The following is a 55496-nucleotide window of genomic DNA, read 5'->3' on the forward strand; positions in this document are numbered from 1 at the left end:
ATTGTTCGCTCATTGTGGCCTCGAAATGGGCTTGTCTGTCTCCACCGCATATAGGCAATCGCCGCCCGCCCCGCCACAGGCGTTTGACGCAGAAGCGGCGGCCCTGCGCTGAAATACCGGTTGATCGTCCGATGGATCGGTGCGAAATCGGACGCCACAAAAAACCGGCCGCGATCGTCGGCCGGAAAATCTCACGGGAGAAGCACGATGCCGCTTTATCATGTCCGCCTTGAAATGGCCCGCGAACCGGGTTTCCCGGAGGGCAATCCGCGCCGTGGCTACGAACTCGTCCTGCCGCTCGGCGACGACATGAAGATCGACGCGGCGGAGTGGAAGAAGCATCCCGAGGCTTGCACGGTGGAACGCTTCTGGGACGGCGAGACGGCCGCACTCGGCTATCTGGAGCGCCACAAGAAGGGCATCTGGGTCTTCGACTACGATTTCGACGACGACGAAGACGAGGAAACCGGCTTCCGTCTCGGCGAGCACGCCTTCAACCGCGGCGAATACGTGTCCGTCTCCGGCCACGACGGCAAGATGCACACCTTCACCGTCGTCAAGGCGACGCCGGCCGGCTGAGGCTGCTCGCAAAAATGCCTGACGCGGGTCCGCGTCAGGCGATCACCTCGCCGATCAGGAACTTCGGCGCAGTCGTCGTGAAATTGGCGAGGTCTTCGCCGAGCGGGCCGCTCTTCGCCAGGGCCGCCTTCATCGCCGCGTCGTCCGCGAAGATGAACGTCGCCACCGCGAAGAAATCCGGCGGCGCGTCCGGGCCGCCGCCCGCCAGCCCCTTCGTCACCACCATCGACTGGAGATGCGGGCCCATGGTCTCGTCGACCAGCTTCATGTGCTTGTCGGCATAATAGTCATAGTCGAACGTGGTGCCTTCCACGATCGGATAGATCACCTGTACCGATACTGCCATTCGTTCCTCCCGAAAAAAATCAGGGCGCGCGGCCCTGACACCGGCAGGATAACCGCGGAACGGCGCCGGTCAATATTGGCGCGTGATTTTCTCACCATGTGGGAATTGCTGCGCGCGACTCGGGTTCAGCCGCCAAATCCCGGATGTTTCTCCACATCCTTCAAGAGCTGCAGCAAGCCGCTCACGGCGTGATCGAGGATCCGCTCGCCGATCTCGGCGGACGCGCCAGCGGCATTGCCGACCGCGCCGATCTCGGACAGGTCCTCCATCGTCCAGCCGAAGGCGTGCGGGCCGTAGGCGCGCAGATGCGCGTAATCGCGGATGAAGTCGTCCTGGCGCGACGGGAAGTCGCCGGCCTTGTCCATCTCCACCAGGTCCGGGTGGATGGCCAGCATCACCGAGGTCTCGATCAGCCCGCCATGGATGTCGAGATGCTTTGCCTCCGGGCTCATCACGCCGTCCGGCAAGCCGAAGCGGCTCCAGCTCGTCGCCACCGCCAGCATGTCGAAGCGCGTGCGCAACTCGGTCGCCACGATCGTCATCAAGGGCGAATTGCCGCCATGGGCGTTCAGCATGACGAATTTCCGTATGCCGGAGCGGCGTGCCTGTTCGCCGATCCCGATCCAGTGGCGGACGGCCTCGTTCCAGGTCAGCGTCTCGGTGCCTTCCACATGCATGTGTTCGGGCGAATAGCCGACCTCCTCCACCGGCAGGAACACGACCGGCGCGGAATCCGGCAGCCGGGCGATCAGCCTCTCGACCACCGCCTCGGCGATCAGGCTGTCGGTCTCGAACGGCAGATGCGGCCCGTGCTGTTCGGTCGCGCCCAGCGGCAGCACCGCGATCCACTTTGCCGCGTCGGCGGGCGCGCGCTCCGGCAGCGTCGCCACGCGGCGGCGGATGCGTTTCGGCCTGGCCTGCCCGTTGTCCTTGCCGTCCATCACGCCTCGGCGAACAGTTTCGCCACCGCGCCGTGCTCGTGACGCAGCCTGTCGATGTCGATGTCCACCGGCATGCCGTCCTCGACGGTCCACCGGCCCCTGATCATCACCCGGTCGGCGCGGTGGGCGCCGCACAGCACCAGCGCCGCCAGCGGATCATGCGCGCCGGAAAAGCGCAGTTCGTCGAGCGTGAACAGCGCGAAATCCGCCTGTTTGCCGACCGCGATCTCGCCGATGTCGTCGCGGCCGAGACAGGCCGCCGAGCCCGATGTCGCCCAGCGGAACACGTCGAAATGCGTCACGGTCGCATCGTAGCGGATGCGGTTCAGCATCAGCGCGTGGCGCGCGCCTTCCATCAGGTTGGAGCTGTCGTTGGACGCCGACCCGTCCACGCCCAGCCCCACCTTGACGCCCGCCGCCTCCAGGTCGCGTGTCCGGCAGAGGCCCGAGGCGAGAACCTGGTTGGAGGTCGGGCAATGGCTGACGCCGACGCCGGCCGCACCGAGCCGGGCGATCTCGCCGTCGTCGAAATGGATGCCATGCGCCAGCCAGGTCCTGTCGCCCAGCCAGCCGCAATCCTCCAGGTAATCGACCGGCCGGCAGCCGAACTTCTCGCGGCAGAAGGCGTCCTCGTCATGCGTCTCGGCCAGATGCGTGTGCAGCGCGCAGCCGCATTTCGACGCCAGCGTCGCGGTGTCGCGCATCAATTCGCGCGTCACCGAGAAGGGCGAGCACGGCGCCAGCGCGACCTGCAGCATCGCGCCTTCCGAAGGGTCGTGATACTTCGCGATCACCCGCTCGCAGTCGGCGAGGATCGTGTCGTGGTCCTGCACGACGGAATCCGGCGGCAGCCCGCCATCCTTCTTCGACAGGTTCATCGAGCCGCGATTGAGCACCATGCGCATGCCGAGCGCCGTCGCCTCTTCCGCCTGGATGTCGAGCGCGTCCTCCAGCCCGGCGGGAAAGACGTAGTGATGGTCCGACGAACAGGTGACGCCAGACATCATCAGTTCGACCAGCGCCAGCCGCGTCGCCAGCCGCAGGCCGTCGGGTCCGAGCCGCGCCCAGATCGGGTAGAGCGCCGTCAGCCAGTCGAACAGTTCCCGGTTGATCGCCGCCGGATGGGCGCGCGTCAGCGTCTGGTAGAAATGGTGATGCGTGTTGATGAGGCCGGGCAGGACCACGTGCCGCGACGCGTCGAAAACCGTGCACTGCGCCTGCGGCGTTCCGCCGGCCGGCACGAGTTCCGTGATGCGGCCGTCCGCGATCACCACGCCCCCCGACGCACCGTCGGCGAGAATGGCGAGAGGGTTTTTCAGCCAGAGCGGTTTCACGGCCTCGGTCATCGGGTCGATCCTGTTAATCGAACCATCCTTAAAGCCTTTGCATTCCGATGCAAACGACCCTTGCGCGACCGGTCATCGCAGGCCGATTCTTGACCTCATTTCTTTCGTCGGCTTATTACTCTCCCATGAATCGCTATTACATCGAGAAGGAGGCTGAAGAGGTCACCAAGCTTCTGGCCAGCCTCCAGAACGCCGCCCGCATCGGCCGCACACACATGGCGAAGCTCCTCCAGGCGACAGGGCTCTATGCCGGCCAGGAAAGCGTCATGGAATTGCTGTCCGCGCAGGACGGCCAGACGCTCGGTCAGCTCGCCACCGCGCTCGGCGTCAAGCCGCCCACCGTCACCAAGACCGTGACCCGCCTGGCCGAGCAGGGCTTCCTGGAGCGCCGCCCGTCGGAAACGGACGCCCGCCAGATCCATGTCTGGCTCACCGAAGATGGCCGCGCCGTGCTCGAACAAATGCAGAAGGCCGTGCGCGACGCCGAGATGCGCGCCCTCGACGGCGTCAAGAAGAAGGAACGCAAGCAGCTTGCCAAGATCCTCGCCAAGATCGAGGCCAATCTCGGCGAACCCGAGGTGAAGAAGCCGAAAAAGAAGCCCGCCGCCGGCAAGAAGAAGAAGACGACCGAGACCAAGGCGTGAGCGACGGTTATGCGCTTGCCGAGGGCCCGCCCTCGGCGGAGGACTTCGTCCGCCTTCGCGCGGTCGCGGGCCTCAGCCCCTTCAGCCTGGAAGCCGCCCGCATCGCCCTGCCGAACACGATCTTCGCCGTGCGCATCCTTCACGACGGAACCTGCATCGGCATGGGCCGCATCGTCGGCGACGGCGGCTGTTTCTTCCAGATCACCGACATCGCTGTCGATCCCGGCCACCGCAAGCGCGGCCTGGGCAAGCGCATCGTCGCCGCGCTGACCGACCATCTGCGCCGCAACGCACCGTCCGGCGCCTATGTCAGCCTGATCGCCGACGGCGAGGCGCGCAACCTATACGCGCAATTCGGGTTTCGGCCCACCGCCCCGCCTCCATTGGCATGAGCCTGACCATCGATTAAGCCCTCCCGGCGCATGCGCGTCGTCGCCCGCCGGCCTTTGCCCTTGCGTCGCACGGATTTTAAAGTAGTTTAAATTCTTTAAAAAACAAAAAGAAGAGGGGGACATCGGTGGCGCAGAAGATCAAGCTATCCACCATCGGCGAGGCGCTGGGCGTTTCGACGGCGACCGTGTCGCTGGCGTTGCGCGACAGTCCGCTGGTGGCGGAAGCGACGAAGGAGCGGATCAAGGCCCATGCGCGCCAGATCGGCTACATCTACAATCGCCGCGCCGCCAGTCTTCGCACCTCCAAGTCGGGCATCATCGGCGTCGTCGTCCACGACATCATGAACCCGTTCTACGGCGAGATCCTCAAGGCGATCGAGACCGAGCTCGACCGCTCCCGCCACACTTTCCTGCTCTCCAACCACTACGACAATGTCGACAAGCAGCGCGATTTCCTCGACACGCTGATGCAGCTCGGCGCCGACGGCGTCATCATGTCGCCCGCGATCGGCACGCCGATGGAGGATGTCGACCTCGTCTCGCGCAACGACCTGCCGGTCGTCCTGATCGCCCGCTCGATCCCGGAGGCGAGCCTGCCGGTGTTTCGCGGCGACGACGCCTTCGGCATCGGCCTTGCGACCCGCCATCTCATCTCGCTCGGCCACAAGCGCATCGCCATGATCGGCGGCACCGACGAGACGTCCACCGGCCGTGACCGCTATCGCGGCTATCTGCTCGCCATGCAGAAGGCGGAACTGCCGGCCAAGCCCGAATGGCGCATCCCCGGGCCGCGCACCAAGCAGGCCGGCTTCGAGGCGTCGGGCGAATTCCTCGCCCTGCCCGACAAGCCCACCGCCGCGGTCTGCTGGAACGACCTCGTCGCCATCGGCCTGATGAACGGCATCCGCCGCGCCGGCCTGATCCCCGGCATCGACATTTCGGTGACCGGCTATGACGACCTCGAGGAGGCCGCGATCGCGACGCCTGCCCTGACCACCGTCTGGAACGGCCAGCCGGAAGTCGGCCGCCGCGCCGCCCGCGCGCTGCTCGACCGCATCGACGGCGTGCGCGACAATTCCGGCACGCTCGAACTCATCCGCCCCGAACTGCACATCCGCCAATCGACCTCGCCGGTGAAGGAACGCGCCTGAGATGCCGCAAGATCTGAAATCCGTCAGCGTGCTCATGCCCGCCAATTTCTACCCGCGCGCCTATGAGCGCATCGTCGACACGTTCGACGCCGTCCTCATGGACACGCCCGACCCGGCGTTGATTCCGGCCGACAAGCGCGAGCGCATCACCGGCATGGCGGCGCTGCTGGGCCCTCAGCACGTGCCGATCATCGACGCCCTGCCCGCGCTGCAGATCATCTCCAATTTCGGCGTCGGCTATCATCCGGTGCCCTCGCTGCACGCCATCGAGAAGGGGATCTGCGTCACCCACACGCCGGACGTGCTCAACGAGGAAGTCGCCGACACGGCGCTCGCCGTTCTGCTCAACACGCTGCGCCGCTTCGACCGCGCCGGCGCCTGGGTGCGCGACGGCCGCTGGGCGAAGGACGGCAACTTCCCGGTCCCGCTCCTGTCGCTGCGCGGCCGCACCGTCGGCATCTTCGGCCTCGGTCGCATCGGCAAGGCCGTGGCGCGCCGCATCGAGGGCTTCGGCCTTCCGGTCCACTACCACAACCGCAAGCCGGCGCAGGATGTCGCCTATCCCTGGCACGCCTCGCTGAAGGAACTGGCAACCGCCGTCGACACGTTGATCTGCGTCGTGCCCGGCACCGAGGAGACCCGCCACGCCGTCAATGCCGAGGTGCTGGAAGCGCTCGGGCCGAACGGCGTCCTGGTCAATATCGGCCGCGGCACGGTGGTCGACGAACAGGCGCTGATCGCCGCCCTCCAATCCGGCACGATCGCGGCCGCCGGCCTCGACGTGTTCGAGAACGAGCCGAACGTCCCCGCCGAACTGATCGCCATGGAGAACACCTTCCTCACCCCGCATATCGGCTCCGCCAGCGTCCCCACCCGCGCCGCCATGGGAGACCTCGTCGCCGACAATCTGGTCGCGTGGTTCGAAAAGGGCGAAGCCGTCACGCCGGTGCCGGAGGCGCGCCACCTGACAAAGCACGGCGCAAACTGAAGCGGGCGGATGACCCGGACATGCCGGGAGAGATCGCGCACGTTCCGCCGCGAGTTGCCGCGCGTGTGAAAGGGGAGAGGTGGCGTACCGTTTACGTTCGCAGTGGCTGCCAGCGAACGGCAGTTATTTCGGTCTTTTTTCAATAGCTGACGCAAAGACGGACGCTGTTTGCATGATGAGTGGTGGCGATCCGATTGACTACGCTTTCCAGCTACAAAAGCAGTCGTCTTCAATAGACAGAAGCGACCACCCAGTAAGTTGCGACGAATGTATTGAATGGGCTCAAAACGATCATTCGGCGCGGAAGCCACGAACGACCGCCAAGAACCGGTCGCTGAACACTCAGCAGCAATCGCCTGCCTCCCCGCTCCCCCACCGCATCTCCTCCGATATCGAAAATCTTCACGCTCCCGTTAGCCGTGCATTAACCATGGCCGCTCATACTCGCCGCAACTTGCACGGGAGACACGGGCGATGATGAAGTCTTACACCCACTGGATAAACGGAGCCGCCATACTGGGCGTCGCGGCGATGTTGACCGTTGGCTACGGCATCGCCGAGCCGGGCATCGACAAGACGACCACCGCCTCCATCGACACGCTTCGCCAGGCCGACCGCTTCATGGTCGTCGATCATGCCCATAATCGCACCTGCATCGTCGCGCTGCACCGCGCCAAGGGCTATGACGTCCACCGCGTCGAGCCGGGCCATTGCAGCGGCATGCCGAAGGAACTGCTGACCGCCCGCGCCTGGCAGGACACCGAAACCGGCAAGGTTCGCATCACCGACCACACCGGCAAGGTGCTGATGCGGCTGTCGGCCAAGGACCAGTTCGGCTGGGACGTCGTCGAGCCGAAGGCGCTGTCGCTGTCCTTCGAGGCTTTCTGAGCGCCGGCGGGCGCCAGCCGCCCGCGCGCACGGCCCTCGGCGCGGGCACCGGCCAGGCCGACGTCGAGACGCACTGACGATGTTGACGCGCGAAACCCTCTTCGAACCGCTGCTTGAGGCTCATCCCGGCTTTCGGCCCCGATGGGAGACGTTCCGCGCGGAATGGGCCGACCACCCGAAGGGTCTGCCCTGCTACCTGCTTATGGGCGATCTCGTCGCGGAATGCTCCGCGCTGATGCGGCAAGGCCGCGAAACCGAGCTCACCGCCATCTTCGCCGTCGTCGAACGCTGGATCCTGGAAGGCGACCGCTACGTGCATGACGCGGCGATCGTCGGCTTTCTGGAGGATCTGCAGAACACCAACCTGCACGACGGCACGACGCCCGACCAGTTCGTGCCGTTCCTGAAGCCGGAGTCCTTGCGCTTCTGGCACAAGGTCGAGCGTTTCTGGACCGCGCGCGAACCGATCGTCGACGATCGGAAATCACCCTCGAAGGATTGATCGCGCCACCCGCGCGGCCGCGTCGGTCAGGCGGCCGCCAGGATCCAGCGCGCGGCCTTTTCGGCGATCATCAGCGTCGGCGAATTGGTGTTGCCGCTGGTGATCAGGGGCATCACGCCGGCATCGACCACCCGCAACCCCTCGACGCCGCGCACCCGAAGGCGGGAATCGACCACCGCGCCGGCATCGTCGTCGGCGCCCATCCGCGTCGTCCCGACGGGATGGAAGATCGTGGTGGCGATGTCGCCCGCGAGCTTTGCCAGTTCCTCGTCGGTCTGGAATTCCACGCCGGGCTTCCACTCCTCCGGCTCGAACTTCGCCATCGCCGGCCTGGCCATGATCGTGCGCGCCTGGCGCAGGCTATCGGCGGCGATGCGCCTGTCCTCGTCGGTCGACAGGTAGTTCGGCACGATCGCCGGCGCGTCGTCGAACCGGCCGGAGCGGATATGCACATGGCCGCGGCTGGTCGGGTTGAGGTTGCACACGCTCACCGTCATCGCCGGAAAGGGATGCAGGTCCTCGCCGAAGGCCTCCAGGCTGAGCGGCTGAACGTGATATTCCACATTGGCGTGGGGCCTGTCCGGATCCGAGCGCGAGAAGGCGCCCAACTGGCTCGGCGCCATGCTCATCGGGCCGGACCGCGTCAATGCATATTGCAGTCCGATCTTCGCCTTGCCCGCCAGGCTGTTGGCCAGCGTGTTGAGCGTCTGGACGCCCTTCACCTTGTAGACCGAGCGGATCTGCAGATGATCCTGCAGATTGTCGCCGACGCCCGGCGCGTCCAGCACCACGTCGATGCCGTGCTGCTTGAGCAGCGCCGCCGGCCCGACGCCCGACAATTGCAGGATCTGCGGCGAGCCGATCGCGCCGGCCGACAGGATCACCTCGCGGTCGGCATGCACCGTCACGGACTGATCGCCCCGCCGCACCACCGCCGCCGCGCAGCGTCTCGCGCCGCTCCCCGTGGTTTCGAATTCCAGCCGTTCGACCTGCGCCTCGGTCCATACCGTCAGGTTGGCGCGATTGCGCACCGGCCGCAGGAAGCCCTTCGCCGTGCTCCAGCGCCAGCCGGAGCGCTGGTTGACCTCGAAATAGCCGACGCCGGCATTGTCGCCCGTGTTGAAATCGTCGGTGCGCGCAATCCCCGCCTCTTCGGCGGCATCCGCGAAGGCTTCGAGCACGTCCCAGCGCAGCCGCTGCTTTTCCACCCGCCATTCGCCGCCACGCCCGTGCATGTCGGAAAACAGGCTGTTGTCGCCGGTCACGGGATCGGCGCCGTCGTCCAGACGGTAGTGGTCCTCATGCGCCATGAAATAGGGAAGCGCGTTCTCCCAGTTCCAGCTGTCGTCGCCGGTGATCTCCGCCCAGCCGTCATAGTCGCGCGCCTGCCCGCGCATGTAGATCATGCCGTTGATGGCCGAGCAGCCGCCCAGCGTCTTGCCGCGCGGATAGAGCAGCGACCGGCCGTTCAGCCCCGGATCGGGTTCCGTTCTGAACAGCCAGTCTGTGCGCGGATTGCCGATGCAATAGAGGTAGCCGACGGGAATGTGGATCCACGGATAGCGGTCGTCCTTGCCGGCTTCGAGCAGCAGGACCCGGTTCGACGGGTCCCGGCTCAGCCTGTTGGCCAGCAGGCAACCGGCCGTGCCTGCCCCGACGATTATAAAATCGAACCGATGATCCGTCATCGTTTCCCCTCCTCCCGGCCCACGACATTGGGCGCGCAATGGGCCGTTTTCGGGCCCCATCTGAAGACGGACCCGAATTACCGCGCGGCGACGGCAAAAATCCAATGACGATTGGCGCGCTCTATTATAAATTCCCTTTATATGGACACATATCCCGACCTGAGAGTTCTGCGGTCCTTCCTGACCGTTGCCCATGAAGGCAACGTGTCGCGCGCCGCCGACATCCTGCATCTCACCCAGCCGGCCGTCAGCGTTCACTTGAAGCGGCTCGCCGAGGATACCGGCCTGACCCTGTTCCGGCGCACCCCGAAGGGGCTTCGCCTGACGCAGGACGGCGAGGCCCTGCTGGTCAAGGCCGAGCAGGTCTTCTCGGCGCTGTCGGATCTCAGCCAGACGGCGCGGCGCATGACCGGCACGATCCGCGGCAAGCTGCGCATCGGCACCATTCTCGACCCGGACTTCACCCGTCTCGGCCAGTTTCTCGCCGCCCTCGTCGAAGACTATCCCGAACTGGAGACCGAACTTGTCCACGGCATGAGCGGCGAGGTGTGCGACCGCTTGCTGCGTGACGAGATCGATGTCGGCTTCTTTCTCGGAGACCCCGGCCAGCATATTCGCCTCGACAAGCCGGACAGCACTCTGGACGAGCCCCGCTTCCGGCGCATGGACCTGACGCGCTTCGTCTACCGGGTCATCGCGCCGGCCGGCTGGGAAAGGCGGGTCGTCGGCAAGGACTGGTCGGGGCTTGCCTCCTTGCCCTGGATCGGCACCCCCGCAGCCTCTGCGCACAACCGGCTGCTTCGCTCGGTCTTCGCCGACCGCGGCATCGAGCAGAACATCGTCGCCCTTGTCGACCAGGAACCCTCCATGCTGGCGATGGTGCGCTCCGGCGTCGGCATCAGCCTGTGCCGCGATTCCATCGCCCTGCATGAAAAACAGAGCCACGGCCTCGTAGTCGCCGATCAGGCCGCCATCGAGACGTCGCTCTGCTTCCTTGCGCTCGAAACGCGCGGCAGCGACCCGAGGGTGGAATGCGCGTTCGAGATCCTCGACGGCATCTGGCACGCCCATGCGGGCGATGCCGCGCGCGCCGACGGTCCGTAAGGCGGCGGCCGTCCCTCAGTTCTGCGCGTAGACCACATGCGCGAGACCGAGCAGCGCCTCGCGACCGACCGCACCCGACATCGCATAGGCGAAGCCGTTGTCGGCCCAGAAGAAGGTCGAAACGCCATCGGTCTCGTCGAAGCGGAATTCCGTGCCGTGATGGTCCGGATTGACGCCGATGAGAATCGTTACGCGATCGCCCTCGGCATTCTCATACATCAGCATGGCGCCCGGCTTTTCGGCGAAGGGCACCAGCCGCCCGCCGACAAGCGCATAACCGCGCGCCGACAGGTCCGGCGCGGCCAGCGTCTTGCCGATCCGCGCGCCGAGCCAGCCGACCAGATGCGCCTCCTGGCTGGCGTCCACCTCGACGGGATGGCGCACCTCGCTGGCATAGACGAGATAATTGGTCTTCGAGGCCTGCGGCAGCAATTGCGCCACCGCGATCGCGTCGCCGCGCTGAAGGCCCGCCGTGATCAGGCTTCCCGCCCCGCCGCCGGCCAGGAAAAACAGCGCGAACCCCGCGGCGATCGCCAGCCGGCCGAAGCGCTGCGGCCGCTGCCGGCCGAGCGCCTCGATCAGCGCCTGGTCTTCAGCGTCGGCGGCGGGTGTCGCGCCGAAGGCGTCGCGCAACGCGGCGTTCTGGGCCTGCCAGTTGGCCACCTCGGCGGCCGCGTCGGGATTGTCTGCGAGATGCGCTTCCACGGCGGCGCGGCGGTCCGGCGCCAGCAGGCCGTCGGCATAGGCGTGCAGGTCCGCTTCCGTAATGGCGCTGTCCGGCTTGGTGTTCATGGGAGGTCGCTCATTCGGGCGATGGTCATGGGGTTCTCCGGAATGCCACGATATTGTGGCCTTCAAGGATGGTTGCAAGCATGCGCCGCGCCCGCGAAAGGCGCGACATCACCGTGCCGAGGGGGATGTCCAGCATCTCGGCCACCTCGCCATAGGCGTAGCCCTCGACGACGACGAGCATCAGCACGGCGCGCTGATCGGGATGCAGCCGGTCCAGCGCCGCGACGATCCGGTCCCGCTCCAGCGGGTCGGCGGATGCCTGCCCGCTCTCCACCGCCTGTGCGTCGTCGATATCGACCATCGCCGGCGTCGTGCCGGCCTTGCGCAAGCGGTTGCGGTTGAGATTGGTGAGGATCGTCATCAGCCAGCTTTGCAGATTGTCGCCGCGCCAGCTCGCGCGCCGCGCGAACGCCTTCTCCAGGCAGTCCTGGACGAGGTCGTCGGCATCCGACGCGTCGCGGGCGAGGCTGCGGGCATAGCGTTTCAGGCGTGGCAGCACCGCGAGCACGTCGGTCTCGAAACGGCTCATCGCGCGCCTCCCATCGGGGGGATGAGGGAGGCGCGCGGACGGGCGTTTCCGCCCGCCTGCCGGCGTGTCAGAGGGTCAGGGACGCGCAAGGTCCCACACGCCGTTGAAGCCGTCGCCGGTGATGTCGCCCTCTTTCTCGTCCTTGACCCAGAAATAGAGCGGCATGCCGTCCTTGGCCCACTGCATGGTGCCGTCGGCGCGGGTGATCACCGAATAGGCGCCCTCGGCCATGGCGCCGTCTTCCGCAAACAGCGGCGGCCAGTTGGCGGCGCAGCCGCCATTGCAGTTGGAAACGCCCTCGGCGTCGTTCTTGAACGTGTAGAGCGTCATGCCGTTTTCGCCGGCGAGCACGTCGCCGCTGGCGGTCGAAACCGTCGTTACGGGCGCGGCGGCGGCGATGCCGGCGAGAAGCAGGAAGGTGGCAGCGGTGGCAAATGCGGTCTTCATCGGGAACTCCCTTGATCGTGTCGAACGAAAACGGCGCTCTTGCCGTTCTCGTGGTGTTGGACACGCAAGCCCGCGGATTTATTCCCGCCCGCGACGGATTTTTCTCAGGCCGCGCGGGCGCGACCCTGCGCGCGGGTCCGCGCCGCCTCGCCGAAGGCCCTGAACAGCGCCCCCGACGGCCGGTCGGTGCGCGCCCAGTATTCGGGATGCCACTGCACGCCGACGGCAAACCCGGCCGCGTCGCGTACCGAGACCGCCTCCACCGTGCCGTCATCGGCCGTCGCCTCGATCTGCAGGCGCGGCGACAGCGTGTCGATCGCCTGGCGGTGCAGCGAGTTCACCTCGATGCGCGTGTCGCCGACGATGCCCGCCAGGCAGCCGTCCGGCTTGACGTCGATCCCGTGGGTCAGGCGGAAGCGCACGTCCTGGTCGTCGCTCACCGGCGCGCGATGGTCGAAGGTCCCCTCGCGGGTCTGGATCTCATGCGCGATCGAGCCGCCCAGCGCCACGTTCAGTTCCTGCACGCCGCGGCAGATCGCGAAGAGCGGCACGCCGGCGTCCAGTGTCGCGCGGATCAGCGGCAGCGCCGTCGCGTCGCGCTCCTCGTCATGCGGCTCGTGCTCCGGCGTCGAGGCGATGCCGAAATGCTGCGGATGCACGTTGGAGCGCGAACCCGACAGGAGCACGCCGTCGACGCGCGTCACCAGCGAGGCGAAGTCGATCCGCTCGCCGAAGGCCGGCAGGATCATCGGCACGACGCCGGCCACCGACAGCGCCGCCTCCAGATAGGTCTGCGGCGTGCAATGCCAGCGGTAATTGTCGAAATCGCGGACATCCGCGACGACGGCGACGATGGGCTGCATGGATGGTGCTCCTTTGATCGCCCACCTTATGCATCGCCGCCGAGCCGGGACGCAACGGGCATGTTTTGCCCTGTCTTCCGGCCTTCCTGACGCTACGGCGCCAACTGGACAAAAAAATTGACCAATTGTCGTAGTTCTACCATTCCGCAACGCTGGACAGGCAAAGGCAAAACTGTAAGGTGCACCGCGAGCATCGCCGTGGAGGCTTCGTAGGAAGCGGAGGCTGCGCGGGCTCGTCATGACACCATCTGGGAGGATCTTATGGATCGTCGTTCGTTTATCAAGAAAACCGGCGCGGTCGGCGCCGGCGCTGCTGCGGCAACCGCCCTCGCTGCGCCTGCCATCGCCCAATCCATGCCGAAGATCACGTGGCGCTGCACGTCGGGCTTCCCGAAAGTGCTCGACACCATCTACGGCGCGGCTGAAGTCTTCGCCGAAGCGGTGAAGGAAGCCACCGACGGCAACTTCAACATCCAGGTCTTCGCCGCCGGCGAGATCGTCGGCATGCCGGAGGCACTCGACGCCGTCTCCAACGCCACCGTCGAAATGTCGCACACCTGCTCCTACTACTACTGGGGCAAGGACGAAGCCTTCGGCATCGGCACCGGCATCCCGTTCGGCCTGAACGCCCGCATGACCAATGGCTGGATGTATGAGGGCGGCGGCATCGACCTCCTCAACAAGTTCTACCAGGGCTACAACACGATCGCCTTCCCGGCCGGCAACACCGGCGCCCAGATGGGCGGCTGGTTCCGCAAGGAAATCAACACGGTCGAAGACCTGCAGGGCCTGAAGTTCCGCATCGGCGGCTTCGGCGGCCGCATCATCGAGAAACTGGGCGTCGTCCCGCAGGGCCTGCCCGGCGGCGACATCTACCCGGCGCTCGAGAAGGGCACCATCGACGGCGCCGAGTTCGTCGGCCCCTATGACGACGCCAAGCTCGGCTTCAACAAGGTCGCGCCGTACTACTACTATCCGGGCTGGTGGGAAGGTGGCGTCTGCGTCCACAACTTCATCAACCTGGACAAGTGGAACGAGCTGCCGGCCAGCTACCAGCGCATCGTCAAGGACGCGTCGGCCATGGCCAACAACGTCATGATGGCTCGCTACGACACGCGCAACCCGAAGACGCTCAAGGAACTCGCCGCATCGGGCACGCAGCTGCGCCCCTACAGCCAGGCGATCCTGGAAGCCTGCTTCGACGCGGCCACCGAGACCTACGCGGAAATCTCGGCTGCCAACCCGAACTTCAAGGAACTGCACGATTCCTACATGGCCTATCGTCGCGACGGTTACCTGTGGTTCCAGCTGACGGAATACAATTTCGACACGTTCCAGATGCTGCAGCAGCGCGCCGGCAAGCTCTAGGCCGACCTGCATTCGCAACAAAAAGAGCCCGGGACGGTCGCCGTCCCGGGCTTTTTCATGTCTTTAGTTTGACGTGTAGCGATCTACGCCAGCGCCGCCGCCTCCCTGGCGAGCGCCGTCACCCGGTCCCAGTCGCCGGCCGCCACCGCGTCCTTTGGCGCGACCCAGGAGCCGCCGACGCACAAGACGTTCGGCAGCGCCAGGTAATCGGCCGCGTTCGACGCCGACACGCCGCCCGTCGGGCAGAACTTCACCCCGCCGAAGGGCGAGGAGAGCGACTTCAGATAGGCCGCGCCGCCGGCTTGTTCGGCGGGGAAGAACTTCAGCAGCGAATAGCCGTCCTCCAGCGCCGCCATGATCTCGCTCGACGTCACCGCGCCGGGCAGCAGCGGCACCGGGCTTCCCTCCGCCGCATCGACCAGTTCCGGCGTCAGGCCCGGGCTGACGATGAATTTCGAGCCGGCCTCGACCGCCTCGTCGAACTGACCCGCATTGAGGATCGTGCCCGCGCCGACCAGCGCTTCGGGCACCTCGGCGGCGACGCGGCGGATCGCCTCCAGCGCCGCGGCCGTGCGCAGCGTGATCTCGATCGCCGGCAGGCCGCCTGCGACAAGCGCCCGCGCCATCGGCACAGCGGCCTCTGCATCCTCGAGCACGATCACGGGGATCACGCTCTGGCCGGTCATGATGGGAAGAAGCGCTTCGGTGTTTTGCGGCATGGATCGATCCTCGCTGGAGTTCGCCTGGCGTTTTAAATCGGTTTAGAGCAATTCTGCTCGTGACGGAATCGGGAAAATCGCAAAAACGCGGATCGGACGGGTGAAATCCTCGCCGCGCCTGCCCCAAGCGTGAACCGATCTAGGCCGCCCGTCCAGCCCGCATCCGGACAACCCGGGCGATGACGCCCAGCATCGGCCGGATCGCCGCGATCAGCCGCAGGAGGCGGCGCGGCACCGGCCGCCCGGCCACCGCCGTTTCCAGCGCCGCCCGCGTTTGCGGTCCGACGATCCCGTCGACGGCAAGCCCGAGGTCCGACTGGAAGCGCTCCACCGCGCGCGCCGTGGCCGGTCCGAACCGCCCGTCGGGCGCCAGCGGATAGCCGGTCGCCGTCAGCATGCGCTGCAGGTCGGCCACCGTCTCGCCCCCGTCGCCCCGCCTCAGCACGGCTCCGCCGGCCGGCGCTTTTGCGCCGCGCGCATGGCGCGCATAGGCGGCGGCGATCCGGCTGTCATAGCGATGCGTCCGGTATCCGGGCCCGTTATAGGCCCGTGCGAACGTCGCCCAGTCATGCGCGCGGATGACGTCGGTCAGCCCGTTTCGTTGCAGAAACCGCAGCATCAGCCTCGTCTGCCCGCCCGCGCCGGAGCGCGCCTCCTCCACCAGCGCCTCCGCCGAGGCATAACCCAGCGCCTTCCAGTGCGCGCCCATCACCTGGCCGATCCCCCAGGAGACCGATTGCAGCGCCGCGTCGCGGTCGATTGCCGTCGCCGCCTCCAGCAGCCGCCAGCGCGCCGCCTGCGACGCCGGGTTCTTCACCGCGCCGGCGGTCGGCGAGGCCAGCCCCTTCGCCCGCGCGTCGGCGCGCTTGGCGTCATCGACGAGCCTGTCGAAATAGTGCCCTTCGAAGCGGATCAGCGGTTCCGGCCGCCCCTCCACCATGGCAAAGGCGCGCCCGCCCGATTCCACCTCCGCGATCGCCAGCAGCGCGGCCGGTTCCAGCCCCGCCTCCCGCGCCGTCGCCTCGATGTGCCTGATCGTTTCCTCTGAAAACATGTCTCACCCGGTCGCTGTCGGTTTCGAAGCGACCAGTCTGCGAGCGACCCGCGCGGGGTGGATGAACCGCACGCGCCGTCACGCCGCCCTGAAGGACGGACCAACGAGCGAAGGTGCGATGCAGCCTGAGATTTCGGGCCGGAACCGCGCATGCCGCCGACGCCGCACCCGACAAAGTCTGTCCACCGCTCTCCGGCCTCGCCTATCCTCGATCGGCATCCGCGCAGGCCTCCGGAGACCTGCCGCATTTGACGAGACGAAGGCAGGAAGGACGGCAAGCGAGATGGACTGGGCCCTGGCAGTCGAACGCAATCGCGAGGCGCTTCTGCGCATCGTCGCGGCGCTGTTTGCCATGGTCGGGCTGGACGAAGCCCGCGACAACGCCCACCCCACCCTGCCGCGCTTCCTGCACAAGCGGATCCTGCGCCTGCTGCGTCCCGCCGAGGCCGCCGTCCGGCGCCTCGTCATCATCGCCGCGCATGAACTCGAAACCCCGCCCGATCGACCGGGGCGCGACCGCCCCGCGTCAAAGCCGGTCGAGCTGAAACGCCCTTATCGTCCGACGTCGCGTCACACGTCCGCGAAAACCGCGCGGGCCGTCGTTCGGTCAGGCGGCGACGCGCCGCGGGCGGTCTCCCTGCTCGATCCGCTCAGCCCCTACCGCGCAACGCCGCCGCGGCGCTATGCGAAGACCTTTCCGCGCTTCACCGTGCTCGGCCTGTCCGAGCCCCGCCCGCTGCCTGAACTGCATATCCCCTCGCCGGACGATCCGGTCAGCGCGCGCCACCTCTTCGGTCGCCTGCAGGCGTTAAAGCGCACGCTCGACACGATCGACGATCAGGCCCGCCGCCTCGTCCGCTGGCGGGCGCGGCGCAACGCCGGACGCACCCGGCGGTTCCTGCCGATGCGTCCGGGACGGCCGCCGGGTCACCGGCGAAGACCGCGCCATGCGATCGACGAGATCCTGCGCGAATGCCATTCCCTCGCGCTCCACGCGACGAAGACCGCCGACACGTCGTGAGCGGCGCGACACTGTTTTCTTTGACAAACCGGGCCTTGCCCGGAGCGCCCGCGAGATCAGCCTTGCGGAATGGACGCCACCTGGGCGGCCGCGCGCTCGACCCTGTCCCGGCCATTGTTCTTGGCGCGATAGAGCAGCGCGTCCGCCTCCACGAGCAACGCATCGACGGACGCTGCCGTCGGCCGCCCGAAGACGAGCAGGCCAATGCTCGCGGTGATCTCCACCGCCCGGCCGTCGTTCAACGTCACGGGAGCGCTGTTGACCGCGACGCGGATCCTCTCCGCGATCGCGTCCACCTCCAGGCTGTCCGCGACGAAGACCACGAACTCCTCGCCGCCCTGCCGGCCGAAGAGGTCGTCCTTGCGCAGGCAGCGCCTCACCCGCTCGGCGAAAGCCATCAGCACCTCGTCGCCCGCCGCATGGCCGAACGTGTCGTTCACCGCCTTGAAGCGGTCGAGATCGATCATCATCAGCGCGCAGCCGCTTCCGCTCACCGACAGTTGCTCCTGGACGTCCTGCGCAAAGGCCGCGCGGCTGCTCGCTCCGGTGAGCTGGTCATGCGCGGCGAGGTGCCTCAGCCGGCCGAGAAGCCGCGCACGGCTGGCCGTCACGATGCCGAGCATGATCGGCCCCATCGCCACGAGCGCGATCCCGAGCCGCGCCGAAACCAGCGACATCTCGTCATAGACGGCCGGGTTGCCGATAAGATCGGCGGAAATCGGGATCAGCGTCCACAGCACATAGAGCAGGACCAGGACGGAGGTTCGGAACACCGAATAGACGAGCCCGCACCAAAGAAGCGCCGGAACCGGAAAGGCGATCGCACCCGGCCCGCCGATCAGCAGCGCCAGCGCACACGACGCGACCAGCGCCGCGGCCGGCATGAGATTGGCCCACCCGCCGAGCGACCAGCTGTAGCCCGACGCCGGATCGTTGTGGGTCGGGGCGGGCGCCAGGAGGATGACGGGCAGAAACGCCATGTAATTGACGAGCTCGGTCGCAAACCAGAACGTCCAGCCCGCCACGGCGCCGCCGTCGAACAGGAGCGGATTGGCGAGGGCCCCGAACAGGCCCGCCGCCGCGCCCGCCGCCGCCGAGGCGATCACCAGCCAGAGCATCGACGTCTGCTTTTCGAGCCGGGTCATCCCGTCGGGCAGTCGGGCATAGACCATATAGGCGGCGGCGACGCCGGCAAGATTGGCGCCGTTGAGGATCAGGGCCTTCGGCAGGCTGGATCCCGTCAAGAGGTCGGCGGCGAGATAGGCAAGCGCGGCGCCGGCCCAACCGAGCGCGGTCGCGGTTCCCGGCATGCGGATGAGAAGCCCCAGCATGATCGCGTTTGCCGGCCAGACCGTGGCGAGGAAGCCGATCGGTCGCGTGGAGATGCCGAACAGGCATGCCGCGAAGATGACGAGGGCCATCGCGACCGGCGGTCCGAACTGCGACCGGAATCCCGTTCCGGTCGCCCCGGACTGCGTGTATGCCATTGCTGTCAACCGAATTCCCCCGGTAGAAATAACGCTAGGTAAGATCTTGTAGTGCTCCTTAACGGGGGCGGCCGCAAAAGGATAGCGTCCTTGGCGCATGGCTGGCATTCGCACTGGTTGCAGGCGGCATACCGGCACCCTCGCCTCTTGCCTCGCCTGCCCAACGGCAGTAACCGAACGGGATGCAAAACCAGCCGCCCCATATCGTCGCCGCACTCTACCATTTCGCCGATTTCGGCCGCTACGAAGCCTTCAAGCCCGAACTGGAGGCCGTCTGTCTCGACGCCGGGCTGAAGGGCACGCTGCTGCTCGCCTCCGAAGGCATCAACGGCACGGTCGCCGGCTCTCGCGAGGGCATCGACCGCCTGCTCGCCTTCCTGCATGCCCAGCCGGAATTCGCCGGTCTCGAGCACAAGGAGAGCTGGGCCGACACGCCGCCCTTCCTGCGCATGAAGGTGCGTCTGAAGAAGGAGATCGTCACGATGGGCGTGCCGGGCACCGATCCCAACCGGATCGTCGGCACCTATGTCGCTCCGAACGACTGGAACGACCTGATCTCCGATCCCGGCACCATCGTGGTCGACACCCGCAACGACTACGAATACGCGATCGGCACCTTCGAGAATGCCGTCGATCCGCAGACCAAGACTTTCCGCGAATTCCCGGACTGGGTGCGCCGCCACGACAATGAACTGAAGGGCCGCAAGATCGCGATGTTCTGCACCGGCGGCATCCGCTGCGAGAAGGCGACCGCCTTCGTCAAGTCGCTTGGCTTCGAGGACGTCTACCATCTCAAGGGCGGCATCCTGAAATATCTGGAAGACGTGCCGGCCGAGGAAAGCCTCTGGCATGGCGACTGCTTCGTCTTCGACGAGCGCGTCGCCGTCGGTCACGGGCTCGAGCCGGGCGACTACACGCTCTGCCGCGCCTGCCGCCATCCGCTGACGCCGGAGGAAACGCAGTCGGAGACCTATGTCGAGGGCGTCTCCTGCCCGCATTGCCACGACGCCCGCTCCGAGGACGACCGCGCCCGCTACGCCGAACGCCAGCGCCAGATCGCCCTGGCGAAGAAGCGCGGCGAGAAGCATCTCGGCACTTGACGGTGGCACCGCCCCTTCCCGCCGCCGCGCCGATGCAGCGCTCCCACGGCGAGGGCCTGCTGACCGTCAAGGCGCTCGCCGGCCGCACCCGCATCGATCGGCTGCGCCAGGCCGGCAATGCCAAGATCCGCGTCCCGAAGACCCATGGCGACGCGCTGGAAGCGGTCCTGATCAACACCGCCGGCGGCATCACCGGCGGCGACACGCTCGACTGGACGCTTGCCGCCGGTCCCGGCACCCGCACCGTCGTGACCACCCAGGCCTGCGAACGCGTCTACAAGTCGAGCGAGGGCGTCGGCGTCCAGACCTCCACGGTCCGTGTCGGCACCGAGGCGAGCCTCTTCTGGCTGCCCCAGGAAACGATCCTCTTCGATCGCGGCCGCTTCCGCCGCACCATCGACGTGACGCTCGACGAGGGCGCCCGTTTCGTCGGCCTGGAGACGCTGCTGCTTGGGCGCGAGGCGATGGGCGAAACCGTCTCCACCGGCGTCTTCCACGACCGCTGGCGCATCCGGCGCGGCGACGCGCTCATCCATGCCGACGACCTGCGCCTCGACATTTCCCCCGACCGCGACTTCGCCTGCCCGGCGGCACTTGGCGGCAACCGCGCGGTGGCGACGCTCGTCGCCGTCTTGCCCGATGACGCCGAAACCCTCGACCTGGCCGTCGCGCGCGCCCGTACGCTGATCGGCGACGGCGCGGGCGGCGCCAGCCGCATCGGCGAAGCGTCGAAGGGCAAGATCGTGATCCGCCTCGCAGCGCCCTCCGGCTTCGCCCTGCGCCAGCGCCTGCTGCCGGTCCTCGCCCTGTTTCTTGACGGTCAGACCCTGCCGAAAGTCTGGCACCTGTAGAGGCCCGCGACCGCGTCGTAGCACCCGGCGGGCTTGACCGGATATACTGATTGTTATCCAACCGCGCGAAGATTCGCTTAACCTCTTGGCAACGGCTCACGCGTAGAACGGCCATGCAATTACTTTGCGGAAGGGAGATACTCCCGACAGATGCACCTTGACCCCCTCACACTGATGGTTCCTGCGGTGACGGCCTCGGCGATCGCCAGCCTGTTCGTCTACGGGGCCTGGTTCCGGTTCCGCGATCAGCCGGCGCTGATCTGGTGGGGGTCCGCCCATGCGCTGCACACGATCGGCCTCGCGCTGATCTTCGTGTCGATCGCTTCAACCAACAAGACCCTCACGCCCGTCGGCGGCGGTCTGATGAGCATGGCGCCGCTGATGATCTGGGCCGGCGTGCGCCGGTTCCTGCGCCTGCGCGCGCTCTGGCCGGTGGTTGTCGGGACGCCGCTCGTCGTGCCCCTGATCACGGCCCTTCCCGTCGACATCGACAGCGAGACCTGGTCGACCGCCATCGGCTTCGGCTTCTGGCCGGTTTTCCTGACGGCGTCTGCCTGGCTGCTGGTCCGGCACCGCGCCGAGCACCTGCCGGCCCGCTGGGTGTTCGGCGGCTTCCTGATGCTGCACGCGATCGTCTACTCGCTGGCCGTCTCCGAGGTCCTGCAGGGCACCTTCTCCTTCGACCAGCCGCCCGCGCTGAACAGCCCCTTCGGCGTGATCCATTTCGAATCCATCCTGTTCTCCATGGCCGTGAGCATCGTGATGATCTTCATCTGCCATGAGCGCAAGGAACAGCGTTACGTCCACGCCGCCAGCATCGATCCGATGACCGGGGCCCACAATCGCGGCACCTTCTTCGAGGCGGCCGGCAGGCTGTTCGAACGCGACCGGCGGGCGGGCGCGCCCTGCTCGCTCATCATGTTCGATCTCGACCGCTTCAAGACCATCAACGACGATTACGGCCATCAGTTCGGCGATCGCATCCTGGCGAGCTTCGCCGAGACCGTCCGCTCTTCGCTGCGCCCGAGGGATCTCTTCGGCCGCTATGGCGGCGAGGAATTCGTCGTCGTTCTGCCCGGCACCTCCGTCAAGACCGCGGCCCTGATCGCCGACCGCATTCTCAAGGCCTTCGCGGCCGCCAACACCTTTGTCGAGGGCCAGCCCGTCAAGGCGACGGTCAGCGCCGGCGTCGCGCAGGCCGGCGAAGCGCAGGATCTCCAGCAGGTCATCAAGGCCGCCGATCAGGCGATGTATGCCGCCAAGCGCGGTGGCCGCAACCGCGTCGAGATCGCGCCCGACGCCCCGCCCGATCCGGACGTCGTGCGCATCGCGTGACGGGCGGCGGACAGAGAGCCTCGCGACCGTCGCGCGGAGGCGTTTCCGAAAAAATTGTTGTTAGTTACAAACGCAACCATTACGTAGAAGCGGACTGCGATGCGGTCCGCTTGGCGACGGGAGGAAAGCCGCGGCGGCGCACGATCCCCCTCCCGCACGACAACCGCATTCGCACCGCAAGGAAACAAGGACGGATTGATGAAACTCGCCACCCTCGACAACGGAACGCGTGACGGCCGGCTGGTCGTCGTCTCCCGCGACCTGACCCGCTGCACCGACGCGACCTCGATCGCGCCGACCCTGCAGGCCGCCCTCGACGACTGGGCGACGGTCGCGCCGAAACTGGAGCTGCTGGCCGAAAGCCTGTCGCATGACGCCGTCCCGTCGGAGCGTTTCCACGAGCACGACGCCCTGTCGCCCCTGCCGCGCGCCTATCAGTGGGCGGACGGTTCGGCCTACGTCAATCACGTCGAACTGGTGCGCAAGGCGCGTGGCGCCGAGATGCCGGACACTTTCTGGACCGACCCGCTGATGTATCAGGGCGGATCCGACACCTTCCTCGCGCCGCGTGCGCCAATCCGCATGGCCGACGAGGCCTACGGCATCGACATGGAGGGCGAGGTCGCCGTGATCGTCGGCGACGTGCCGATGGCCGCATCGGTCGACCAGGCCCGCGACGCCATCCGCCTGGTCATGCTGGTCAACGACGTGTCGCTGCGCGGCCTCATCCCCGGCGAACTCGCCAAGGGCTTCGGCTTCTTCCAGTCCAAGCCGTCCTCCGCCTTCTCGCCCGTCGCCGTGACGCCGGACGAATTGGGCGACGCATGGGACGGCAGCAAGGTCAGCCTGCCGCTGCGCGTTGACCTGAACGGCCAGCCGCTCGGCCGCGCCGAAGCCGGCGTCGACATGACCTTCGAGTTTCCCGACATCGTCGCGCATGCCGCGAAGACGCGGCCACTCGGCGCGGGCGCGATCGTCGGCTCGGGCACGGTCTCCAACAAGGACGCGGACGGCGGCCCCGGCAAGCCGGTCGCCGAGGGCGGCCTCGGCTATTCCTGCCTTGCAGAACTGCGCACCGTCGAGACGATCCTGTCCGGCGGCCCGAAGACGCCCTTCATGCGCTTCGGAGACACCGTCCGCATCGAGATGCTGGATGCCGAAGGCCATTCGATCTTCGGCGCAATCGAACAAACCGTGGAAAAATATGAGGGAGCCGCCTGATGGCCAAGCAATTCGCAAGCGCCGGCGATCTCGCCGAAAAGAAGATCTCGTTCACCGAAGTCGGCAAGGATCTCTGGGCCTTCACCGCTGAAGGCGACCCGAACACCGGCGTCATCATCGGCGATGACAGTGTCATGATCGTCGAGGCCCAGGCGACGCCCGAACTCGCCGCCAAGGTCATCGAGAAGGTCCGCTCCGTCACCGACAAGCCGATCACCCATCTGGCGCTGACCCACTACCACGCCGTGCGCGTCCTCGGCGCGGCGGCCTATCAGGCGCCGACCGTGATCATGAGCGAGAAGGCCCGCTCCATGGTCGTCGAGCGCGGCGCGGAAGACCGTGAGTCCGAGTTCATGCGCTTTCCCCGGCTGTTTGCCGGCTATGACGACATCGCCAAGGTGCCGCCGCTTACCTGGCCGACCACGACGTTCAACGACCGGATGACCGTCTATCTCGGCAAGCGCCGCGTCGATCTCATGTTCCTCGGCCGCGCCCACACCGCCGGCGACATCGTGATCTACGTGCCCGACGAGAACGTCATGTTCACGGGCGACATCGTCGAATACCACTCCGCCTGCTACTGCGGCGACGGCCATTTCCACGACTGGCCCGGCACGCTGGAGAAGATCCGCCGCTTCAATCTCGATTCCATCGCGCCCGGACGCGGCGACGCGCTGGTCGGACGCGACATGGTCAACGACGCGCTCGACAAGACCGCCGATTTCGTCCGCTCGACCTACAGCCCGATCGCCCGCGTCGCGCTGCGCGGCGGCTCGCTGAAGGAGGCGTGGGACGCCTGCCGCGCCGAATGCGACCCGAAATTCGCGGATTACGCGATCTACGAGCACTGCCTGCCCTTCAACGTGGCGCGTGCCTATGACGAGGCCCGCGACATCGACACGCCGCGCATCTGGACCGCCGAACGCGACCGCCAGATGTGGGACGCCCTGCAGGGCTGACCGGAAGGAACGGGCGAGGAAGGGAGGACCGATCGTGGACCAGACAGTCGAAACCGGCGGCAGGAAGATCTTCGAGACGCCGCTCTATCCCTACGGGCGCACGCCCGACCAGGAACCCGGCGCCAACGCGCATCACCCCGTGGTGATCGTCGGCGCCGGACCGATCGGCCTGGCCGCCGCGATCGATCTCGCCCAGATGGACGTCCCGGTCGTCGTGCTCGACGACAATGACAAGGTCTCCTGGGGCTCGCGCGCCATCTGCTTCGCCAAGCGCCCGCTGGAAATCCTCGACCGGCTCGGCTGCGGCGATCCGATGGTCGACAAGGGCGTCGTCTGGAATGTCGGCAAGGTCTTCTTCGACGAGCGGCAGGTCTACGACTTCAACCTGCTGCCGGAGAAGGGTCACAAGCGCCCCGCCTTCATCAACCTGCAGCAATATTATTTCGAGCAATATCTGGTCGAGCGCGCCTTCGAGTTGCAGCGCCAGGGCAAGCCCATCGAACTGCGCGGCGGCAACAAGGTCGTATCGGTGACGGAAAAGGGCGACGGCGTCGCGCTTTCGGTCGACACGCCGGACGGCCCCTACACGATGAGCGCCGACTGGCTGATCGCCTGCGACGGCGCCGGCTCGCCGATCCGCGCCATGATGGGGCTCGATTTCGTCGGCCGCGTCTTCGAGGACAACTTCCTCATCGCCGACGTGGTGATGGACGCCGACTTCCCGACCGAGCGCTGGTTCTGGTTCGACCCGCCCTTCAACCGAGGCCAGTCCGCGCTGCTGCACAAGCAGCCCGACGGCGTCTGGCGCATCGATCTCCAGCTTGGCTGGAACATCGACAAGGACGAGGAAAAGAAGCCGGAAAACGTCATCCCGCGCCTCAAGGCGATGCTCGGCGACGACGTGAAGTTCGAGCTGGAATGGGTCTCGATCTACACCTTCCAGTGCCGCCGCATGGAGAAATTCCGCCACGGCCATGTGCTCTTTGCCGGCGACGCCGCCCACCAGGTCTCGCCCTTCGGCGCCCGCGGCGCCAATTCCGGCCTGCAGGACACCGACAATCTGTGCTGGAAACTGAAGCTGGTCATGGACGGCCTCGCGCCCGACAGCCTGCTCGAAACCTACGATGTCGAGCGCATTCACGGCGCCGACGAGAACATCCTCAACTCCTCGCGCTCGACGGATTTCATCACGCCGAAATCGGAGATCAGCCGCATCTTCCGCGACGCGGCGCTGGACCTTTCCGAGCGCTTCGACTTCGCCCGCCCGCTGGTCAATTCCGGCCGGCTCTCGGTGCCCTGCGTCTATGACGGCTCGCCGCTCAACGGGCCGGACGGGCTTGCCGGCGGCCCCGCCCGCACGCGCCCCGGAGCGCCCTGTCCGGATGCGCCGCTCGGCGACGCCTATCTGCTCGACCGTCTCGGCGACGAATTCCAGCTCCTCGCGATCGATGCGGACGTCCCCGACAGCGTCGAGGATTGCGGCATCGCGGCAAGCGCGCTGCGCATCTCTTCCGCCGACGATCCCACCGGCGACCTCGCCGCGCGCTATCTCGGCGACGCGACATCGGCCGTCTATCTGCTGCGGCCCGACCAGCATGTCGCCGCGCGGTGGACGGACTATGACGAAGCGGCGGTCAAGGCCGCTCTGCGCACCGCAACCGGGAGGGCATGACCATGGCAGACCTCAAGACCGCGCCGAACATCGCTGCGCCGGACGATTTCTATGCCGATCTTCTGGCCGCCCATGAGGGCCTGACCAAGGCCGAGAGCGACGCCTTCAACGCCCGGCTGATCCTCATTCTGTCCAACCATGTCGGCGACCGTGAGATACTGCGCGCAGCCCTTGCGGCCGCCGCGGCGCCGAAGAAATAGGAGGAGACCGGCCATGACCCTGAAGATCGACAAGATCCACCACGTCGCCTATCGCTGCAAGGACGCCAAGCAGACCGTCGAGTGGTATCGCGACATGCTGAAGATGGATTTCGTGCTGGCGATCGCGGAAAACCACGTCCCGTCGACGCATGAGCCCGACCCCTACATGCACGTCTTCCTCGACGCCGGCGACGGCAATGTGCTGGCCTTCTTCGAACTGCCGACCAAGCCCGAAATGGGCCGCGATCCGAACACGCCGAAATGGGTCCAGCACATCGCCTTCAAGGTGAAGGATCGCCCGACCCTGATCGAGTACAAGGAGCATCTGGAGGCAAACGGCGTCGAAGTGCTCGGCGTCACCGACCACTCCATCTTCCACTCGATCTATTTCTTCGACCCGAACGGTCACCGCGTCGAACTCGCCTGCCCGGACCCGGAAGAAGAAGAGATGCTGAAACGCCTCGATTCCGTCAAATGGGACATGCTGGAGGAATGGTCGCGCACCAAGCGCGCGCCGCAGCACGCCGACTGGCTGCACGCCAAGGAATTGAGCAAGGCGTAAGTCGAGACTAACCGGACCGGGTCACGCCTGGTCCGGCCTCGCCACGGTCCCGGCCTCGACCCAGGCGTCGAAGATCGCCAGCGCGGTCTCGCAGAATTCCGCGTCGTTGATGTGGCAGCCGAGCGCCTTGAGATCGACATTGGCCGGGCAGGCCGTCTCCATCTCGTCGCAGAACGCCGCCAGCCCGTCGGGATCGTTGAGATCGGCGCCGGGGCGGTCCCATTCGTGGCAACCGCCCTTCGGCAGCAGGAAGGTCGTCGGCCCGTTGGCCTGCTCCATCTTCCGGCAGATCTCGCGCGCCACTTCGCGCCGCTGGTCGGTGTCCAGCACGATCGAGGTCAAGAGCCGGTTATGCGCATGGGACGGCGTTGCGCGGAACCGCTCCGGCAGGGGCTGCCAGCCGACAAAATCGATCAGGTCGATGCAGCCCGGCGCAATCAGCTGCGGAATGGCCTTCGTCCCGGCATTGGTCAGCCGGTCGGCGCCCGCCGAGAGCCCGCCCATCATGTGGTTGCCGACCTCCTGCGTGGCGAAGTCGAACACGGCGGCGAACGCGCCTTCCGCGGCCAGCGCCTCGAAGGCCCTGCCGCCCATGCCGGTGGCGTGGAAGACCGCCACCTCGTAGCCGCGCTTTTCCAGTTCCGGCTTCAGCGTAACCATGTAGGTCAGCACCGACTTGCCGAACGACGTCATGCCTATCAGCGGCCGGTCGCGCTTCGGCGGCTCCACCGCCCGCGCCGCGCCGAGCACCGCGCCCGCCGCCTGGCTGAGCGAAGACTTGCAGACTGAATTGAGCCCGTAGAGGCCGCCCGCCCAGAGGATCATCTGGATGTCCGGCGCCAGCCGTTCGGCCGGCAAGAGCGGCGAGAAGGAGACCGTCGAGACGACGAATTTCGGAACGCCGAGCGGCAGCGCCGCGCAGACGTCAAGCGCGAGATCCGTCCCCATCGTGCCGCCCAGCACGATCACGCCGTCGATCCGGCCGTCGCGATGCAGTCGCGCCGTCAGCGCCGCCGCGCCTCGCGCCATGATCTGCATGGCGTGGTTCTCGTCGCCGCTGTCGATGGCGGCCTGGATTGAGCTTCCGCCCTCCGCTGCGACATCGTGCTTCGACCAGTCCGTCGGTTCCGCCGGATCGCCCAGCACGCTGACATCCATGGTGACGACCCCGCCGCCCTGCCCGGCGATGCATTGGGCCATGTAGGAAAGTTCGTCGTTCTTCGTGTCGTAAGTGCCGACGACGAGAATGGTCCTGTCGCTCATTCGTCCCCCCCCCTCAGAGCTGGATCCAGGCGGTCTTCAGGTCGACATACTTGTCGAAGGCGTGCAGCGACTTGTCGTGCCCGTTGCCGGATTGCTTGACCCCGCCGAGCGGCACAGTCAGGTCCGAACCGCCATAGGTGTTGACATGCACCACGCCGGCGCGAACCGCCCGCACCATGCGATGCGCCCGCGACAGGTCGCTGGTCCACACGCCCGCCGACAGGCCGTATTCGGTGCCGTTAGCGATCGCGACGGCCTCCTCCTCCGTGTCGAAGACGGTCACGGCGAGCACCGGCCCGAACACTTCGCGCTGCGCCAGCGTGTCGCCCGCGCCGACATCGGTGAAGATCGTCGGCTCCATGTAGTAGCCGCCGGTCTCCTCCAGGATGCGCCGTCCGCCCCGATAGAGCGACGCGCCCTCCTGTTGGGCCGTCTCGACGAAGCCGAGGCTTTGGTGCAGCTGCCGTTCCGAATTGATCGCGCCGACCTGCGACGTCTGGTCCAGCGGGTCGCCGACCTTCATCGCCCCGGCGACCTTCGCGAGTTCGGCCACGAACGCGTCATGGATGCCGCGCTGCACCAGGAGGCGCGTGCAGGCGACGCAGACCTGGCCGGAATTGCGGAACATGCCGTTCGCGGTCACCTTGGCCGCCTGGGCGACATCCTTCACGTCATCGAAGACGAGCGACGGCGATTTGCCGCCGAGCTCCAGATAGACCCGCTTCAGGTTGGAGCGGGCCGAATATTCCAGGAGCCGCCGCCCCACAGCGCCCGATCCGGTGAAGACCAGCACGTCGACGTCCGGCGACAGCGCCAGCGCCTCGCCCGCGACCGCGCCCCGGCCCGTGACCACGTTCAGGACGCCCGCCGGCAGCCCGGCCTCCAGCGCCAGTTCGGCGAGGCGCAGAAGCGAAAGCGAGGCCGTCTCGGCCGGCTTCAGCACGACGGAGTTGCCCGCGGCGATGGCCGGCCCCAGTTTCCACGCGCCGATCATCAGCGGGAAATTCCAGGGCACGATCGCGCCGACGACGCCCACGGGCTCGCGATGGATCAGGCCCAGATGCGTGTCCGCCGTCGGCGCGATCTCGCCATAGAGCTTGTCCAGCGCCTCGGCGTAATAGCGGATGGTCGCCGCAGCGGAGCCCGCCTCCGCCTTGAAGGCCATGGAGAATTCGGTGCCGTTGTCGCGCACGCCGAGCACGGTCAGCGCAAGCGCCTCGCGCTCGATCAGCTCGGCCCATTTGAGCATGATCTTCTTGCGCGCCGCAGGCGCCAGCCCCGCCCAGCGCCGGTCCTCGAAGGCCGCGCGCGCCGAGGCGACGGCCCGGTCGACCTCGGCCGGCGTGGCGTCGGCAATGCTGGTCAGCCGCGACCCGTCGATCGGCGATATGACGTCGAGTGGCGCGCCTTCACCTGCCTGCCACGCGCCTTCGACAAGGAGCTCTTGCGGCGGAACAGGAGTGCGCCGAAGCGCGTCGATCTGTGCTTGGTCTGCCATTCGGCCTCCTTCAGGGATTTGCGGTCAAGCCAGACGCTTCTCGCATGGACGATCAGCACGGCGACGATGACCAGGAAGAGGATCATCGCGACCGGCCGGTCGATGAAGTCGAACGGCTCCTTGACCCGCGCCATGCCGGCGCGCAGCTTCACCTCCATGATGCCGCCGAGCACCATGCCGAGGATGATCGGAACGACCGGAAGCGACAGCCGCTTCAGCACATAGCCGATCATGCCGAACACGGCCGCGAGCACGCAGTCGGTCACCGAATTGCGCAGCGAGTAGACGCCCACGAAGGAGAGCGTCAGAACGCACAGGCCGAGAAACCGGTTCGGGATTTTCACGACGCTGATCAGCGGCCGCGTCGCGACGAGCAGGAAGAGGACGACCAGCACGTTGAGGATCAGGAGCGCCAGGTAGAGCGCCACGATGAAATCCATCTGGTTCTGGAACAGGCCCGGTCCCGGCACGACGTTGTGGACGTAGAAGACGCTCAGCATCATCGCGGTCAGCGCCTCGCCCGGAATGCCGAGCGCCAGCAGCGGCACCATCGCGGCGGCCGGCACGGCGTTGTTGGAGGTCTCGGACGCGATCAGCCCTTCCGACGAGCCGTGGCCGAAATCCTGCGGCCGCTTCGAGGTCTTCTGCGCATAGGTATAGGACAGGAACTGCGCGGTGAACTCCCCGACCCCGGGGATCATGCCCATCAGCACGCCGAAGGAGGCCGAGACGGCCGCGACGCGCGGATGCCGCGCCAATTCGCGAAAGCCCTGGAACAACCCGCCGCGCAGCCGCGTCGTGCGGATCTTCTCGTCCTCGCTGGTCAGAAGCACGAAGGCCTGGCTGAGCGCGAACAGGCCGAGCACGACCACGATCAGGTCGATGCCGCTCGACAGGAACGCCTGGTCGAAGGTGAAGCGCTTGGAATACTTCACCGGCTCCAGGCCGATCGTCTGGATGAAGATGCCGAAGCCGGCCAGCGCGCCGGCGATCAGGCTCTGGCCGCGATGTGCGACGATCACGAGGATGATGCCGAGCAGCGCCGCCAGGAAGATCTCGCGCGAGCCGAACAGCGGCGCGACCTTGGCGAGCACGGGCGCGAACAGGATCAGGCAGACCACCGAGAAGATGCCGCCGAAAAACGAGGAGGAATAGGCGAGCGACAGCGCCCGGCGCGGCTCGCCGCGCGCGGTCATCGGATAGCCGTCATAGGTGGTCAGCGCGTTGACCGCCGTTCCGGGCGTGTTGATCAGCACCGCCGGGATGGAGCCGCCGTACATGGAGGAACCATAGATGCCGAGCAGCACGGTCAGCCCGACGATCGGGTCCATGGAGAAGGTGGCGGGCAGGAGGATCGCGATGGCGACCGCCGGGCCGACGCCCGGGATCGCGCCGATCAGCACGCCGCCGATGGAGCCGACCAGCAGCGCCAGGATCACGTCCCAGCGCGCGAGTATCTCCAGGCTCGAGAGCAACAGGTCCATGGGCGTCAGAGGTTCAGGATGAAGAAGCTGCGGACCGCGCCCGGCAGATACTCATAGATCATGCCGCCCGGGATCTTCACAGACAGGAAACTCTTGAAGACGATCACGGTCGCGATCGCGAACAGGATGCTCACCGCGATCATGCGCGTGGTACGATAGCCCAGACGCCACGACAGCGTGGCCGCGAACAGGATCGAGGCCGGCAGATAGCCGATGACGGGAACCACCAGCACATAGGCCATGAACCAGATCGCATATTCCAGCGCCGCGGCCCATTTGCGCACTTCCACCCAGTCGGCGCCCGTGAAGCGGCGCCAGGGCAGCTTGGCGAGGTGAAGGCCGCCCAGCCCGACCAGGGCCATGAGGCCGACCGCCGGCCAGAAACGCGGCTGCGCGAAGAAACCGGTCTTCGCCACCCAGCGGGTCTGTGTCGGTGTCTGCGCCAGCAGGATCAGGCCGAAGACCATGAGGACGAGGGCGAAGACCAGCTGGCCTCGCCTCGGTCCCGGAAATCGGCGCTCGCGTTCTGTCTGCACTGTGGCCTTCCCGAAAGCCGGATACAAATCGGGCCCGGAAATCCGGGCCCGACAAACGATCTCTTACTGCAGGATCTCGCCGATGCGCTCGACGGTCTCGATGTCGTTGGCGATGCGCGCCGCGCTCTCGTCGGCGTCCTGCCAGTAGACCAGCGCCCCGGTCTCCTTGGCGACCGCCTGGGCGCGCTCGCTCATCACGGTCTTCTTGGCCACCGCGATGATCTTGTCGCGCACGTCCTGCGGCGTGTCCTTGGTCACGAACAGGCCGTTCCACAGCGCGATGTTCAGCGTCGGGTCCAGTTCGCCGATCGCCGGCGCGTCCGGCACGAGCGGAATGCGCTGGTCGGTGATCGCCGTCAGCACCTTCACGTCGTCGAGACAGGGCAGGATGAGCTGCAGCGTGGTGTTGATCACGTCGGCGTCGCCGGAGGCGAGCGTGTTGCAATCCAGCGCGTCGAACGCGGCGTCAGAGCCCCATTCGAAACCGGCGTTCTTCGCAAACGCCTTGGTCACCTGCGTCGGCGTCAGCACGTCGCCGAAATGGCCGAGCGCGACGTCGTTGTCCTTGGCGTAGGCGGCCAGTTCCTCCATCGAGGAATAGGGCGCGTCGCCGCTGGTGGCGATGACGAAGGGATAGGTCAGGAAGATGCCGAGCGGATCGAACTTCGCCGGCGTCAGGTCCGGAATGTCGATCGTGTGACCCACCACCGGCACGCCGATGACGAAGGAGCCGATCATGTAGCCGTCGGCCGGCGCGTTCGCCACCTCGATGGCGCCCGGGAACGGGCCGCCGCCGCCGCCCGGCTTGTTCACCACGGCCGCCGCGACGCCGTATTCTGCCTGGAAGTCCTCGGCGATCATGCGGGTCAGAACGTCCTCGAGGTCACCCGGAGGCCACGGCACGATGAAGTTGACCGGCTTTTCGGGATACTCCGCATAGGCGGCGCTCCCCATCAGAATCATGGCGCCCGCGAGCGCGCTCTTGAGCAGAGTGGATTTGAACACGGAGACCTCCCCTGGTTCGGTTCAAATAGTGAACCATCGGTTCTAAAACAGATTGACATCGCTTCCGATCTCCTGTCAAGACACTTGAAAACACGATCGCGGATTGCGCCGCGGCCCTTCGAAATTGCGCACGGGAGTTTGAGCGGACGGCCATGGGAACCGTTTCCAAGGCATTGTCTTTATTGACGAATTTCAATCAGTCCCGCACCGAGATCGGACTGAGCGAAATTGCGCGGCTGGCCGGAATCAACAAGGCGACCGCCTATCGCCTCCTCACCGAACTTCAGGACGGCGGCTTCGTCGAACAGGCGGGGCCGGAGAAATCCTACCGGCTCGGACCCGAGGTGCTGCGCCTCGCCAGGCTGCGCGAGGCCGCCGTGCCGCTGACGACCGCCGCGCGCCCGATCCTCGACCGCCTCGCCGACATCACCCATGAGACCGCCCATGTCAGCGCGGTGCGCGGCATGACGCTGCACGCGCTCGCCCACGCCTATTCCCCCCGCCACGCGACCCGCGTGATGATGGAGGACGCCGAAATCCTCTCCTTCCACGGAACCGGCTCGGGCCTGGCCGTGCTCGCCTTCTCGCCGAAGGCCTTCGTCGATGCCGTCCTGGCGCAGCCGCTCACCCGTCATACGCCCGAAACGGTGACCGATCCCGATGCGCTGAACGCCATGTTCGCGCCGATCCGCGAGACCGGCGTCGCCGTGTCGATCGGCGGCTTCGAGGCCGACGTCCATTCCCACGCCACGCCCGTCTTCAACGCGGAAGGCCGGCCGATCGGCGCGCTCGCCGTCGCCGCCCCCGTCGCACGCGTCACCGCCGACCGCATCCCGCTGATCGTCCGGGCGGTGCTTGACGGCGCGGCCGAACTCACCCGCGCCATCGGCGGCTTTGCACCCGACGGCTTCCCGGAGACCGCCATATGACGAGCGCGCTCATCCTCGATTTCGGCGGCGTCGTGACCCGCACCCTGTTCGAGACGCACGACCTCACCGAGGCGGCGCTGGGCCTCGCGCCCGGCACGCTTACCTGGCGCGGCCCGTTCGGCCCGGCGACCGACCCGCTCTGGCGCGACATGCAGGCCGACCGGATCAGCGAACGCGACTACTGGATGCAGCGCACCCGCGAAGTGGGCGCGCTGGTCGGCAAGGACTGGACGCAGATGGCCGATTTCGTGCGCGCGGCGCGCGGCGGCGATCCCGACGCGGTGATCCGGCCGGAATTCCGCGAGGCGATCGCCGCAGCCAAAGCAGCGGGCGTGACGCTCGCCATCCTGTCGAACGAGCTCGATCTCTTCTACGGCGCGGACTTCCGCGACCGGCTGCCCTTCCTTTCCGATTTCGACGTCGTGGTCGACGCGACCTACACCAATATCCTGAAGCCCGACCCGCGCGCCTACCAAGCCTGCCTCGACGAGCTCAGCCTGCCGGCCGAGGCCTGCGTCTTCGTGGACGACCAGAAGCGCAACATCGCCGGCGCCGACGCCGTCGGGCTCAGGACCGTTCATTTCGATGTCTGCAAACCGCGCGAGAGCTACGCGGCCGCCCTGCGGCTGCTCGGTCTCGCATAAGGGAGGATGCCATGAAGGATTCCAATTTTCTCAAGGAAAACAACGCCCGCCACATGTGGCACCCGATGGCGCATCCGGCCGACAGCCTTGCCAATCCGCCGAAGATCATCACCGGCGGCGCGGGCGCCCGCATCCGTGACGTCGACGGGCGCGAGACCCTCGACGCCGTCGGCGGCCTCTGGAACGTCAATCTGGGCTTTTCCTGCGATCCGGTGAAGCGGGCCATCGCCGACCAGCTCAACGCGCTGCCCTATTATTCCACCTTCCGCGGCACCACCAACGACGCGATCATCGAGCTCAGCTTCATGCTGCGCAATTTCTTCGCGCCGGAAGGCATGGCCCGCGCCTTCTTCACCTCCGGCGGCTCCGACAGCGTCGAGACGGCCCTTCGCCTCGCGCGCCAGTACCACAAGGTGCGCGGCGAACCGGGCCGGGTGAAATATCTGAGCCTGAAGAAGGGCTATCACGGCACCCATTTCGGCGGAGCGAGCGTCAACGGCAACGCCAATTTCCGCACCCAGTACGAGCCGCTCCTGCCCGGCTGCTACCACGTCCCCGCGCCCTACACCTATCGCAACCCGTTCAACGAGACCGACCCCGCCAAGCTGGCGCAGCTCTGCGCGCAGGCGCTGCAGGACGAGATCGCGTTCCAGGGCGCCGGCACCATCGCGGCCCTGATCATGGAGCCGGTGCTCGGCGCCGGCGGCGTGATCCCGCCGCATGAAAGCTTTATGCCGATGGTGCGCGACATCTGCGACAGGAACGGCATCCTGCTGATCGCCGACGAGGTGATCACCGCCTTCGGCCGCACCGGCAGCTGGTCCGGCTCCCGCCACTGGGGCGTCAAACCCGACATGATGTCGACCGCAAAGGCCATCACCAACGGCTACTTCCCCTTCGGCGCCGTCATGCTGAACGAGACCATCGCCGAAGCCTTCGAAAGCGACACGTCGGGGCGCGCCGCCATTGGCCACGGCTACACCTATTCCGGCCATCCGGTCGGCGCGGCGGCGGCCATCGCCTGCCTGAGGGAGACCGAGCGCCTGAACGTCGCCGCCAATGCCGGCGAGCGCGGCGCTGAACTGTTCGCCGGTCTGAACGGGCTGGCCGGGAAGCACGACATCATCGGCGACGTGCGCGGCGGCCACGGCCTCATGTGCGCGCTCGAGCTGGTGTCGGATCGCGACGCCAAGACGCCGATCGACAAGCAGACGATCGGCCGAATTTTCGAGGCGACCTACGAGGCCGGCGTCATGATCCGCGTCTCCGGCCCGAACATCATCCTGTCGCCGCCGCTGATCATCACCGCGGACGACGTTCAGCAGATCGTCGACGCGCTGGATGCCGGCCTGTCCGATGCGTAACCTAAGACTTACGGTTCGGGGACGATCAGCACCAGCCCGTCGAGCTCCGGCGAAGCGGTGATCTGGCAGGACAGCCGGCTTTCCGGCCGGCGCTCGGCCTCTGCGACATCGAGCATCGCGTCCTCGTAGTCGCCGGCCTCGCCGGTCTTCTCGCGCCAGGCCTCGTCGACATAGACATGGCATGTGGCGCAGGAAAGATTGCCGCCGCACTCGCCGACCACATGCGGCACGTCGTTGGCGACGGCGGCTTCCATCATGTTCAGGCCGTTCGCGACCTCGCCGGAGATTTCGCGGCCGTCGGCGAGCTTCCAGATTACCTTCATCGGTCCTGCCTCATACGAAATAGACGTAGAAGTCGCGCAGCGCGTCGCCTTCGAGATCGCGCGTTTTCTTGACTTCCTTTTCCTTCATGAAAACGTGATTGGCGACGAGGCCAGCCCCGACCGCCTCGCCCAGTACCGTGTCGGCCTTGAGGTCCGACACCGCGCCCTTCAGGTCGATCGCGGTGCCTTCCTTGGCATCGGTATTGTCGAAACCGTCGCCCGTCTCCATCGGCGGCAGCGCATAGCCGTTTTCGAGCCCGAGCCGCGCCGCCTGCAGTACCGCGGCGACCGCCGTGTAGGGATTGGCGGACGCATCGGCCGTCCGGTGCTCCAGCCGTGCCTTCGCCCCGCCCTCGGCGGAAACGCGCATCGTCACGTTGCGATGGTCCCCGCCCCAATTGCGCCAGTAGCCCGAGAGCGATCCCGGCTGCAGCCGCTGATAGGAATTCGCAGTCGGCGCGATCAGTCCGGCCAGCCCCTTGTGGTGCTGCATCAGCCCCGCGACGCAGCCGCGCGCCAGATCGTTCATGTGATCCGGCCCGCCCTTCTCGCCGGTCGACAGCGCGTTGCCGCCGATCTCGTCGACGAAGGAGAAATTGATATGCATGCCCGACCCGCCGCATTCAGCGATCGGCTTGGGCATGAAGGAGAGGATGATGCCGTATTCCAGTGCGATCTCTCGCGCCATCAGCCGGAACAGCACGATGTCGTCCACCGCCTTGACCGCATCGTCAAAGGTCAGCGTGTATTCGAACTGCGGCGAGTCGTACTCTGCCGTGATCATCTCGATGGAGAAGCCGAGTTCGTCCGCGACCTCCCAGATGCGATCGTTGAAGCGCAGCGGATCGGCATAGGGACCGGTACCGTAGACGACCCCGCCGGGACTGTCATAGGGCATCAGCCGGCCGTTCTCGTCGGCGACGAGGGCATAGGCTTCGAGCTCGATGCCGACCTTCGGGCGCAGGCCGTGCTTCTGCCAGTCCGCGACCGCGCGCTTCAGCGCCCCGCGCGGGCACAGCTCCAGCGGCTCGCCGGCATCGTCGTAGAGATCGCCGATGACGATCTTTGTGTCGGCGTCCCAGCTGTCTCGAATGTCGTCATGGCGCCATTTCAGCTCCATGTCCGGCATCCCTTGGAGCACCATCGCTCCCGGCGCCTGCAAGAGCAGGTCGCGATCGTAATGCACGCCGAACGTCGAACGGCAGAACCGCGTGCCGGCATCGCCGATCTTCGATCCGGGCAGATACTTCCCGCGGACAATGCTCAGATGATCGCAAAAGACGGCGCGCAGTCTGGTTCTCATGGGATGTGTCCTCAGGCCATTTCCACGGTGACGGGCAGGCTCTTGATACCACCGACGAAATTGGAACGGAGGAATTTATGCGGCCCCGCCGGTTCGATCGACTTGATCCGCCGGGCGAGCTCCTGGAACAGCACCCTCACCTCAAGCCGCGCCAGCCACATGCCGAGACACACATGCGGTCCGCCTTGCCCGAACGACATGTGCCGGTTGGGCGTACGATGCAGGTTCACCCGGAACGGATCGTCGAAGGCGGCATCGTCGCGATTGCCAGACGCGAACCACAACAGCACCTTGTCGCCCTCGCGGATCGTCTTGCCGTGCATCTCGAAATCCTCGGTCGCGGTGCGGCGAAAATAGAGCGCCGGCGTCGCCCAGCGGATGATCTCGTCCGGAGCGGTCTCCCAGACCGCCTCGTCGGACCGCATCTGGCCGAGCAGTTCCGGCTGGTGGCACATCGCCTGGATGCCGGCGGCGATGGAATAGCGCGTCGTGTCGTTGCCGGCCGCGACCAGCAGACAGAAGAAGTTGCGGAACTCGGTCTCCGATATCGTCTCGCCGTCGCGGCCGGGCTGCAGGATCAAATGCAGCACGCCCTCCGTGTCCCCGGCCGCCGCCTTCTTCGCCATCAGGTCGTTGGCATATTCATAGAGTTCCGCCCCGGCGGGCGAATTGAACGGCATCATCCGGAACTCGTCCGTGTCCATCTTGTCGAGAACGTGGTCGGTGAAATCCGGATCGGTGTTGGCGATCAGGGCATCGCCCTTCTCCACCAGCCACGGCAGGTCCTCGTCCGGCGTGCCGATGATGCGGCCAAGCATGCGCATCGGCAGTTGTCGCGCGATTTCCTTCGTCGCGTCGAACGTTCCCAGAGGCAGAGCCTGATCGAGGATCTCGTCGCACAGTGCGCGGATGTCCTCCTCGAAGCCCGCGATCACCGTCTTGGAAAACGCCTTTGCGACCTTGATGCGCGTTTTCATGTGTTCCGGGGCGTCGGTTTCCTGGAAGGTCCGGCGCGCCAGATATTCCTCGTAGGACTGATCCTCCATGCGGATGCCACGCGCCGAGGAGAACACCTTGGCATTGCCGTTCATGGCGAGAATGTCGGCATGGCGGGTCACCGACCAGAAGCCCTCGCCGCCATCCCATTCCGTCCAGCTCAGCGGATCGTCGCGGCGCATGCGCGCGAATGTGTTGTGCGGCGGGCCGGCGGTAAAGGCGTCGTGGCTGGAAAGATCCGCGCGGCCGTCATCGGTTGAGGTCCAGACTGTCACGATGCATCCTTTCCAATCGCCGTTTTATGTATATTATGCGCCATCATAAATATGTAAACATGTTTCTGCGGGCGGGTCATGCATCTGGCGATCCTGATGACGAACACGGATGAAAGCGCCTTCGCGCAGCGTCATCCGAAAGACGGCGAGAAATTCACCGCCCTGATCCGGAGCGCGCGCCCGGACTGGGCCTGCACCGCCTTGTCCGTGAAGGACGACGTCTTCCCCGACGATCTCTCCGCCTTTGACGGCTACATCGTCACCGGCAGCCCCGCCTCGGTCCATGACGGGGCCCAGTGGATCGATCGGCTGATGGAGACGATCCGCGAGATCGTGAACCGCAAGATCCCGCTCTTCGGCGCCTGTTTCGGCCATCAGGCCATCGCGCTGGCACTCGGCGGCGAAGTGGGAAACAATCCGGATGGCTGGGTGTTCGGCCTGACGAAGGCGGATGTCGTCGATCGCGCGTCCTGGATGGCGCCGCTTGGCGACAGCCTCGCCCAATATGGCGCGCATATCGAGCAGGTCACCACGCCGCCGGACGGCGCCCGCGTCCTGATCGGCTCCGCGCCCTGCCCGGTCGGCGGCTTTGCCATCGGCGACCATGTGTTCACGACCCAGAACCATCCGGAAATGACGCCGGATTTCATCGCGGCGCTGGTCGAGGAATATGCCGGAAAACTGGACCCGCACGTTGTCGCGACCGCACGCGCTTCCCTGGCTGCCAAGGCCGATTACGCGGACTTCGCCGAAACGATCGCGCGGTTCTTCGAAAACGCTGTCAGTTCACCGCAGCAAGCAAATCCATGACCGTGCCGCGGTCATAGTTGAAATGCGCCTCCATCGCCTCCTCGGCCTCCTCGCGCCGGTGCTCGGCGATCAGCGTCGCGATGGCGCGGTGCTCCTTCGCCGAACCCTCGACCGAACCGGGATAGCGGTATCGCGCCCGGTAATAGGCCATCAGCTTGCGGGCGTTGGTCTTGATGAGCTCGATCAGGACCGGATTGCCCGACGCAAGCGCGATCACCTCGTGAAAGCGCAGATTGAGCTGGTAATACTCCGCCGGCCGGCTGCTGCCGAATTCGACCGCATGCGCCTCGCAGGCCTCGACGATCTCCTCCAGTTCTCGCGCAAGGTCCGGCGTCAGGCGCCGGGCCGCCAGCCCCGCGGCCTGCGCCTCAAGCCGCGCATGCACCTCGATGATGCCGAGGAACTCCTCCAGCGTCGGCTTGAACAGAAGCGCCCCCTTGCGGGCGTGCCGCTGCACGAGACCCGTCGCCTCCAGCCGGATCAGCGCCTCGCGAACCGGGGTCCGTGACACGCCGTGTTTCGCGATCAGCGCCTGCTCGTCGACGGCCTCGCCCGGCCCGATCTCGCCCCGGTCGATGGCGGACAGGATCGCCTCGATCACCATGTCGGTCTGGCCCGCCATTCACGAACTCCGAATATTTTGCATGCCGCTGCGTATATACAGCCTCCCGCCTGAAAGCGGAATGCGCCCGGCTACAGCCGCAGGCCGTCGAGTTCGTTGAGCAGATCGAGAAGCGTTTCGAGCTTCTCCTTGCCGAGGTGATCCTGCAGCCGCGCCATGATCCTCTCGCTCTCATCCATGTTAGCGGCAATGAAGCGGCGCCCCTCCGGCGTGATCGATATCTGCAGGCGCCGGCCGTCGGTCGGATGCGGCATCCGGTTGAGATAGCCCTTCTCGACGAGCGTGTGCATCATGCGCGTCAGGCTCGGCAGCAGCAGGCAGGAGCGCTCTGCGATCTCGGTCGGGTCCATCGCGCCGTTCTCGTCGAGCACGCGCAGCACCCGCCATTGCTGTTCGGTGACGCCGGCATCGACCAGCATGGCGCGAATGGGTCCCATCACCGTCTCGCGAGCCCTCAAGAGAGCAATCGGCAATGAGCGGGCCGTGGTAAGGCCGGCGGCGGGCAAGGTAGCGGCTCGTGGCTTGTCCATGACGCTTCTCTGCCTTTCGCGAACGGATTGTGCAAGCATGCGAAGCCGCAGATCCATGTTGACACGCCGTTGGAAACAAGTTAACACGTTAACAAGTTTCAGGCGAGGGAGGCGCCGTTGCCGCATATCGCAATCGACTATTCCGCCAATCTCGAAGACCTGGTGGACATGCCGGGCCTCTGCGAGGTTCTGCGCACAACCGGCATCGCGACAGGCGTGTTTCCCGTGGCCGGGATTCGCGTTCGCGCGTTCAGGGCCGACCATGTCGCAATTGCCGACGGCGATCCGCGCCATGGCTACCTCGATATCTCGGTCAGGCTGCGCGGCGGCCGAAGCTTCGAGGCGAAGAAGGCGGCGACGGAAAGGCTCTTCGCCGCGGCGCGCGACTTCCTCGCACCCGTCATCGCAACACATCCGGTGGCGCTGTCGATGGAGATGCGCGACATCGATCCGGCCCTGAGCCCCAAACTGAATACGATCAGAGACCACTTGAAGGACGGCTGACCTTGTCCACACTCCAGCAAAACCTCGAAAAGCTCGAGACCTACATCGCCCGCTTCAAACAGGACGGCGTCCTCAATCAGATCGCCGGCGAAGCGCGGCCCGCAATCTCGGGCGAATCCTTCGACAACCACTCGCCGGTCGACGAAAGCTTCATCTGCTCCGTCGCGCGCGGCGACGCCGCAGACATTGACGCGGCGGCGAAGGCGGCAAAGGACGCCTTCCCGGCCTGGCGGGACCTCGACGCCGGCAACCGCAAGAAGATCTTGCACCGCATCGCCGACCGCATCGTGGCGCGCGCCGACGAGATCGCGCTCGCGGAGTGCTGGGACACCGGCCAGGCGCACCGCTTCATGTCCAAGGCAGCCTTGCGCGGCGCGGAGAACTTCCGCTTCTTCGCCGATCGCGCGCCTTCGGCCCGTGACGGACACGTCCTGCCCTCCCCGACCTTGATGAACGTCACCACCCGCGTGCCGATCGGCCCGGTCGGCGTCATCACGCCGTGGAACACGCCCTTCATGCTGTCGACATGGAAGATCGCGCCCGCGCTCGCCGCGGGATGCACGGTCGTCCACAAGCCGGCCGAATTCTCGCCGGTCACCGCGCGCATCCTCATGGAGATCGCGGAAGAAGCCGGGCTGCCCGCCGGCGTGTGGAACCTCGTCAACGGCTTCGGCGAACAGGCCGGCAAGGCGCTGACCGAGCATCCCGACATCAAGGCGATCGCCTTCGTGGGAGAAAGCCGCACCGGCTCGATGATCATGAAACAGGGCGCGGATACGCTGAAGCGCGTCCATTTCGAACTCGGCGGCAAGAACCCCGTCATCGTCTTCGAGGATGCCGATCTCGACCGCGCGCTGGATGCCGCGATCTTCATGATCTACTCGCTGAACGGCGAGCGCTGCACCTCGTCCTCGCGGCTTCTCGTCCAGGAGTCGATCGCAGACGAATTCCAGGCCCGCCTCGTCGAGCGCGTCAACCAGATCAAGGTCGGACATCCGCTCGATCCGTCGACCGAAATGGGTCCGCTGATCCACAAGACCCATTTCGACAAGGTGACCTCCTATTTCGACGTGGCGAAGTCCGACGGCGCGACGATTGCCGCCGGTGGCGAACGGGCGGGCGACACGGGCTGGTTCGTCAAGCCGACCCTCTTCACCGGCGCCAGGCCCGGCATGCGGATCGCTCAGGAGGAGATCTTCGGCCCGGTGCTCACCGCGATCACCTTCAAGGACGAAGAAGAAGCCCTTGAGATCGCCAACGGCGTCGAATACGGCCTGACGGGCTATGTCTGGACCAACGACCTCACCCGCGCGCTGCGCTTCACCAACAAGCTGGAAGCCGGCATGATCTGGGTGAATTCGGAGAACGTCCGCCACCTGCCGACCCCGTTCGGCGGCGTGAAGGCGAGCGGCATCGGTCGCGATGGCGGCGACTGGTCGTTCGAGTTCTACATGGAACAGAAGCACATCGGCTTCGCCACCGGCCAGCATCACATCCCGCAACTGGGCACGTGACCTGCAAGCCGCGACGTGCCGTCATGACGGGGAGGAGTGAACATGGGTGAGATCGTACTGGCCGCCAAGGTCACGCATGTGCCGACGCTTCAGATGTCGGAGCAGGAAGGGCCCCTCAAGGGCACGCGCCAGCCGGCCATCGACGGCCATCTGGAGATCGCGCGCCGCGCCAAGGCGCTCGGCGTCGATACCGTGGTGATCTGCGACACCCACTGGCTGATCAATGCGGGCTTCCACGTCAACGCCAACGACCGTTACGAGGGGCTGCTGACCTCCAGCGAGTTTCCGCAGTTCATCCGCGACATGCCCTATGACCACCGCGGCAACCCCGAACTCGGCGACGCCATTGCCGAGAAGGCGACCGAGCTCGGCGTCTACACGCTCGCCCATCACCTCGATTCGCTTGATCTCGAATACGGCACGCTCGTGCCGATGCATTTCATGAGCCGCGAACACGACATGAAGGTCGTCTCGGTCGCGGCCTTCTGCACCGTGCACGACCACGACGAGAGCCGCGTCGTCGGCGAAGCCATTCGTGCCGCGGTCGAAGCGTCGGATTCCAGGGTGTTGCTGCTCGCCTCGGGCTCGCTCTCCCACGAGATTTGGTCGAACAAGGACTACGCGCCCAACAACGGCACCTTCACCATCTCCTCTGAATTCAACCGGCAGGTCGATCTCATGGTGCTGGAGATGTGGAAGCGCGGCGACCACGCCACGTTCCTGAAGATCCTGGGCGACTATGCACATCACTGCTCCGGCGAAGGCTCGATGCACGACACCGCCATGCTGTATGGCGCCCTCGGCTGGGACGCCTATACCGGCCAGTGCGAGATCGTGACCGAATATTTCCCGAGCTCCGGCACCGGCCAGGTCAACGTCATATTCCCCGTCTCCTGACGGCACACCCAAAGCAATCGAAGAGAAACTCCCATGCCGATCCCAGCACCGGTCCTCTATCCTCCCTTCAACATCGTGCGCCTGTCACACGTCGAGCTGGCGGTGACGGATCTCGCCAAGAGCCGCGCCTTCTATGTCGATACGCTCGGCCTGCAGGTGACCGACGAAACGGCGGACACCATCTATCTGCGTGCCATGGAGGAACGCGGCCACCATTGCATCGTGCTCCGCAAGGAGGAGCAGGCGGTCGCCCGCGATCTCGGTTTCAAGGTCTTCGACGAGGAGGACCTCGAGAAAGCCGTGCATTTCTTCAAGAGCAAGGACCTGCCGGTCGAGTGGGTCGAACGGCCCTACCAGTCGCGCACCTTCCGCACCCGTGATCCGCACGGCATTCCGCTGGAATTCTATTCCCGCATGGACCGCCTTCCGCCGATCCACCAGCAATACAAGCTCTACAAGGGCGTGAAGCCGCTGCGCATCGATCACTTCAACTGCTTCACGCCGAATGTCGATGAATCAGTCGCCTTCTATAACGAGATCGGCTTCAGGGTCACCGAATATACCGAGGACGAGGTGACCGGCCGGCTGTGGGCGGCCTGGACGCACCGCAAGGGCGGCGTCCACGACATGGCCTTCACAAATGGCCGTGGCCCGCGCCTGCATCACACCGCCTTCTGGGTGCCGACCCCGCTCAACATCATCGACCTGCTCGACCTGATGGCGACGACCGGCTGGGTTTCCAATATCGAGCGCGGCCCCGGCCGCCACGGCATCTCGAACGCCTTCTTCCTCTATATCCGCGATCCCGACGGCCACCGCATCGAGATCTATTGTTCAGACTACCAGACCGTCGATCCGGACCTGGAGCCCATCAAGTGGGACCTCAAGGACCCGCAGCGCCAGACGCTGTGGGGGGCGCCCGCGCCGCGCTCATGGTTCGAGGAAGGAAGCCTGTTCGAGGGCTCCGACGTCATCGAGCCGAGCCTCGCCGCACAACCCATCGTCGCACCGTAGGAACCGCCATGCGCTGGAGCGAATTCGCCGAATGGGGCCGCAAGGTCTCCGACTGGGCCGTGCGCTATCACGAAGGCCTGCGCGACCGGCCGGTGCGCGCGCAGACGAAACCCGGCGAGGTCGCGGCCGCCCTGCCGGTATCGCCGCCCGATGCCGCCGAACCGATGGAAGTGATCTTCGCGGATTTCGAGCGCGTCGTGATGCCGGGTGTGACCCACTGGCAGCATCCGCGCTTCTTCGCCTACTTCCCTGCCAATGCAGCCCCGGCCTCGGTCCTGGCGGAATACCTCGTCTCTACGGTCGCGCCGCAATGCATGCTCTGGCAGACCTCGCCGGCGGCCACCGAAATGGAAACAGTTATGCTCGACTGGCTGCGCCAGTCGATCGGCCTGCCGGAAGGGTTTGCCGGCGTCATCCAGGATTCTGCCTCCTCCGCGACGCTCGCCGCGGTCCTGACGATGCGCGAGAAGGCGCTCGACTGGGACGGCAACAAGTCTGGCCTCGCCGGTCAGAAGCCTCTGCGCGTCTATTGTTCCCGGGAGGTCCACACCTCGATCGACCGCGCCATCTGGGTGGCCGGCATCGGCGAAGACAATCTGCGTCGCATCCCCATCAAAGGGCCCGGGCGCGGCATGGATGCGGACGCGCTCGACGCCGCCATCCGCGAGGACCTCAAAGCCGGCTACCAACCGGCCGGTCTCGTCGCCTGCATCGGCGGGACGGGTGTCGGCGCGATGGACGATCTGGCTGCCGTCATCCCGGTCGCGCACAGGCACGGCCTCTATGTCCATGTCGATGCGGCATGGGCCGGCGCCGCGATGATCTGCCCCGAGTTCCGACATTACTGGAAAGGCATCGAGGATGCCGATTCCGTCGTCTTTAACCCGCACAAATGGCTCGGCGCGCAATTCGACTGCTCCGCCCATTTCATCCGCTCCCCCGACGATCTGGTGCGCACGCTGGCGATCCAGCCGGAGTATCTGAAGACGCATGGCGCCGAGGGCATCATCAACTATTCGGAATGGTCCGTCCCGCTCGGCCGCCGCTTCCGTGCGTTGAAGATCTGGTTCCTGATCCGGGCCTACGGTCTGGACGGGCTGCGCCAGATGATCCGCAACCACGTCGCGTGGTCGAAGGCGCTTGCCGACAAGCTGCGTGCCGAGCCCGATTTCGAGATCGTCACCGACCCGGTCCTGTCGCTGTTCTCGTTCCGATACAAACGCGAGGGCGTCGATCCTGACGCACTCAACCTCGCCCTCATCACGGCCATCAACAATGACGGACGGATCTACCTCACACAGACCCGCGTCGATGGCGAAATGGTCATCCGCTTCACCGCGGGCGCCTTCAGCGCCACCGACGACGACGTGAAGATGGCCGGCGACGTGATCATCGAAATGGCCCGACAGCTGGAGACGCCGCATGCCTGACCGGATCGCAAGTTTTTCTGCAGGTGACGAGAGCTTCTACGGCGTCGTCGCCGATGGCGGCATGATCGCCGTCTCGCCCGACTTCCCGCAGTGGCCGACATTGCGGGAGGTGGTCGAGGCGAGCGAACTCGAAACCCTGATCCAGGCGGCCAGGGGCCGGTCGGTCACGCATCCGGACGGCAGCTTTCGCTACGACATCCCGATACCCGCACCGGAGAAGATCATCTGCGTCGGTGTCAATTTCCCCGACCGGAACGCCGAATACAAGGACGGGCAGGAAGCGCCCGCCAACATGTCGCTCTTCGTTCGTTTCCCGCGCTCGTTCACCGGGCACGGCCAGCCGCTGATCCGGCCGAAAGCCTCCGACAAGCTCGACTATGAGGGCGAGATCGCAGTGGTGATCGGCAAGGGCGGCCGTCACATCCCGGACGCCGAGGCGCTCGATCACATCGCCGCGCTGACGCTCTGCAACGAGGGCACGCTGCGCGACTGGGTGCGCCACGCCAAGTTCAACGTCACCCAGGGCAAGAATTTCGACCAGTCGGGAGCGATGGGGCCGTGGCTTGTTCCCTTCCGCGACCATGCGCAGATCACCGATGTGCACCTGACGACCCGCGTCAACGGCGAGATCCGGCAGGACGACCGCACCGGCCGCATGATGTTCCCGGTCGCCCGCCAGATCGCCTACATCTCGACTTTCACGACGCTGGTTCCCGGCGACATCATCGTCACGGGAACACCCACGGGCGCCGGCGCCCGCTTCGACCCGCCGAAATTTCTCAAACCGGGTGACGAGATCGAGGTCGAGGCCGAGGGGATCGGCACGTTGAAGAACGGGGTGGCAGACGAGACATGACACTGAGCCAGGACGAAATCGAAAAGGCCGCCGGCGACCTGTTCACCGCCGAGGAAACGGGCCGCCAGATCGGCCTGCTCACGCTCCGCCATCCGCAGATGACCATGGACGACGCCTATGCCGTGCAGGCGGCGCTCGTCCGCCGCAAGCTCGCCGCCGGCCGCAAGGTGATCGGATGGAAGATCGGACTGACGTCGAAGGCCATGCAATATGCGCTGAACATCGACATCCCCGATAGCGGCGTGCTGCTGGACGACATGATGTTTGCAAACGGCGCGACCGTGCCGGCCGGCCGGTTCATCCAGCCACGTATCGAGGCCGAAATCGCCTTCGTCATGAAAGCACCGCTCGCAGGCAAGGACGTGACCCGCGAAGACGTCATCGCCGCGACGGATTATGTCGCGCCATCGCTTGAAATCCTCGACACCCGCATCCTGCGCGCCGACCCCGCGACGGGTCAGACGCGCAAGATCTTCGACACCATCTCCGACAACGCCGCCAACGCCGGCATCGTCCTCGGCGTCGAACGACACGCCGTCGATACGGGCGACTTGCGCTGGACCGGCGCCATCGTCTCGCGCAACGGCGAGGTCGAGGAAACCGGCCTCGGCGCCGGTGTTCTGAACGATCCCGTCACGGGTATTGTCTGGCTGGCACACCGCATGGGCAAATACGGCCAACGCATCGAGGCCGGTCAGGTCATCCTGTCGGGCTCCTTCATCCGTCCGATCGAATGCCCGCCGGGTTCGAAGATCGAGGCCGATTTCGGCGGCTTCGGCAGCGTATCCTGCGAATTCGCCTGATCGCTCTGCGTCCGGCTATTTCGAATAGTCACGCCGATCGTCGATAACCTTGCCGTCATTGGGCAAATCGGCTGCGATCTCAACCGTGCCGTTCAGCTTGGTCTGCGCATGCAGGGCGGCGTTGAGCGCCTGCAGGTCGGGCGCCGCACCCGGCATAGGCGCGATCATCAGCGTCATGGCATCGCTGTCGCCAACCCGATCGACCACCAACCGGGCGCGCCCGACGCCCGGCACGGATTTGACCACCGCATCGACCTGTTTCGGGTCCACGAACATGCCCTTGACCTTGGTGCGCTGGTCGGCACGCCCCATCCAGCCCTTGATGCGCATGTTGGTGCGTCCGCACGGCGACGGCTCGTCGAGCACGGCCGACAAATCTCCCGTTCCGAAGCGGATCAGCGGATAGGCCGGATTGAAAGAGGTGACGACGAGTTCTCCGACCTCGCCCGCGGGAACAGGGTCGCCCGTTCCAGGGCGCACGATCTCCACGATCATCGTCTCGTTGACGATCATCCCTGGTAGCGGTTCGCCAGCCAGCGCACTTTCATAGGCGATCACGCCAAGGTCGGCGGTCGCATAGGCCTGCATGACCGCGACGCCGCGCTCGGCATAGTCTGCACGCATCGACGGGAACAACGCTCCACCGGAGACCAGCGCCTTGCGGATGGAGGAGAGGTCACGGCCCATCTCGGCGGCCTTGTCGAGCATCACCTTCAGATAGTCCGGCGTTCCCGCATAGGCGTCTGGTTTCAGGAATGCCGCAGCCTCGACCTGCTGTTCCGTATTGCCGACGCCGCCCGGAAACACCCGGGCCCCAAGCGCGCGTGCGCCTTCGTCCAGGATGAAGCCGCCAGGCGTCATGTGATAGGACAGCGCGTTGTGGACGAGATCGCCCTTGCGTATGCCGGCGGCGAAGAAGGCGCGCGCGCCCTGCCAGGCATCGGAGCCCGAGGGTTGCGGCTCCCAGACGGGACCCGGCGACATGAAGATGCGGTTGCCGTCGAGACTGGCCGGATCAGCGAGGCCGCCGAATGGAGGCTCTGCTGCCTGCGCCTCCATCAGTTCGGGCTTGCGAAGCACGGGCAGTTCCGCGAGCGCCGCACGCGAGGTGACCTCTCTTGGATCCACGTCCGACAAGCGCCTGCGCCAGCCCGGCGCCGCCGCGATCGCGCCCGCGAGGAAGTCCGGCAGGCGTTCGAACAGCGCCGCTTCCCGCCTTTGCGGATCGCGCGTTTCCAACTCGTCGAAATAGTCGCTCATCGTGCAGCCCGTCGGTCCGTACTCTTGGAGGTCAGGCAAGCCAGCGCTTGCGCCGCTTGTAATGCTTGACATCGCGGAAGGACTTGCGCCCCTCGCCACCGATACCGAGATAGAATTCCTTCACGTCCTCGTTCTCGCGCAGCTCTTTCGCTTCGCCGTCCATCACCACACGACCCGATTCAAGGATGTATCCATAGGTGGCGTAGCGAAGCGCGATGTTCGTGTTCTGCTCGGCGAGCAGGAAGGTCACGCCTTCCTTGTCGTTCAGATCGCGCACGATCTCGAAGATCTCTTCCACCAATTGCGGCGCGAGGCCCATGGAAGGCTCGTCGAGAAGGATTGTCGTCGGCCGGGACATCAGCGCACGACCGATCGCACACATCTGCTGCTCGCCGCCCGAGGTGTAGCCCGCCTGGCTCCTGCGGCGCTCTTTCAGGCGCGGGAAATACTCGTAGACCATGTCGAGGTCGCGATTGACTGCGGCGCGCCCGTCGGTGCGGGTGAAGGCGCCGGTCATCAGGTTTTCCTCGATCGTCAGATGGCCGAAACAGTGGCGGCCTTCCATCACCTGGATGCAACCGCGCCGCACGAGTTCGGCGGGTGACAAGTTCTGGATCTCGGCACCGTCGAAACTGATCGATCCCTTGGTCACCTCGCCGCGTTCAGCCCGAAGCAGGTTCGAAATCGCTTTCAGCGTGGTGGTCTTGCCGGCGCCGTTGGCGCCGAGAATGGCGACAATCCCGCCTTTCGGCACGCTGAGCGACACGCCTTTGAGGACGAGGATCACGTGGTTGTAGATCACCTCGATGTTGTTGACCGCGAGAAGCGGTGCACTGTCATCGACCTTTTGCAGCATGTCGGCTTGTCCGGAACGGCAGTGTTGATCGGTCAGTTGCGGGTCCGGCGGTTGATCGCCGGACCCGACATTCAAGCGAAGATCACTCGCAGCTGCGCGGTGTGATGTTGTTCTCGGCCGCGAAAGCCTCCGAGTCCTCCATCGCGAGCTTCGTGACGAGTTCGCGGTTCGACGGGATGAAATCCGTAACCGCGTTCCACTTCTTCGCGCCGGCATCCCACTGCTGAACCAGCGCTGCGCCCGAACCGCCATGGTTCGCGCAAGTCACGCTCACCGTCGGCCCGAAACCCGGCATGCCGAGCGCTTCGAGCGTCTCGTCGCTGACATCGAGCGCTTCCATGCCGGCGCGCATCTCGGCGGCGGTGATGTCGGCGTTGCCGGAGATCTCCTGCGCCTTCTTGGCCGCCTCGACCGCCAGCATCGCCGCATACATGCCGCGGTTGTACTGGACAGTACCGAGATTGGTGCCGTCACCCGCCGCCTTGCCGGCATCCACGACATATTTCTGGATGTCCTCGAACACCGGATAATCGGTGCCGACACCGGTGAAGTTCAGCGACTTGTAGCCGTTTGCGCCGTCGCCAGCCGGAAGCACGTCCTGCTCGGAACCGGACCACCAGATTCCGATGAAGTGATCCATCGGATAACGGATATTCGCCGCTTCCTGGATGGCGACGGAATTCATGACGCCCCAGCCCCACATGAAGACGTAGTCGGGACGCTCGCGGCGGATCTGCAGCCACTGCGATTTCTGCTCCTGGCCGGGATGGTCAACCGGGATCAGGGTCAGTTTGAAGCCCATCTCCTTGGACATTTCCTCAAGCGTACGGATCGGCTCCTTGCCATAGGCGGAATTGTGGTAGACGAGCGCGACCGTCTTGCCGTCGAGGCTTCCGTCCTCCATGTCGGCGGCGTGCTGGACCGCGATGGTCGCACCGTCCCAGTAGTTCGCCGGATAGTTGAACACCCACTCGAACACCTTGCCGTTCATTGCCGAGGTGCGGCCATAGGCCATGGAGTGCAGTGGAATGCCGTCGGCGGTTACCTTGGGGATGAGCTGATAGGTGATGCCCGTCGAAAGCGGCTGATAGATCAGTGCGCCGGTGCCGATGTTCTTCGTCGATTCATAGCACTCGACGCCCTTTTCGGTGTTGTAGCCTGTCTCACACTCGGGGTTGTCGATCTTCACCCCGCCGACACCGCCGTCGCGCTCGTTGATCAGGGTCAGGTAGTCGGCGTAGCCATCGGCGAACGGAATGCCGTTCGGCGCATAGGGACCCGTACGATAGCTGAGCGACGGGAACACCAGATCGGCCATGGCCGGTCCCGTGCTCGCGGCGGCTGCAAGGACCGCGGCCAATGCGAATTTTCTCAGTTTCATGTCGTAACTCCTCCAGTTCTTCGACATTCTCCTCCCTTCCGAAAAAGGGTCACGCCTGCCGCCCGCCCCATCAGTACGGAAACGGCCACAAGCGCAGTTTCTCCTTCGTCAGCCGCCAGAGCTGGGCAAGCCCGTGCGGTTCGACGATCAGGAAAAAGACGATCAGTCCTCCGATCAGCATGATCTGGATGTGGGCGGCGACATCCGTCGGCCAGCCGAGCGAGCCGACGAAGATGTTCTTCAGCAAGACCGGCATCAGCACGAGAAACGCCGCGCCGAGAAACGAGCCGAGAACAGAGCCGAGGCCGCCGATGATGACCATGAAAAGCGCCAGGAACGACTTGTCGATGCCGAACGCTTCCGTCACCTCAGCCGCGCCGAGATAGACCGAGAAGAACAGCGCCCCGCCGACACCGATGAAGAAGGACGAAACAGCGAATGCCGACAGCTTCGTGCGGAGCGGATCAACCCCGATAATCTCGGCCGCGATGTCCATGTCGCGGATCGCCATCCAGGAACGGCCGATCCGGCCGCGCGTGAGGTTCCTCGCCAGCCAGGCAAACAGGAAAAGGATGGTCAGGCAGAAAAGATAAGTCGCCCAAGGCGCCGCATTCGGCCCCGTCACGATCACGCCGAAGATCTCGCGCTGGGGCGCGGTGATCTGGCCGGAGGCGGAGTAGTTGTAGAACCAGGCGAATTTGTTGAACACCCAGACGAGAAAGAACTGCGCGGCAAGGGTCGCGACCGCGAGATAGAACCCCTTGATGCGCAGGGACGGCAGTCCGAACAGCATGCCGACGACAGCGGTCACGCCGCCTGAAAGGATCACGACGAAGAAGATGTTCAATCCGGGAAAGGCGGTCATCAGCTTGTAGCAGGCGAAGGCGCCCACCGCCATGAAAGCGCCGGTGCCGAGCGACACCTGGCCGCAATATCCGGTCAGGATGTTGAGACCCAGCGCCACGAGCGACCAGACAAGCAACGGCACCAGAACCGACTTCTCCCAGTAGGAATTGACGAAGAACGGCACCACGAGAAAGGCGACCGCCATCGCTGCCCAGAAAAGAACGCGCTCCGACTTGATCGGGAAGGTCTGGTTGTCCTCCCGATAGGTGGTCTTGAAGTCGCCGGCCTCGCGATAGAGCATGAACGTCAGATCCTCTCGATGATTCTTTCGCCATAGAGGCCCTGGGGCCTGAACAGCAGGAAGACGAGCGCCAGCATGTAGGCGAACCAGTTCTCGATCGCCCCGCCGACAAGCGGGCCGACATAGGCCTCAGCGAGTTTCTCGCCGACCCCGATGATCAGGCCTCCGACAATGGCGCCCGGAATGGAGGTGAACCCGCCGAGGATCAGCACCGGCAGCGCCTTCAGCGCGATCAGCGACAGAGAGAACTGCACGCCCGACTTCGCACCCCACAGGATACCGGCGACGAGCGCGACGAAACCGGCCAGCGACCAGACGATGACCCAGATGCGGCGCAATGAGATGCCGACCGACATCGCTGCTTGGTGGTCGTCCGCCACGGCGCGCAGCGCCCGACCGGTGGCCGTGTATTGCGAGAAAAGCGTCAGTGCCGTCACCAGGATCACCGCGATGATCGCCGCCGAAACGTCCAGCGTGTCGATATACATGCCGTAATAGTCGGCGTCGGCCGGGGCCCATAGACGCGTCACGTCCTCCCACCAGAAGGAACCGCCCGAAGGCAGGCCGACATCCATCCGCTTGATGTCGGCGCCCCACATCAGATCGCCGAGCCCTTCGAGGAAATAGGCAAGCCCGATCGTCGCCATGAACAGGATGATCGGCTCCTGGTTGACCAGGAATTTCAGCACGAAGCGCTCGAGCAGGAAGGCGAGCAGCACCATCACGCCCATCGCCAGGAAGATCGCCAGGATGGTCGGCATCCCCGCGCCCCAGTGATGGATTTCGGTTCCGAACACCGCATTGATGAGATGCGAGAACGGCACCTGCCCGGTCTGGAAACCGACAAGCGTCAGGGCCGCGAACAACGCCATCACGCCCTGTGCGAAATTGAAGATGCCCGACGCCTTGAAAATCAGGACGAAGCCCAGCGCGACCAGCGAATACATGACGCCGGCCATCAGGCCGTTGAGGCAGGTCTCGATGAAATTCAGAATATCGGGACTCACCATGGCGTTCTGCCTTCCCCCACTGTCTTGCCGGCCTGCCACCTATTCATGCGGCACCCCCAGATAGGCGTCGATGACGTCCTTGTTGTTGCGCACTTCGTCGGGCGTGCCGTCGCCGATCTTGCGACCGTAATCGAGCACGACGACACGGTCGGACAGGTCCATCACCACGCCCATGTCATGTTCGATCAGCGCGATCGTCGTGCCATATTGCTGGTTCACGTCGAGGATGAAGCGGCTCATGTCCTCCTTCTCCTCCAGGTTCATGCCCGCCATGGGCTCGTCGAGGAGGAGCAGCGCAGGCTCCGCAGCCAGCGCACGGCCCAGTTCCACGCGCTTCTGAAGCCCGTAGGGCAAACGGCCGACCGGGGTCTTGCGGATATGCTCGATCTCGAGAAAGTCGATGATCCGTTCGACGGCTTCGCGGTGTTCGATTTCCTCGCGTTCGGCCGGCCCGGTCCACAACCCGTGCCAGAACATGTTGCGCTTCTGCAGGGTGATCCGACCGGTCATGATGTTGTCGAGCGTCGACATCCCCTTGAAGAGCGCGATGTTCTGAAAGGTGCGGGCAATGCCCTCACGCGCCGTCTCGTAGGGGCGCACCCGCCGGCGCCGTTTTCCGCGGAACGTGATGGTGCCTTCCTGCGGATGGTAGAACCCGTTGATGACGTTCAGCATCGAGGTCTTGCCGGCGCCGTTCGGTCCGATGATGGCGCGGATCTCGCCCTTCTTGATGTCGAAGGAGATATCGGTGATCGCCTTGACGCCGCCGAAGGACAGCGAAATGTGATCGACCTTGAGCAGGTCCTCGCCCATGACGATCCCGTCATCGGCGCGCAGGACATGCCGCTCCATGTCTTCACGGACATGCACGTTCATTCCGCCGCCTCCTTCTGCGCTCCGGCCACAGGCAGCCGCTTCATGTCGCGGATATCGACCGTCGCGGTGATCTTGCCCTTGCGGCCGTCTTCGAAGGTGACTTCCGTTTCGACGTATTTCTCGGTCGAGCCGTCATAGAGCGCCTCGATCAGAGGCGCGTAGCGCTCGGCAATGAAGGAGCGGCGCACCTTCTGCGTGCGCGTCAACTCGCCATCGTCGGCGTCCAGTTCCTTGTGCAACACCAGGAAACGCGCAATCTGGGAGCCGGCCATCATGTCCTCGCCGGCAAGGTCGCGGTTCACCTGCGCGACGTGTTCCTCCATCATCGAATAGACCTGGGGATGCTGGGCGAGCTCCTGATAGGAGGCGTAGGACACGTTGTTGCGCTCGGCCCAGTTGCCGACGGCGGTGAGGTCGATGTTGAGAAACACCGCGCAGAAGTCGCGACCATCGCCGAAGGCCACGGCCTCCTTGATGTTCGGATAGAATTTCAGCTTGTTCTCGATGTATTTCGGCGCGAACAGGCTGCCGTCGTTCAGTTTGCCGACATCCTTGGCCCGGTCGATAATCTTCAGATGGCCTTCGTGGTCGAAGAACCCTGCATCGCCGGTATGCACCCAGTTGTCGTGGGTCTTGGTGTCGCGCGTCGCCTCGTCATTTCGGTAATAGCCGAGAAAGACGCCGGGCGAACGGTACATGACCTCGCCACTCTCGGCGATCTGGATCTCGACATCCGGTGAAGGCCGACCGACCGTGTCGGCGCGGATCTCGCCATCCGGCTGGGCGCTGATATAGACAGAGGCTTCGGTCTGTCCGTAGAGTTGCTTCAGGTTCAGTCCGAGTGAACGATAGAAGCGGAAAATCTCGGGGCCGATCGCCTCGCCGGCCGTGTATCCGACCCGCATACGCGTGAAGCCCATGCGGTTCTTCAACGGTCCGTAGACCAGCAATTCGCCCAAGCCGTATTTCAGGCGATCCCAGAGGCCGACACTTTCGCCATTGAGGATCGGCTCGCCGACGCGCCGGGCATGCGCCATGAAATGATCGAACATTCGCTTCTTCGTCGGTCCGGCATCCTCCATGCGCACCATGACGGCGGTCAGCAGGTTTTCGAAGACGCGCGGCGGCGCGAAGAAATAGGACGGCGCGATTTCGCGACGATCGCTGTCGACCGTTTCCGCACTTTCCGGACAACAGACGCAGTAGCCCGCGACATAGGCTTGCGCATAGGTGAACACATGGTCGCCCACCCAGGCGAGCGGCAGATAGGCGAGGATCGTGTCTTTCTCGGTCAGCCCGTCAAAGGAATTGCCGTTGCGCGCCGAAACGACGAGGTTGTCGAAGGACAGCATCACGCCTTTTGGCTTGCCGGTTGTCCCCGAGGTGTAGAGCATGACGGCGAGTGCATCGCCCGTGCCAGCCGCGATCTCTTCCTTCCAGGCAGCGTCACCGTCCGACGCAAGCATCTCACGGCCGGCGCGCTCGATCGCGTCGATGGAATGCAGGTTGGTGTGGTCATAGTCGCGCATGCCGCGCGCTTCGTCGTAGACGATCTTGTGCAGGTCGGTCAGCTTGTCGACCATGGAGAGGACCTTGTCGACCTGCTCCTGATCCTGG

The 55496-nt window shown here is 65.6% G+C and carries 58 protein-coding genes (2 of these 58 cut by a window edge); 29 read left to right on the top strand and 29 right to left on the bottom strand.

Annotated elements, in window-relative coordinates:
* Nucleotides 1-13, bottom strand: the start of a protein-coding gene (locus MRY80_RS06955; RefSeq protein WP_293289362.1) for a GTP-binding protein. The gene continues 1073 nt to the left of window position 1, outside the view; only the first 13 of its 1086 coding nucleotides appear in the window; its start codon is at nucleotides 11-13; its stop codon lies off the left edge, out of view.
* A gap of 194 nt (nucleotides 14-207) precedes the next feature.
* Between MRY80_RS06955 and MRY80_RS06960 the strand changes: the two genes are divergently transcribed.
* Nucleotides 208-579, top strand: coding sequence for a hypothetical protein (locus tag MRY80_RS06960; RefSeq protein ID WP_293289364.1), 372 nt, complete (start codon nucleotides 208-210; stop codon nucleotides 577-579).
* Nucleotides 580-613: 34 nt separating this feature from the next.
* Here MRY80_RS06960 and MRY80_RS06965 read toward each other — a convergent pair whose 3' ends face one another.
* From MRY80_RS06965 to MRY80_RS06975, 3 genes are all read right to left on the bottom strand, one after another.
* Complete coding sequence (locus tag MRY80_RS06965; RefSeq protein WP_293289366.1) at nucleotides 614-925, bottom strand: EthD family reductase; 312 nt, start codon at nucleotides 923-925, stop codon at nucleotides 614-616.
* A 125-nt stretch (nucleotides 926-1050) separates the two neighbouring features.
* Nucleotides 1051-1866, bottom strand: a complete 816-nt coding sequence (locus tag MRY80_RS06970; RefSeq protein ID WP_293289368.1) for a creatininase family protein — start codon at nucleotides 1864-1866, stop codon at nucleotides 1051-1053.
* Nucleotides 1866-3212, bottom strand: a complete 1347-nt coding sequence (locus MRY80_RS06975; RefSeq protein WP_293289370.1) for an 8-oxoguanine deaminase — start codon at nucleotides 3210-3212, stop codon at nucleotides 1866-1868. The genes MRY80_RS06970 and MRY80_RS06975 overlap by 1 nt, the downstream gene beginning before the upstream one ends.
* A gap of 125 nt (nucleotides 3213-3337) precedes the next feature.
* Here MRY80_RS06975 and MRY80_RS06980 point away from each other — a divergent pair, with 125 nt between their 5' ends.
* The 6 genes from MRY80_RS06980 to MRY80_RS07005 all read left to right on the top strand — a co-directional run bounded on the left by MRY80_RS06980 (nucleotide 3338) and on the right by MRY80_RS07005 (nucleotide 7777).
* Nucleotides 3338-3856 (top strand): MarR family transcriptional regulator, encoded by a 519-nt coding sequence (locus tag MRY80_RS06980; protein WP_293289372.1) that lies wholly within the window; start codon nucleotides 3338-3340, stop codon nucleotides 3854-3856.
* Nucleotides 3853-4248, top strand: coding sequence for a GNAT family N-acetyltransferase (locus MRY80_RS06985; RefSeq protein ID WP_293289374.1), 396 nt, complete (start codon nucleotides 3853-3855; stop codon nucleotides 4246-4248). Before MRY80_RS06980 ends, MRY80_RS06985 begins: the two co-directional genes overlap by 4 nt.
* A gap of 125 nt (nucleotides 4249-4373) precedes the next feature.
* On the top strand, nucleotides 4374-5399 hold the full coding sequence (locus tag MRY80_RS06990) for a LacI family DNA-binding transcriptional regulator (RefSeq protein WP_293289376.1): 1026 nt from the start codon (nucleotides 4374-4376) through the stop codon (nucleotides 5397-5399).
* A 1-nt stretch (nucleotide 5400) separates the two neighbouring features.
* Nucleotides 5401-6387 (top strand): 2-hydroxyacid dehydrogenase, encoded by a 987-nt coding sequence (locus MRY80_RS06995; protein ID WP_293289378.1) that lies wholly within the window; start codon nucleotides 5401-5403, stop codon nucleotides 6385-6387.
* 474 nt (nucleotides 6388-6861) lie between these two features.
* Nucleotides 6862-7275 carry a hypothetical protein gene (locus MRY80_RS07000; RefSeq protein WP_293289380.1) on the top strand — a complete coding sequence of 138 codons (414 nt, stop codon included), beginning with the start codon at nucleotides 6862-6864 and terminating at the stop codon, nucleotides 7273-7275.
* A 79-nt stretch (nucleotides 7276-7354) separates the two neighbouring features.
* A complete protein-coding gene (locus MRY80_RS07005; protein ID WP_293289382.1) occupies nucleotides 7355-7777 on the top strand; it encodes a hypothetical protein in 423 nt (140 codons plus the stop codon).
* A 26-nt stretch (nucleotides 7778-7803) separates the two neighbouring features.
* On the opposite strand, the gene MRY80_RS07010 is transcribed toward MRY80_RS07005, so the two are convergent.
* A complete protein-coding gene (locus tag MRY80_RS07010) occupies nucleotides 7804-9465 on the bottom strand; it encodes a GMC family oxidoreductase N-terminal domain-containing protein (RefSeq protein WP_293289384.1) in 1662 nt (553 codons plus the stop codon).
* A gap of 141 nt (nucleotides 9466-9606) precedes the next feature.
* On the opposite strand from MRY80_RS07010, the gene MRY80_RS07015 reads away from it, so the two are divergent.
* Nucleotides 9607-10569: a LysR family transcriptional regulator gene (locus MRY80_RS07015; protein ID WP_293289386.1), complete on the top strand. Its 963-nt coding sequence runs from the start codon at nucleotides 9607-9609 to the stop codon at nucleotides 10567-10569.
* A 15-nt stretch (nucleotides 10570-10584) separates the two neighbouring features.
* Here MRY80_RS07015 and MRY80_RS07020 read toward each other — a convergent pair whose 3' ends face one another.
* From MRY80_RS07020 to MRY80_RS07035, 4 genes are all read right to left on the bottom strand, one after another.
* Entirely contained in the window at nucleotides 10585-11361 is a 777-nt protein-coding gene (locus MRY80_RS07020; protein ID WP_293289388.1) for an anti-sigma factor, read from the bottom strand.
* A gap of 25 nt (nucleotides 11362-11386) precedes the next feature.
* A complete protein-coding gene (locus tag MRY80_RS07025; RefSeq protein ID WP_293289390.1) occupies nucleotides 11387-11890 on the bottom strand; it encodes an RNA polymerase sigma factor in 504 nt (167 codons plus the stop codon).
* A 75-nt stretch (nucleotides 11891-11965) separates the two neighbouring features.
* Entirely contained in the window at nucleotides 11966-12337 is a 372-nt protein-coding gene (locus tag MRY80_RS07030; protein ID WP_293289392.1) for a hypothetical protein, read from the bottom strand.
* Nucleotides 12338-12441: 104 nt separating this feature from the next.
* Nucleotides 12442-13200, bottom strand: coding sequence for a gamma-glutamyl-gamma-aminobutyrate hydrolase family protein (locus MRY80_RS07035; RefSeq protein ID WP_293289394.1), 759 nt, complete (start codon nucleotides 13198-13200; stop codon nucleotides 12442-12444).
* A gap of 261 nt (nucleotides 13201-13461) precedes the next feature.
* On the opposite strand from MRY80_RS07035, the gene MRY80_RS07040 reads away from it, so the two are divergent.
* Nucleotides 13462-14568, top strand: coding sequence for a TRAP transporter substrate-binding protein (locus MRY80_RS07040; protein WP_293289396.1), 1107 nt, complete (start codon nucleotides 13462-13464; stop codon nucleotides 14566-14568).
* Between the two features lie 83 nt (nucleotides 14569-14651).
* On the opposite strand, the gene MRY80_RS07045 is transcribed toward MRY80_RS07040, so the two are convergent.
* Nucleotides 14652-15287 (bottom strand): 2-dehydro-3-deoxy-phosphogluconate aldolase, encoded by a 636-nt coding sequence (locus MRY80_RS07045; RefSeq protein ID WP_293289397.1) that lies wholly within the window; start codon nucleotides 15285-15287, stop codon nucleotides 14652-14654.
* Nucleotides 15288-15426: 139 nt separating this feature from the next.
* Complete coding sequence (locus tag MRY80_RS07050; protein ID WP_293289399.1) at nucleotides 15427-16341, bottom strand: N-acetylmuramidase domain-containing protein; 915 nt, start codon at nucleotides 16339-16341, stop codon at nucleotides 15427-15429.
* A gap of 283 nt (nucleotides 16342-16624) precedes the next feature.
* Between MRY80_RS07050 and MRY80_RS07055 the strand changes: the two genes are divergently transcribed.
* The gene (locus MRY80_RS07055; RefSeq protein WP_293289401.1) at nucleotides 16625-17362 is read left to right on the top strand and encodes a hypothetical protein; all 738 of its coding nucleotides are present in this window, start codon (nucleotides 16625-16627) and stop codon (nucleotides 17360-17362) included.
* Between the two features lie 56 nt (nucleotides 17363-17418).
* Here the strand turns inward: MRY80_RS07055 and MRY80_RS07060 are convergent, their stop codons facing one another.
* Nucleotides 17419-18849, bottom strand: a complete 1431-nt coding sequence (locus tag MRY80_RS07060) for a sensor domain-containing diguanylate cyclase (RefSeq protein WP_293289403.1) — start codon at nucleotides 18847-18849, stop codon at nucleotides 17419-17421.
* Between the two features lie 182 nt (nucleotides 18850-19031).
* Between MRY80_RS07060 and MRY80_RS07065 the strand changes: the two genes are divergently transcribed.
* The 8 genes from MRY80_RS07065 to MRY80_RS07100 all read left to right on the top strand — a co-directional run bounded on the left by MRY80_RS07065 (nucleotide 19032) and on the right by MRY80_RS07100 (nucleotide 26749).
* The gene (locus MRY80_RS07065; RefSeq protein ID WP_293289405.1) at nucleotides 19032-19949 is read left to right on the top strand and encodes a rhodanese-related sulfurtransferase; all 918 of its coding nucleotides are present in this window, start codon (nucleotides 19032-19034) and stop codon (nucleotides 19947-19949) included.
* A 32-nt stretch (nucleotides 19950-19981) separates the two neighbouring features.
* Nucleotides 19982-20800: an urease accessory protein UreD gene (locus MRY80_RS07070; RefSeq protein ID WP_293289643.1), complete on the top strand. Its 819-nt coding sequence runs from the start codon at nucleotides 19982-19984 to the stop codon at nucleotides 20798-20800.
* A gap of 150 nt (nucleotides 20801-20950) precedes the next feature.
* Nucleotides 20951-22135: a GGDEF domain-containing protein gene (locus tag MRY80_RS07075; RefSeq protein ID WP_293289407.1), complete on the top strand. Its 1185-nt coding sequence runs from the start codon at nucleotides 20951-20953 to the stop codon at nucleotides 22133-22135.
* 198 nt (nucleotides 22136-22333) lie between these two features.
* Complete coding sequence (locus MRY80_RS07080; RefSeq protein ID WP_293289409.1) at nucleotides 22334-23356, top strand: fumarylacetoacetate hydrolase family protein; 1023 nt, start codon at nucleotides 22334-22336, stop codon at nucleotides 23354-23356.
* Nucleotides 23356-24315 (top strand): MBL fold metallo-hydrolase, encoded by a 960-nt coding sequence (locus MRY80_RS07085; RefSeq protein WP_293289411.1) that lies wholly within the window; start codon nucleotides 23356-23358, stop codon nucleotides 24313-24315. Before MRY80_RS07080 ends, MRY80_RS07085 begins: the two co-directional genes overlap by 1 nt.
* A gap of 34 nt (nucleotides 24316-24349) precedes the next feature.
* Nucleotides 24350-25987, top strand: coding sequence for an FAD-dependent oxidoreductase (locus tag MRY80_RS07090; protein ID WP_293289413.1), 1638 nt, complete (start codon nucleotides 24350-24352; stop codon nucleotides 25985-25987).
* 2 nt (nucleotides 25988-25989) lie between these two features.
* A complete protein-coding gene (locus tag MRY80_RS07095; RefSeq protein WP_293289415.1) occupies nucleotides 25990-26187 on the top strand; it encodes a DUF2783 domain-containing protein in 198 nt (65 codons plus the stop codon).
* Nucleotides 26188-26206: 19 nt separating this feature from the next.
* The gene (locus tag MRY80_RS07100; RefSeq protein WP_293289645.1) at nucleotides 26207-26749 is read left to right on the top strand and encodes a VOC family protein; all 543 of its coding nucleotides are present in this window, start codon (nucleotides 26207-26209) and stop codon (nucleotides 26747-26749) included.
* Nucleotides 26750-26770: 21 nt separating this feature from the next.
* Here the strand turns inward: MRY80_RS07100 and MRY80_RS07105 are convergent, their stop codons facing one another.
* From MRY80_RS07105 to MRY80_RS07125, 5 genes are all read right to left on the bottom strand, one after another.
* The gene (locus MRY80_RS07105) at nucleotides 26771-28012 is read right to left on the bottom strand and encodes a Tm-1-like ATP-binding domain-containing protein (RefSeq protein ID WP_293289417.1); all 1242 of its coding nucleotides are present in this window, start codon (nucleotides 28010-28012) and stop codon (nucleotides 26771-26773) included.
* A 13-nt stretch (nucleotides 28013-28025) separates the two neighbouring features.
* The gene (locus MRY80_RS07110) at nucleotides 28026-29492 is read right to left on the bottom strand and encodes an aldehyde dehydrogenase family protein (protein WP_293289647.1); all 1467 of its coding nucleotides are present in this window, start codon (nucleotides 29490-29492) and stop codon (nucleotides 28026-28028) included.
* Entirely contained in the window at nucleotides 29375-30994 is a 1620-nt protein-coding gene (locus MRY80_RS07115) for a tripartite tricarboxylate transporter permease (protein ID WP_293289419.1), read from the bottom strand. The genes MRY80_RS07110 and MRY80_RS07115 overlap by 118 nt, the downstream gene beginning before the upstream one ends.
* Nucleotides 30995-30999: 5 nt before the next feature.
* Nucleotides 31000-31530, bottom strand: coding sequence for a tripartite tricarboxylate transporter TctB family protein (locus MRY80_RS07120; RefSeq protein WP_293289421.1), 531 nt, complete (start codon nucleotides 31528-31530; stop codon nucleotides 31000-31002).
* 63 nt (nucleotides 31531-31593) lie between these two features.
* A complete protein-coding gene (locus MRY80_RS07125; RefSeq protein WP_293289423.1) occupies nucleotides 31594-32535 on the bottom strand; it encodes a tripartite tricarboxylate transporter substrate-binding protein in 942 nt (313 codons plus the stop codon).
* Nucleotides 32536-32687: 152 nt separating this feature from the next.
* Between MRY80_RS07125 and MRY80_RS07130 the strand changes: the two genes are divergently transcribed.
* The 3 genes from MRY80_RS07130 to MRY80_RS07140 are packed head-to-tail and all read left to right on the top strand — an operon-like array spanning nucleotide 32688 to nucleotide 35472.
* Nucleotides 32688-33464 carry an IclR family transcriptional regulator gene (locus MRY80_RS07130; protein ID WP_293289424.1) on the top strand — a complete coding sequence of 259 codons (777 nt, stop codon included), beginning with the start codon at nucleotides 32688-32690 and terminating at the stop codon, nucleotides 33462-33464.
* A complete protein-coding gene (locus tag MRY80_RS07135) occupies nucleotides 33461-34108 on the top strand; it encodes an HAD-IA family hydrolase (protein WP_293289426.1) in 648 nt (215 codons plus the stop codon). Before MRY80_RS07130 ends, MRY80_RS07135 begins: the two co-directional genes overlap by 4 nt.
* A gap of 11 nt (nucleotides 34109-34119) precedes the next feature.
* Nucleotides 34120-35472: an aspartate aminotransferase family protein gene (locus tag MRY80_RS07140; protein WP_293289428.1), complete on the top strand. Its 1353-nt coding sequence runs from the start codon at nucleotides 34120-34122 to the stop codon at nucleotides 35470-35472.
* Between the two features lie 8 nt (nucleotides 35473-35480).
* Here the strand turns inward: MRY80_RS07140 and MRY80_RS07145 are convergent, their stop codons facing one another.
* Genes MRY80_RS07145 through MRY80_RS07155 form a run of 3 tightly spaced genes read right to left on the bottom strand, consistent with a single transcriptional unit; the run spans nucleotide 35481 to nucleotide 38369 of the window.
* Nucleotides 35481-35795: a 2Fe-2S iron-sulfur cluster-binding protein gene (locus tag MRY80_RS07145; protein ID WP_293289430.1), complete on the bottom strand. Its 315-nt coding sequence runs from the start codon at nucleotides 35793-35795 to the stop codon at nucleotides 35481-35483.
* Between the two features lie 10 nt (nucleotides 35796-35805).
* Nucleotides 35806-37098, bottom strand: a complete 1293-nt coding sequence (locus MRY80_RS07150) for a glutamine synthetase family protein (RefSeq protein ID WP_293289431.1) — start codon at nucleotides 37096-37098, stop codon at nucleotides 35806-35808.
* A gap of 11 nt (nucleotides 37099-37109) precedes the next feature.
* A complete protein-coding gene (locus MRY80_RS07155) occupies nucleotides 37110-38369 on the bottom strand; it encodes a cytochrome P450 (protein WP_293289433.1) in 1260 nt (419 codons plus the stop codon).
* 96 nt (nucleotides 38370-38465) lie between these two features.
* On the opposite strand from MRY80_RS07155, the gene MRY80_RS07160 reads away from it, so the two are divergent.
* Nucleotides 38466-39179 carry a type 1 glutamine amidotransferase gene (locus tag MRY80_RS07160; RefSeq protein ID WP_293289435.1) on the top strand — a complete coding sequence of 238 codons (714 nt, stop codon included), beginning with the start codon at nucleotides 38466-38468 and terminating at the stop codon, nucleotides 39177-39179.
* On the opposite strand, the gene MRY80_RS07165 is transcribed toward MRY80_RS07160, so the two are convergent.
* Both MRY80_RS07165 and hpaR read right to left on the bottom strand, forming a co-directional pair.
* Nucleotides 39151-39801 (bottom strand): GntR family transcriptional regulator, encoded by a 651-nt coding sequence (locus tag MRY80_RS07165; RefSeq protein ID WP_293289437.1) that lies wholly within the window; start codon nucleotides 39799-39801, stop codon nucleotides 39151-39153. The genes MRY80_RS07160 and MRY80_RS07165 overlap by 29 nt on opposite strands.
* Nucleotides 39802-39872: 71 nt before the next feature.
* Complete coding sequence (gene hpaR / locus MRY80_RS07170) at nucleotides 39873-40331, bottom strand: homoprotocatechuate degradation operon regulator HpaR (RefSeq protein ID WP_293289438.1); 459 nt, start codon at nucleotides 40329-40331, stop codon at nucleotides 39873-39875.
* 117 nt (nucleotides 40332-40448) lie between these two features.
* Between hpaR and MRY80_RS07175 the strand changes: the two genes are divergently transcribed.
* From MRY80_RS07175 to hpaH, 7 genes are read left to right on the top strand one after another with little or no spacing between them, the layout of a single operon-like run.
* The gene (locus MRY80_RS07175; protein ID WP_293289440.1) at nucleotides 40449-40835 is read left to right on the top strand and encodes a 5-carboxymethyl-2-hydroxymuconate Delta-isomerase; all 387 of its coding nucleotides are present in this window, start codon (nucleotides 40449-40451) and stop codon (nucleotides 40833-40835) included.
* Between the two features lie 2 nt (nucleotides 40836-40837).
* Nucleotides 40838-42349: a 5-carboxymethyl-2-hydroxymuconate semialdehyde dehydrogenase gene (hpaE, locus tag MRY80_RS07180; RefSeq protein WP_293289442.1), complete on the top strand. Its 1512-nt coding sequence runs from the start codon at nucleotides 40838-40840 to the stop codon at nucleotides 42347-42349.
* Nucleotides 42350-42391: 42 nt separating this feature from the next.
* Nucleotides 42392-43246 (top strand): 3,4-dihydroxyphenylacetate 2,3-dioxygenase, encoded by an 855-nt coding sequence (gene hpaD / locus MRY80_RS07185; RefSeq protein ID WP_293289444.1) that lies wholly within the window; start codon nucleotides 42392-42394, stop codon nucleotides 43244-43246.
* Nucleotides 43247-43279: 33 nt separating this feature from the next.
* Nucleotides 43280-44260, top strand: a complete 981-nt coding sequence (gene hpaD / locus MRY80_RS07190) for a 3,4-dihydroxyphenylacetate 2,3-dioxygenase (RefSeq protein ID WP_293289445.1) — start codon at nucleotides 43280-43282, stop codon at nucleotides 44258-44260.
* Nucleotides 44261-44268: 8 nt separating this feature from the next.
* Nucleotides 44269-45690, top strand: a complete 1422-nt coding sequence (locus MRY80_RS07195) for a pyridoxal-dependent decarboxylase (protein ID WP_293289447.1) — start codon at nucleotides 44269-44271, stop codon at nucleotides 45688-45690.
* Nucleotides 45683-46546, top strand: a complete 864-nt coding sequence (locus MRY80_RS07200) for a fumarylacetoacetate hydrolase family protein (RefSeq protein ID WP_293289449.1) — start codon at nucleotides 45683-45685, stop codon at nucleotides 46544-46546. Before MRY80_RS07195 ends, MRY80_RS07200 begins: the two co-directional genes overlap by 8 nt.
* The gene (gene hpaH / locus MRY80_RS07205; protein ID WP_293289451.1) at nucleotides 46543-47349 is read left to right on the top strand and encodes a 2-oxo-hept-4-ene-1,7-dioate hydratase; all 807 of its coding nucleotides are present in this window, start codon (nucleotides 46543-46545) and stop codon (nucleotides 47347-47349) included. Before MRY80_RS07200 ends, hpaH begins: the two co-directional genes overlap by 4 nt.
* Before the next feature lie 15 nt (nucleotides 47350-47364).
* Here hpaH and MRY80_RS07210 read toward each other — a convergent pair whose 3' ends face one another.
* The 7 genes from MRY80_RS07210 to MRY80_RS07240 all read right to left on the bottom strand — a co-directional run.
* Nucleotides 47365-48609 (bottom strand): AMP-binding protein, encoded by a 1245-nt coding sequence (locus tag MRY80_RS07210; protein WP_293289649.1) that lies wholly within the window; start codon nucleotides 48607-48609, stop codon nucleotides 47365-47367.
* Between the two features lie 31 nt (nucleotides 48610-48640).
* The gene (locus tag MRY80_RS07215) at nucleotides 48641-49465 is read right to left on the bottom strand and encodes an ABC transporter ATP-binding protein (protein WP_293289453.1); all 825 of its coding nucleotides are present in this window, start codon (nucleotides 49463-49465) and stop codon (nucleotides 48641-48643) included.
* A gap of 82 nt (nucleotides 49466-49547) precedes the next feature.
* Complete coding sequence (locus MRY80_RS07220) at nucleotides 49548-50846, bottom strand: ABC transporter substrate-binding protein (protein ID WP_293289454.1); 1299 nt, start codon at nucleotides 50844-50846, stop codon at nucleotides 49548-49550.
* Between the two features lie 70 nt (nucleotides 50847-50916).
* The gene (locus MRY80_RS07225) at nucleotides 50917-51993 is read right to left on the bottom strand and encodes a branched-chain amino acid ABC transporter permease (protein WP_293289456.1); all 1077 of its coding nucleotides are present in this window, start codon (nucleotides 51991-51993) and stop codon (nucleotides 50917-50919) included.
* A gap of 5 nt (nucleotides 51994-51998) precedes the next feature.
* Complete coding sequence (locus tag MRY80_RS07230) at nucleotides 51999-53003, bottom strand: branched-chain amino acid ABC transporter permease (protein ID WP_293289458.1); 1005 nt, start codon at nucleotides 53001-53003, stop codon at nucleotides 51999-52001.
* Between the two features lie 39 nt (nucleotides 53004-53042).
* Nucleotides 53043-53855 carry an ABC transporter ATP-binding protein gene (locus tag MRY80_RS07235; protein ID WP_293289651.1) on the bottom strand — a complete coding sequence of 271 codons (813 nt, stop codon included), beginning with the start codon at nucleotides 53853-53855 and terminating at the stop codon, nucleotides 53043-53045.
* Nucleotides 53856-53875: 20 nt separating this feature from the next.
* Nucleotides 53876-55496: the 3' portion of an AMP-binding protein gene (locus tag MRY80_RS07240; RefSeq protein WP_293289460.1), read on the bottom strand. The gene runs 359 nt beyond the window's last position; only the last 1621 of its 1980 coding nucleotides appear in the window; its start codon lies beyond the right edge, outside the window; the stop codon is at nucleotides 53876-53878.

Origin of the sequence: Oricola sp., from assembly GCF_022763245.1 — a bacterium.
In the GTDB taxonomy this organism is placed as follows: Bacteria; Pseudomonadota; Alphaproteobacteria; order Rhizobiales; family Rhizobiaceae; genus Oricola.

Excerpts from the sequence above, each read along its gene's own strand:
- MRY80_RS06960 (WP_293289364.1), top strand. The coding sequence starts at position 208 with ATGCCGCTTTATCATGTCCGCCTTGAAATGGCCCGCGAACCGGGTTTC.
- MRY80_RS06965 (WP_293289366.1), bottom strand. The coding sequence starts at position 925 with ATGGCAGTATCGGTACAGGTGATCTATCCGATCGTGGAAGGCACCACG.
- MRY80_RS06970 (WP_293289368.1), bottom strand. The coding sequence starts at position 1,866 with ATGGACGGCAAGGACAACGGGCAGGCCAGGCCGAAACGCATCCGCCGC.
- MRY80_RS06975 (WP_293289370.1), bottom strand. The coding sequence starts at position 3,212 with ATGACCGAGGCCGTGAAACCGCTCTGGCTGAAAAACCCTCTCGCCATT.
- MRY80_RS06980 (WP_293289372.1), top strand. The coding sequence starts at position 3,338 with ATGAATCGCTATTACATCGAGAAGGAGGCTGAAGAGGTCACCAAGCTT.
- MRY80_RS06995 (WP_293289378.1), top strand. The coding sequence starts at position 5,401 with ATGCCGCAAGATCTGAAATCCGTCAGCGTGCTCATGCCCGCCAATTTC.
- MRY80_RS07000 (WP_293289380.1), top strand. The coding sequence starts at position 6,862 with ATGATGAAGTCTTACACCCACTGGATAAACGGAGCCGCCATACTGGGC.
- MRY80_RS07005 (WP_293289382.1), top strand. The coding sequence starts at position 7,355 with ATGTTGACGCGCGAAACCCTCTTCGAACCGCTGCTTGAGGCTCATCCC.
- MRY80_RS07010 (WP_293289384.1), bottom strand. The coding sequence starts at position 9,465 with ATGACGGATCATCGGTTCGATTTTATAATCGTCGGGGCAGGCACGGCC.
- MRY80_RS07015 (WP_293289386.1), top strand. The coding sequence starts at position 9,607 with ATGGACACATATCCCGACCTGAGAGTTCTGCGGTCCTTCCTGACCGTT.
- MRY80_RS07020 (WP_293289388.1), bottom strand. The coding sequence starts at position 11,361 with ATGAACACCAAGCCGGACAGCGCCATTACGGAAGCGGACCTGCACGCC.
- MRY80_RS07025 (WP_293289390.1), bottom strand. The coding sequence starts at position 11,890 with ATGAGCCGTTTCGAGACCGACGTGCTCGCGGTGCTGCCACGCCTGAAA.
- MRY80_RS07030 (WP_293289392.1), bottom strand. The coding sequence starts at position 12,337 with ATGAAGACCGCATTTGCCACCGCTGCCACCTTCCTGCTTCTCGCCGGC.
- MRY80_RS07035 (WP_293289394.1), bottom strand. The coding sequence starts at position 13,200 with ATGCAGCCCATCGTCGCCGTCGTCGCGGATGTCCGCGATTTCGACAAT.
- MRY80_RS07040 (WP_293289396.1), top strand. The coding sequence starts at position 13,462 with ATGGATCGTCGTTCGTTTATCAAGAAAACCGGCGCGGTCGGCGCCGGC.
- MRY80_RS07045 (WP_293289397.1), bottom strand. The coding sequence starts at position 15,287 with ATGCCGCAAAACACCGAAGCGCTTCTTCCCATCATGACCGGCCAGAGC.
- MRY80_RS07050 (WP_293289399.1), bottom strand. The coding sequence starts at position 16,341 with ATGTTTTCAGAGGAAACGATCAGGCACATCGAGGCGACGGCGCGGGAG.
- MRY80_RS07055 (WP_293289401.1), top strand. The coding sequence starts at position 16,625 with ATGGACTGGGCCCTGGCAGTCGAACGCAATCGCGAGGCGCTTCTGCGC.
- MRY80_RS07060 (WP_293289403.1), bottom strand. The coding sequence starts at position 18,849 with ATGGCATACACGCAGTCCGGGGCGACCGGAACGGGATTCCGGTCGCAG.
- MRY80_RS07065 (WP_293289405.1), top strand. The coding sequence starts at position 19,032 with ATGCAAAACCAGCCGCCCCATATCGTCGCCGCACTCTACCATTTCGCC.
- MRY80_RS07070 (WP_293289643.1), top strand. The coding sequence starts at position 19,982 with ATGCAGCGCTCCCACGGCGAGGGCCTGCTGACCGTCAAGGCGCTCGCC.
- MRY80_RS07075 (WP_293289407.1), top strand. The coding sequence starts at position 20,951 with ATGCACCTTGACCCCCTCACACTGATGGTTCCTGCGGTGACGGCCTCG.
- MRY80_RS07080 (WP_293289409.1), top strand. The coding sequence starts at position 22,334 with ATGAAACTCGCCACCCTCGACAACGGAACGCGTGACGGCCGGCTGGTC.
- MRY80_RS07085 (WP_293289411.1), top strand. The coding sequence starts at position 23,356 with ATGGCCAAGCAATTCGCAAGCGCCGGCGATCTCGCCGAAAAGAAGATC.
- MRY80_RS07095 (WP_293289415.1), top strand. The coding sequence starts at position 25,990 with ATGGCAGACCTCAAGACCGCGCCGAACATCGCTGCGCCGGACGATTTC.
- MRY80_RS07105 (WP_293289417.1), bottom strand. The coding sequence starts at position 28,012 with ATGAGCGACAGGACCATTCTCGTCGTCGGCACTTACGACACGAAGAAC.
- MRY80_RS07115 (WP_293289419.1), bottom strand. The coding sequence starts at position 30,994 with ATGGACCTGTTGCTCTCGAGCCTGGAGATACTCGCGCGCTGGGACGTG.
- MRY80_RS07130 (WP_293289424.1), top strand. The coding sequence starts at position 32,688 with ATGGGAACCGTTTCCAAGGCATTGTCTTTATTGACGAATTTCAATCAG.
- MRY80_RS07135 (WP_293289426.1), top strand. The coding sequence starts at position 33,461 with ATGACGAGCGCGCTCATCCTCGATTTCGGCGGCGTCGTGACCCGCACC.
- MRY80_RS07140 (WP_293289428.1), top strand. The coding sequence starts at position 34,120 with ATGAAGGATTCCAATTTTCTCAAGGAAAACAACGCCCGCCACATGTGG.
- MRY80_RS07145 (WP_293289430.1), bottom strand. The coding sequence starts at position 35,795 with ATGAAGGTAATCTGGAAGCTCGCCGACGGCCGCGAAATCTCCGGCGAG.
- MRY80_RS07150 (WP_293289431.1), bottom strand. The coding sequence starts at position 37,098 with ATGAGAACCAGACTGCGCGCCGTCTTTTGCGATCATCTGAGCATTGTC.
- MRY80_RS07160 (WP_293289435.1), top strand. The coding sequence starts at position 38,466 with ATGACGAACACGGATGAAAGCGCCTTCGCGCAGCGTCATCCGAAAGAC.
- MRY80_RS07165 (WP_293289437.1), bottom strand. The coding sequence starts at position 39,801 with ATGGCGGGCCAGACCGACATGGTGATCGAGGCGATCCTGTCCGCCATC.
- hpaR (WP_293289438.1), bottom strand. The coding sequence starts at position 40,331 with ATGGACAAGCCACGAGCCGCTACCTTGCCCGCCGCCGGCCTTACCACG.
- hpaD (WP_293289444.1), top strand. The coding sequence starts at position 42,392 with ATGGGTGAGATCGTACTGGCCGCCAAGGTCACGCATGTGCCGACGCTT.
- hpaD (WP_293289445.1), top strand. The coding sequence starts at position 43,280 with ATGCCGATCCCAGCACCGGTCCTCTATCCTCCCTTCAACATCGTGCGC.
- MRY80_RS07195 (WP_293289447.1), top strand. The coding sequence starts at position 44,269 with ATGCGCTGGAGCGAATTCGCCGAATGGGGCCGCAAGGTCTCCGACTGG.
- MRY80_RS07200 (WP_293289449.1), top strand. The coding sequence starts at position 45,683 with ATGCCTGACCGGATCGCAAGTTTTTCTGCAGGTGACGAGAGCTTCTAC.
- hpaH (WP_293289451.1), top strand. The coding sequence starts at position 46,543 with ATGACACTGAGCCAGGACGAAATCGAAAAGGCCGCCGGCGACCTGTTC.
- MRY80_RS07210 (WP_293289649.1), bottom strand. The coding sequence starts at position 48,609 with ATGAGCGACTATTTCGACGAGTTGGAAACGCGCGATCCGCAAAGGCGG.
- MRY80_RS07215 (WP_293289453.1), bottom strand. The coding sequence starts at position 49,465 with ATGCTGCAAAAGGTCGATGACAGTGCACCGCTTCTCGCGGTCAACAAC.
- MRY80_RS07220 (WP_293289454.1), bottom strand. The coding sequence starts at position 50,846 with ATGAAACTGAGAAAATTCGCATTGGCCGCGGTCCTTGCAGCCGCCGCG.
- MRY80_RS07225 (WP_293289456.1), bottom strand. The coding sequence starts at position 51,993 with ATGCTCTATCGCGAGGCCGGCGACTTCAAGACCACCTATCGGGAGGAC.
- MRY80_RS07230 (WP_293289458.1), bottom strand. The coding sequence starts at position 53,003 with ATGGTGAGTCCCGATATTCTGAATTTCATCGAGACCTGCCTCAACGGC.
- MRY80_RS07235 (WP_293289651.1), bottom strand. The coding sequence starts at position 53,855 with ATGGAGCGGCATGTCCTGCGCGCCGATGACGGGATCGTCATGGGCGAG.